Source organism: Pseudomonas sp. DW-iso3 (genome assembly GCF_058725305.1).
Map to the genome: position 1 here is coordinate 57,672 of NZ_JBZXDZ010000010.1, position 56,482 is coordinate 114,153.

Here is a 56,482-nt window from a genome sequence, read left to right on the forward strand (position 1 = left end):
GCCGATCAGGCTGTCACAGGACGCCGATTTATCACCGAAATGCAGCTGTGCCTGGCTGCTGAAGTCCTGGGCGGTCTTGCGAATCAACGCTGCCGGACGCGCGTGCAAACCGCCACGATGCGTGATGCGTACGCTGGCGCTGACGTCAGCTTCCGAGTTATCCACAGCGGTTTGAACCGCTGCCGCCGAACGCGCCACGATCTGCAACAACGGCTCGCCGACCTTGACCTTTTGCCCGGCCACCGCACGCAATTCAAAGCGCTCGCCATTGGTCAGGATGATCAGGCTGACCAGGCTCTTGCACTGACGCGCAATGCGGTCCAGGTCAAACTGCACCAACGCCTGGCCCTTGCTCACCCGCGCGCCGTCCTTGACCAGCAAGGCAAAGCCTTCGCTATTCAGTTCCACCGTGTCGATGCCCACATGCATCAGCACCTCGGCACCGTTCTCGGCGCGAATCGTCAGGGCGTGCCCGGTGCGGGCGACATGGATGATCACGCCGTCACAGGGCGCGTACAGGCAATCGTTCAAGGGGTCGATAGCAATACCATCGCCCATCGCGCCGCTGGCGAACACTTCGTCGGGAACGTTGCCCAGGGTCAGCACTGGCCCGCTTAACGGTGCGCTGAGGGTCAATTCATTATTGTTGTAGGACATGGGCACGGTACTCATCAGGAAAACGCCACTCAGTGAGTGCGGGTAACTTTGCTGAGGTGGCGCGGCTGGTCAGGGTCCATGCCCCGAGCGACCGCCAGGCCTGCAGCCATGATGTAGAAACTCTGAATCGCCAGGATCGGGTCCAGGGTCGGGTGTTCGGCGCGGCTCAGGGTCAGGTCGCGCTCGGCGATATCATCCGGTGCGGCGAGCAGCACGCGGGCGCCGCGTTGACGCATGTCGGCGGCCAGGCTCAGCAGGCCGGCTTGCTCGGCGCCGCGCGGGGCGAAGACCAGCAGGGGGTAGTTGTCGCCAATCAGGGCCATCGGGCCGTGACGCACTTCGGCGCTGCTGAAGGCTTCGGCCTGGATCGCCGAGGTTTCCTTGAGCTTGAGTGCGGCTTCCTGGGCAATGGCAAAACCGGCGCCACGGCCGATGACCATCAGTTGCTGGCAGTCGCGCAGGGCCTCGATGGCAACCGTCCAATCCTGCTTGGCAGCGGCACGCAGGTCATCGGGCAGGGCGCGGCACGCTTGCAGCAACTCGGTTTCCTGATTCCAGTGGCCGATCAACTGCGCGCTGGCGCTGAGGGTGGCGATAAAGCTTTTGGTGGCGGCCACGCTCTGTTCCGGCCCGGCGCACAGCGGCACATGGAATTCGCAGGCGGCTTCCAGCGGCGAGTCTTCGGCGTTGACCAGCGAAATGCTCAGGGCACCGCGCTTGCGCAGCAGGCGCAGGCTGTTGACCAGGTCCGGGCTCTGGCCCGACTGGGAGAAGCCAAACGCGACTTGGCCGCTGACTTTCATCGGCGCTTGCAACAAGGTCACCACCGACATCGGCAACGACGCCACCGGAATGCCTACATGCTGCATGGCCAGGTAGGCGAAGTAACTCGCGGCGTGGTCCGAGCTGCCACGGGCGATGGTCATCGCCACTTGCGGCGGCTGGCGGCGCAGGCGGCCGGCGACTTCTTCCAGCAGCGGGTCCAGGCGTTGCAGTTGAGCGGCGACGGCGTCGCAGGAGGCCAGGGCCTCTTCAAGCATTTTTGAAGTCAATGGTTTCTCCTTCGACCATTACGTCGGTGAGTGTCAGGGAGCGGTCCAAGCGCACGCAGTCGGCAAAGCTGCCGGGTTGCAGGCGGCCGCGTTCTTCCAGGCCCAGGTAGTCCGCAGGAAATTGCGACAGGCGTTGTGAGGCTTCGCTGATGGGCAGGCCGATTTTCACCAGGTTGCGCAGCGCCTGGTCCATGGTCAGGGTGCTGCCGGCCAGGGTGCCGTCGGCCAGGCGTACGCCGCCCAGGCATTTGGTCACGGTGTGGCTGCCCAGCTTGTATTCGCCGTCGGGCATGCCGGCGGCGGCAGTGGAGTCGGTGACGCAGTACAGGCACGGGATCGAGCGCAGGGCCACACGCATGGCACCGGGGTGAACGTGGAGCAGATCCGGGATCAGTTCGGCAAATTTGGCATGAGCCAGGGCGGCGCCGACGATGCCCGGTTCGCGGTGATGCAACGGGCTCATCGCGTTATACAAATGGGTAAAGCTGGTGGCGCCGGCGGCGAGGGCGGCGACGCCTTCTTCGTAGCTGCCCAGGGTGTGGCCGATCTGCATGCGCACGCCGCGTTCGCTGAGGGCGCGGATCAGACCGTCATGGCCGGCGATCTCCGGCGCGATGGTGATCACGCGGATCGGTGCCAGGCGCAGGTAGGCTTCGACTTCGGCCATCAGTGCGGTGTGGGCGAAGTTAGGTTGGGCGCCGAGTTTTCCGGGATTGATGTAGGGCCCTTCCAGGTGTACGCCGAGTACACGGGCGCTGCCTGCAGGGCGCCGCTCGCAGAACGTGCCGAGCTGACCGAGCACGCGGGAGATTTCCTCCACCGGTGCGGTCATGGTGGTGGCCAGCAACGACGTGGTGCCAAAGCGCACGTGGGTGCGGGTGATGGTTTCGAAAGCCGCGCCGCCTTCCATGATGTCTGCGCCGCCACCGCCATGCACGTGCAGGTCGATAAAGCCCGGCAGCAGGTAGGGCAAGTCGTTTTCAGCCGGGTCGCACGGTGTGCCTTCAATCGCAATCACCTTACCGTGCTCGTGCACCAGGCGGCCGCGAATCCAGCCGTCGGGCGTGAGGATGTTGTCTTCGGACATGGGCAGTTCTCTAAATTCGCAGTTCAGCGGAATAGTCGTGGCGGCGCAGTTCTGCGACGAAGTCGTAGTAGTCGTTGCGGCAGTAGGTGTCGGTGATTTCGATCGGCGTGTTGTCGGCGGTGTAGCCAACCCGGGTCATCAGCAGCATGGCGGTGCCGGGGGCGATGCCCACCAGGCGCGCGAACTCGTCCGAGGCGTTGATCGCCTGCACATGCTGCAAGGCGCGGACGATAGGTTTGCCGATGCTTTCAAAGTATTCGTACAACGAACTGCCCAGGGCTTGCGGCTGCGGCAGCACCGAGGCTGGGACGACGGTCATTTCGATCGCCATCACGGTGTCATCGGCTTTGCGCAGGCGCTTGAGTCGCGCCACTTTGTCGCTGGTCGACAGGCACAGGCGGATCAGTTCTTCGTGGGTCGGCGGGGTGATGTCGCGTTCCAGCCATTGCGAGCTGGGCACAAAGCCTTTGAGGCGCAACATCTCACTGAAGCCCGACAAGCGTGACAGCGGTTGTTCCAGGCGCGGCGTGATAAAGGTGCCGGAACCCTGGCTGCGGCGGATCAGGCCTTGGTCGAACAGCACTTCGAGGGCTTTGCGGGCGGTGACCCGGGAAATGCTCAGTTGCTCACTGAGAGCCCGTTCCGATGGCAGTGCCTGTTCGGACGTCCACTGGCCGGCATGGATCGCCGCTTCCAGCTTGCGCGCCAATTGCAGGTACAGCGGCGTGGATTGTTTGTCGTCGGGGCGCAGGCCCAGGATGGGATTCATCTGTCAGGTTTCCGATGCGGTTATTGGAGTGTTGTCGCCCGGTATTGGCCGGAAATTAATACCACTTAAATACCATGTCAATGCAGCCAAAACGGTGCAAACGCCGGTTTCAGGGCACTGCAATGGGGCTTGGTATCAAGTGGTATTAGAGAGGTCTATATCGCGCGCAGAACTGCACAGCCCGCGGGAGTGAACTGGTATTCACCCGCGGGTGCGGGGCAGGGCGGGAAATATTTTCGAATTATTTTACGAACGGTACGAGATTACGGACGAATCTCGATGAGGGTGCCGTCTTTGACCAGGTTCCACACTTCGCGCATGTCCACGTTGCGCATGCCGATGCAGCCGTCGGTCCAGTCCAGGGTGTGGAACCATTGTTCCGGGTAATCCTCGGTATCCGGCGTGCCGTGGATCATGATCATGCTGCCGGGGCTCACGCCTTCGCGGCGGGCACGGGCGGCGTCGCTGATGTTCGGGTAGGAGATGTGCATGGCGAGGTTGAAGCGGTCGCTGGTCTTGCGCCAGTCGATCCAGTAGAGGCCTTCCGGCGTGCGGCGATCACCCTCGATCAGCTTATGGCCCTTGGGGTTCTTGCCCAGGGAAATGCGGTAGGTCTTGAACGGCTTGCCGTCGTTGATCAGCTGCAATTGGTGGGCGGACTTGAGCACCAGGACTTTTTCGACAGGCTTGCCGCCCAGGGTTTGCACCGTGGAGGCTGGTGACAGGGTAGCGAACGACAGGCAGATAAGAGCAAGCAACCAACGCATTAAAACGGTATCCCCTTAAAGGCCATCTGCCGGAGTGTTATTGGGCGGGCTTGCCCAGCGGCGGCACGGCCTCGCTGCGCACCGGGTACGACTGAAGCCTGCGGTCAGCGAAAAAGCATTCTAGGGTACGCCCGACCGTGCGGAAAGCCAGCTCGGACCAAGGGATGTCGGCTTCGTCGAACAACTGCACTTCCAGGCTCTCGGGGCCGGCGGCAAACTTCAGGTCGAGCAGGTCGGCGCGGTAGAAGATATGCACCTGGTTGATATGTGGCACGTCGATCAGAGTGTAAATATTCATGTTGTGCACGCGGGCGCAGGCTTCTTCCAGGGTTTCGCGCATGGCGGCCTGTTCCACCGTCTCGCCGTTTTCCATGAAGCCGGCGGGCAGGGTCCAGTAGCCCAGGCGCGGTTCGATGGCGCGGCGGCACAGCAGCACTTTATCGCCCCACACTGGCACGGTGCCAGCGACGATATTGGGGTTCTGGTAGTGAATGGTCGAGCAGTGATCGCACACAAAGCGCAAGCGGCCGTCGCCTTCGGGGATGCGTTGGGTAACCGGTTTACCGCACTGGCTGCAGAAATTCATGCTGGGGTTCCTGGAAAGTGCGTCTATCTTGGCGTGACGGGCAGGGCGCTGCAACAAGTTGTCGTTTAGCGACACCACGCGGGTTTTGGGGTTGGGCGCCCGCGTGCTTTGGTGCATGATGCAAGGTAGCCAACAGACCGAGATGACTCATGCTGGACGAGCTACTTCGCCGGGTAACCAATCACACCCCCCACACGCTGGAAACCGATGGGCGTTTCCCCGAGGCCGCGGTGCTGGTGCCGATTACCCGCAGTGACGAACCTGAGCTGATCCTGACCCTGCGTGCCAGCGGCCTGTCGACCCACGGCGGTGAAGTGGCCTTTCCCGGCGGGCGCCGCGACCCCGAAGACCCGGACCTGATTTTCACCGCGCTACGTGAAGCCGAAGAAGAGATAGGCCTTCCACCCGGCCTTGTGGAGGTCATTGGCCCGTTGAGCCCGTTGATCTCCCTGCACGGTATTCGGGTTACGCCGTATGTCGGCGTCATCCCCGACTACGTCGAATACCTGGCCAACGATGCCGAGATCGCCGCCGTTTTCAGCGTGCCGTTGGACTTCTTCCGACAGGACCCGCGCGAACATACCCACAGGATCGATTACCAGGGACGTAGTTGGTACGTGCCCAGTTATCGGTTCGGCGAATACAAGATCTGGGGGCTGACGGCGATCATGATCGTAGAGTTGATCAATCTGCTCTATGACGACGCCCAGATCAGCCTGCACCAGCCCCCCAAGAGTTTCATCAACATCTAAGCCATCGCTTGAATGGCAATGCCGTGAGGAAACACCATGAAATACCGCCTGGGCGACGCCCGCGTCGAGACTCACCCTCAGAGCTGGGTGGCACCGAATGCCACGCTGGTGGGCAAGGTCAAGCTGGAGGAGGGCGCCAACGTCTGGTTCAACGCGGTGTTGCGTGGCGACAACGAACTGATCCTGATCGGTAAGAACAGCAACGTGCAGGATGGCAGTGTGATGCACACCGACATGGGCTACCCGCTGACCCTGGGCACCGGTGTGACCATCGGTCATAACGCGATGCTGCATGGTTGCACGGTGGATGATTACAGCCTGATCGGTATCAACGCGGTGATCCTCAACGGCGCCAAGATCGGCAAGCACTGCATCATCGGCGCCAATTCACTGATCGGCGAAGGCAAGGAAATCCCCGATGGTTCACTGGTGATGGGCTCGCCGGGCAAAGTGGTGCGTGAATTGACCGACGCGCAGAAACGCATGCTCGAAGCCAGCGCTGCGCACTATGTGCATAACTCTCAGCGTTATGCGCGGGATTTGGTAGAGCAGGAAGAATGAACCCGATTGAACGCCCCGTCGCCTCGCCGTGCGTGAGTATCTGCGCGTTGGACGATGACGATATTTGCACCGGCTGCCAGCGTACCGTAGATGAAATTACGCGCTGGAGCCGCATGGATAACGCCGAGCGCCGGGTCGTGTTGGGGTTGTGCCATGAGCGGGCGGTGGCGAGTGGATTGGTGTTTATGGCTTCCGGGAAATCTGGCGGCGGATAGACCGCTATCGCAGGCAAGCCAGCTCCCACATGAATGCATTCAAAATGTGGGAGCCGGCTTGCCTGCGATGAGGCCCTCCCAGACGACATATTTCTGAATGTGAAGTAACCTGTGGCCCTTGTTCACAGGTCCCTCGCCCCATGCTCTTCCTGATCGCCTACATCAGCAGCGTCGTGCTGATCAACTTTGCCTTTTCCACCGCCCCGCACCTGGACGTCATCTGGTCGGCCTGGGGTGGCCTGGTCTTCATCCTGCGCGACATGGTGCAAACCCGCTTCGGTCACGGAGCGATCATCGCCATGCTGGCGGCGTTGGTGCTGTCGTATGTCACGTCCGACCCGGCCATCGCCCTGGCCAGCGCCACGGCGTTTGCGGTATCCGAGTGCATCGACTGGCTCGTGTTCAGCATCACCAAACGCCCGCTGCACGATCGCCTGTGGATAAGTTCGGCGCTGAGCATTCCCCTCGACACCTTTATCTTCTTCGGCCTTATCGGCGCGCTCACGCCGGCAGTGGCGGGCACCGCGCTGGTGTCGAAGTTCGCCGGGGTCACGGTCGTGTGGCTGATCATGGCCTGGCGTATCCGCAAGCGGGCCGTCGTCAACTGAGGCCAATTCCTGCAGTTCATGTAAAATGCCGGCCTTTCTCCCAATGATCCGCTCCCCTGAGGACCTGAGATGACCCGAATCGGAACTCCATTGTCGCCAACCGCGACCCGCGTTTTGTTGTGTGGCTGCGGTGAGCTGGGCAAGGAAGTGGTAATCGAACTGCAACGCCTGGGCGTTGAAGTGATTGCCGTGGATCGCTACGCCAATGCGCCGGCCATGCAGGTTGCGCACCGTAGCCACGTGATCAACATGCTCGACGGCGCCGCCCTGCGTGCGGTGATCGAGGCCGAGAAGCCGCATTTCATCGTTCCGGAAATCGAAGCCATCGCCACTGCCACCCTGGTGGAACTGGAAGCCGAAGGCTTCACTGTGATTCCGACCGCGCGCGCGACCTCGCTGACCATGAACCGCGAAGGCATCCGCCGTCTTGCCGCCGAAGAGCTGGACCTGCCGACCTCGCCGTACCACTTCGCCGATACCTTCGAAGATTACAGCAAGGCCGTCCAGGACCTGGGCTTCCCGTGCGTGGTCAAGCCGGTGATGAGTTCGTCGGGCAAGGGCCAGAGCCTGCTGCGCAGCCCCGACGACGTGCAGAAAGCCTGGGATTACGCCCAGGAAGGTGGCCGTGCCGGTAAAGGCCGCGTGATCATCGAAGGCTTTATCGACTTCGACTACGAAATCACCCTGCTGACCGTGCGCCACATCGGCGGCACCACGTTCTGTGCGCCGGTGGGTCACCGTCAGGAGAAGGGCGACTATCAGGAATCCTGGCAGCCACAAGCCATGAGCCCGATTGCCCTGGCAGAATCCGAGCGCGTTGCCAAAGCCGTGACCGAGGCCCTGGGTGGTCGTGGCCTGTTTGGTGTGGAGTTGTTCATCAAGGGTGATCAGGTGTGGTTCAGCGAAGTTTCGCCGCGTCCGCATGACACCGGTTTGGTGACCTTGATTTCTCAGGACCTGTCGCAGTTTGCGCTGCATGCGCGCGCCATTCTGGGCTTGCCGATCCCGTTGATCCGTCAGTTCGGGCCGTCGGCCTCGGCGGTGATCCTGGTGGAAGGGCAGTCGACCCAGACGGCGTTCGCCAACCTGGGCGCTGCGCTGAGCGAGCCGGACACGGCGTTGCGTCTGTTTGGCAAACCGGAAGTGAATGGGCAGCGTCGGATGGGTGTGGCGTTGGCGCGGGATGAGTCGATTGAAGCGGCTCGGGCGAAGGCGACCCGTGCTTCGAAGGCGGTTGTTGTAGAGCTGTAACCGCGTCGCGCCCTTCGCGAGCAAGCCCGCTCCACATTCGATCGCATTGCCAAGTCTGGCACTGATCACAATGTGGGCGCGGGCTTGCTCGCGAAAGCGGTCTATCAGGCAACCTTGTTCAAATCGTTATCCCGCGTCTCTTTCAGGCACAGCACAGCAATCAAGCTGAGCAACGCTGCCGCCGATACATACCCACCGACATAACTCAGCCCACCCATCGCCACCAGCTTGGTCGCGAAGAACGGTGCGGCCGACGCGCCCACGATCCCACCCAGGTTATACGCCGCCGAAGCACCGGTATAACGCACACGGGTCGGGAACAGTTCCGGCAGCATGGCGCCCATCGGCGCGAAGGTCACGCCCATCAGGAACAGCTCCAAGGCCAGGAACAAAGCCACCGCCCAAGTCGAACCGTGAGTCAGCAGCGGCTCCATGGTGAAGCCCGACAGGATTGCCAGGAGCGCGCCGACGATGAGCACCGGCTTGCGTCCGAAACGGTCACTGGCCAAGGCTGCCAACGGCGTCGCCAGGCCCATGAACAAGACTGCAAAGCACAACAGGCCGAGGAAGGTCTCACGGCTGTAGCCCAAGGTGGAGACGCCATAACTCAGGGAAAACGCAGTGGTGATGTAGAACAGTGCATAACACACCACCATCGACGCAGCGCCCAGCAACACCGGCAGCCAATGCTGGCTGAACAATTCCACCAGCGGCACCTTGACCGGGGCTTCCTTGGCGACGGCGTTGGCGAACACCGGCGTCTCATGCAGCTTCAGCCGCGCGTACAGGCCAACCATCACCAGCGCAGCGCTGAGGATGAACGGGATGCGCCAGCCCCAACTGCGGAACTGTTCGTCGCTCAGGCTCATGGCCAGGATCAGGAACAAGCCGTTGGCTGCCAGAAAGCCGATCGATGGGCCCAGTTGCGGAAACATGCCGAACCAGGCGCGTTTGCCCTTGGGCGCGTTCTCGGTCGCCAGCAGCGCCGCGCCGCCCCATTCACCGCCCAAGCCCAGGCCCTGGCCGAAGCGCAGCACACACAGCAGGATCGGCGCCCAGGCCCCGATGCTGTCATAGCCGGGCAGCAAGCCAATCAGCGTCGTACAGACGCCCATCAGCAGCAGCGAGGCCACCAGGGTCGATTTACGCCCGATGCGGTCGCCAAAGTGGCCGAACAGTGCCGAGCCCAGCGGACGGGCGATGAAGGCGATACCGAAGGTCAGGAACGACGCCAGCATCTGCGCGGTACCGGAGGTCTGCGGGAAGAACACCGGCCCGATCACCAGCGCAGCTGCCGTGGCGTAGATATAGAAGTCGTAGAACTCGATAGCGGTGCCGACGATGCTCGCCGTGGCGACCCGTGCGGTCGAGTTGGTCGGGGCGGCGGCGGGCGCGGCCTCGTTGTAGGTGGTGCTCATGGTAGTGTCCCTGATGGTCATTGCGCGTTTGGACGCGGATTATTATTGGTCGATCACCCATGGATCAGGGTTGTGCGCGGGAAGGCTCGGGATGGGAGCGAACGCCGGTCAGACACGATAAAGCGGTGCTTGGACACGCGGGGTGCGGGTAGCACGCGGTCAGGCGCGGCTCTGGTAAGCCGCCCCGATTATAGGAAGGGGGTTGAACATACAACAAGGGGGGCTGGCGAGGATCTACGGTTTGGAGTGGGGTGTATGTGGGAGCTGGCTTGCCTGCGATAAGATCACCTCGCTTTCACTGAATGACCGAGGTGTCTGCATCGCAGGCAAGCCAGCTCCCACATGGACCGAGTTGATTCAGGCAGCGACCGGCATCCGGCTGGTGTGCCAGATCAGCACCTTGCTCACGCGGTTGTCCTCGGTCTCGAGGATTTCCAGGCGGTAGCGACCGATTTTCAGGCAGACCGCGCAATCCGGGATGGTCTCCAGTGCTTCGGTGACCAGGCCGTTGAGGGTCTTGGGGCCGTCGCTGGGCAGGTGCCAGTTCAGGCTTTTGTTCAGCTCGCGGATCGAGGCGGCGCCATCGATGATGTAGCGGCCGTCCGGCTGGGGCTCGATATGCGGGTTGTCAGCACTCTGCTCGCTTTCGAATTCACCGACGATTTCTTCGAGGATGTCTTCCAGGGTCACGATACCCAGCACTTCGCCGTATTCATCCACCACCATGCCCAGGCGGCGTTGTTGCTTGTGAAAGTTCAGCAACTGCAGTTGCAGGGGTGTGCTTTCCGGGACGAAGTAGGGTTCGTGGCAGGCGGCGAGCAACGCTTCCTTGGTCAGGCTGGCGTCGGGCAGCAGGTGCTGGATCTGCCGGGTGTTGAGCACCGCCTGGACCTGGTTGATGTCGCTGTGGAACACCGGCAGGCGCGTACGTTGGGAGGTGCGCAATTGCTCGATGATCTCTTCGATCGAGTCATCCAGGTTGATGCCGTCCACTTCACTGCGTGGCACCAGGATGTCGTTGACGGTGATGTTGTCCAGGGCGTGGATGCCGGGCATGCCTGGGGTGCGGCTTTCGTCGGACTCGGGCTCTGGCTCATCGTCATGGTCGGGCAGCGGTTCGTCGCTCTTTTTCACCACGCCGGATTTACGTGCGAATGGGCGCAGCAGCAACAGGCTGATGCCATTGAGCAGCCAGGCCAGCGGGTAGAGGATTTTCAGCGGCACGCCCAGCAGCGTGTTGCCAAAGCCCAGCACGGCTTGCGGATGGCGGACGGCGAGGGCACGGGGCAGGTAATCGGCCAGAATCAACAGGATTGCGCAGGAAATCATCCAGCCGAGCCAGGGCCCGTTCTGCGCCCAGGCGTAGATCGCCAGTAGCGTGCAGAGGATCACCACGGCGGCGCGACACAGGCTGTTGCACAGGATCAGGCTGTGGCGTGGGAAGCTTAGCCGGGCGGCTGCCTTGTCACCCTGGCGTGTACCGGGGCGCAGGGCCAGCAGGTGTTGTTGCGCGGCTTCAATGGCGGTGAACAGTGCGGCCCATAAGACCAGCAGGGCGATTACCGCGAGCATCGGCTCCAGGGGCAAGTTGTCCATGATCGCTGCCCGTCAGATGTGCAGGATATATTCGCGGACCAGCTTGCTGCCGAAATAGGCCAGCATCAGCAGGCAGAAGCCCGCCAGGGTCCAGCGAATTGCCTTGTGCCCGCGCCAGCCGAGCCGGTTGCGGCCCCACAGCAACACACTGAACACCACCCAGGCCAGACACGCCAGCAGGGTCTTATGCACCAGGTGCTGGGCGAACAGGTTTTCGACGAACAGCCAGCCGGAGATCAGCGACAGTGACAGCAGGGTCCAACCGGCCCACAGGAAGCCGAACAGCAGGCTTTCCATGGTTTGCAGCGGCGGGAAGTTCTTGATCAGCCCCGAGGGATGCTTGTGCTTGAGCTGGTGGTCCTGCAGCAGCAGGAGCAGGGCCTGGAACACCGCGATGGTGAACATGCCGTACGCCAGGATCGACAGCAGGATGTGCGCGAGGATGCCCGGCTCTTCATCAATGACCTGCACCGTGCCGGTAGGGGCGAATTGCGCCATCAACACGGTCAGCATTCCCAGCGGGAATAACAGCACCAGCAGATTCTCGACGGGAATCCGGTAGCAGGCCAGCAAGGTCAGCGCGATGACAGCGGCCGCGATCAGGCTGGCGGCGCTGAAAAAATCCAGGCCCAGGCCGACGGGTGTCATCAAATGGGTAAACAGGCTGGCAGCATGGGCCAGCAGGGCGAGAACGCCAAGGCCTACGAGCAGGCGTTTGTCCGCCTTGGCGCCTTGGGCCAGACGAGTGCCCTGATAGAGAGTCGCAGCGGCATACAAGATGGCGGCGGCGAGGCTGGGTAGCAAACTGGGTGACAAAGGGAGCATAAATCCTGTTAGGCAAGCCCGAAAGGCGCTGAGTTTGGCATACCCCCGCGTAACACGAAAGACTCTCAGGCCAGACAGCGGGTGTGCATGGCGGCAGTCTTCGCTATAATCCGCGACCTGCCCACGCCGCAGGCTCGCCGAGCGCTGTTTTTAATAGCGATTTACCACAGCCTGGGCCGCCATTACCTCGGTCTATGAATAGGGCCTGAAAGGATCGCGCATGTTTGAAAATCTGACTGACCGTCTCTCGCAGACGCTGCGCCATGTAACCGGCAAGGCCAAGCTGACCGAGGACAATATTAAAGACACCCTGCGTGAAGTGCGCATGGCGTTGCTGGAAGCCGACGTGGCCTTGCCGGTGGTGAAGGACTTCGTCAACTCGGTCAAAGAGCGCGCGGTGGGCACCGAAGTGTCCCGCAGCCTGACCCCGGGCCAGGCGTTTGTGAAGATCGTCCAGGCCGAACTCGAAAGCCTGATGGGCGCGGCCAACGAAGACCTGAACCTCAGTGCCGTGCCACCTGCCGTTGTGCTGATGGCCGGTCTGCAAGGTGCGGGTAAGACCACCACCGCCGGCAAGCTGGCGCGCTTCCTTAAAGAGCGCAAGAAGAAGTCCGTGATGGTGGTGTCGGCCGACGTATACCGTCCGGCTGCTATTAAACAGCTGGAAATGCTCGCTGGCGAAGTAGGGGTGACCTTCTTCCCGTCCGATCTGAGCCAGAAGCCGGTCGACATCGCCAACGCGGCTATTAAAGAGGCCAAGCTCAAGTTCATCGACGTGGTCATCGTCGATACCGCCGGTCGCCTGCACATCGACGAAGAGATGATGGGCGAGATCAAGGCGTTGCATGCCGCGATCAACCCGGTCGAGACGCTGTTCGTGGTCGACGCCATGACCGGCCAGGATGCGGCCAACACCGCCAAGGCCTTCGGCGACGCGTTGCCCCTGACCGGTGTGATCCTCACCAAGGTCGACGGTGACGCCCGTGGCGGTGCTGCGCTGTCGGTGCGTGCCATCACCGGCAAACCGATCAAGTTCATCGGTATGGGCGAGAAGAGCGACGCGCTCGAACCGTTCCATCCTGAGCGTATTGCTTCGCGCATCCTCGGTATGGGCGACGTGCTCAGCCTGATCGAGCAGGCCGAAGCCACGCTCGATAAGGACAAGGCCGACAAACTGGCCAAGAAGCTGAAGAAGGGCAAGGGCTTCGACCTCGAAGACTTCCGCGACCAGCTGCAGCAGATGAAGAACATGGGCGGCCTCGGCGGCCTGATGGACAAACTGCCGAACATCGGCGGTGTGAACCTGGCGCAGATGGGCAATGCCCAGGGCGCGGCAGAGAAGCAATTCAAGCAGATGGAAGCCATCATCAACTCCATGACCCCGGCCGAGCGCCGTGACCCTGAGCTGATCAGCGGTTCGCGCAAACGTCGGATCGCCATGGGTTCCGGCACCCAGGTGCAGGACATCGGTCGCTTGATCAAGCAGCACAAGCAGATGCAGAAGATGATGAAGAAATTCTCTGCCAAGGGCGGAATGGCCAAGATGATGCGCGGCATGGGCGGTATGTTGCCCGGCGGTGGCATGCCGAAAATGTAAAGTATTCGCGCGCAAGCACGCTTGCGCTCCGACCCACAGGGACGTGGGATCTCCAGCAAACCCGCCGTTGGCGGGCGCTGACTCGCCGTTTTAACCGACGGCTCTATAGCAGATCTGAGTGGCACGCTGATAGGCGCCAGAAAAAGACATTTGCAAAAGTCCGGATATTCCTTAGAATATGCGGCCTTTCGGGCACCTATGCCCGCTGTGCATTTAGATTTGCAGCACCGACTACAGGAACGATGTTCACATGCTAACAATCCGTCTTGCCCTTGGCGGCTCCAAAAAGCGCCCGTTTTACCACTTGACCGTAACCGACAGCCGCAACCCGCGCGACGGTTCGCACAAGGAACAGGTTGGTTTCTTCAACCCTGTTGCTCGTGGTCAAGAAGTTCGTCTGTCCGTGAACCAAGAGCGCGTAGCCTACTGGCTGAGCGTGGGTGCACAGCCATCCGAGCGCGTAGCAAAACTGTTGAAGGACTCGGCTAAGGCCGCAGCCTGAGCAATATGAACGCGACGCCAGCTGTTGCTGATGATTTGATCGTTATCGGCAAGATTTACTCTGTTCATGGCGTTCGCGGCGAAGTGAAGGTGTATTCCTTTACTGATCCGACTGAAAACCTGTTGCAGTACAAGACCTGGACGCTCAAGCGCGAGGGTAGTGTGAAGCAGGTTGAGCTGGTCAGTGGACGCGGGAGCGATAAGTTCCTGGTCGCAAAGCTCAAGGGTCTTGATGATCGTGAGGAAGCTCGTCTTCTGGCCGGTTATGAGATCTGCGTGCCGCGCAACCTGTTCCCTGAATTGACCGACGGCGAGTACTACTGGTACCAGCTGGAAGGTCTGAAGGTTATTGATCAACTCGGGCAATTGTTCGGGAAAATCGATCATCTTCTGGAAACCGGCGCCAATGATGTAATGGTGGTCAAGCCTTGCGCTGGCAGCCTGGATGATCGCGAACGTCTGTTGCCCTATACGGCGCAATGTGTGTTGGCCGTCGACCTGGCCGCGGGCGAGATGAAGGTGGAATGGGACGCGGACTTCTAAGCGTGGCTAATTTGCGCATTGAAGTGATCAGTTTGTTTCCCGAGATGTTTTCCGCCATCAGCGAGTACGGCATCACCAGTCGGGCGGTGAAACAGGGGCTGTTGCAGCTCACCTGTTGGAACCCGCGAGACTACACGACGGATCGACATCACACTGTGGACGATCGCCCATTTGGCGGTGGCCCGGGCATGGTGATGAAGATCAAGCCCCTGGAAGACGCATTGGTTCAGGCCAAGGCCGCCGCCGGGGAGAAGGCGAAGGTAATTTACCTGTCCCCTCAAGGCCGTCAGCTGAAACAGGCTGGGGTGCGCGAACTGGCGAATGAGGAAGCACTGATCCTGATTGCCGGTCGCTATGAAGGCATTGACGAGCGGTTTATTGAAGCTCATGTCGATGAAGAGTGGTCGATTGGGGACTATGTTCTGTCTGGCGGCGAGCTGCCGGCGATGGTCCTGATAGATGCGGTTACACGACTGCTGCCTGGAGCTTTAGGGCATGCGGACTCCGCGGAGGAAGACTCCTTCACGGATGGTTTGCTGGATTGCCCGCACTACACCCGACCGGAGGTGTATGCGGATCAGCGTGTTCCCGACGTATTGCTAAGTGGCAATCACGCACACATCCGGCGTTGGCGTTTACAGCAGTCCCTTGGTCGGACCTATGAACGACGCGCCGATCTTCTGGAAAGCCGCTCGCTTTCTGGAGAAGAGAAGAAGCTGCTCGAGGAATACATCCTCGCGCGGGACGATAGTTAACAACGTATCGATGGTAGGTCCATTGACTTACCTTAGGAGCACAGCATGACTAACAAAATCATCCTTGCACTCGAAGCAGAGCAGATGACCAAAGAGATCCCTACCTTTGCCCCGGGCGACACCATTGTCGTTCAGGTGAAAGTGAAGGAAGGCGACCGTTCGCGTCTGCAAGCGTTCGAAGGCGTGGTAATCGCCAAGCGTAACCGTGGTGTGAACAGTGCTTTCACTGTTCGTAAAATCTCCAACGGTGTTGGCGTAGAGCGTACTTTCCAGACCTACAGCCCGCAAATCGACAGCATGGCCGTCAAGCGTCGCGGTGACGTACGTAAAGCCAAGCTGTACTACCTGCGTGACCTGTCCGGTAAAGCAGCTCGCATCAAGGAAAAACTGGCTTAAGTCCAGCTTCCCGATGCAGAAAAAAGCAGCCTACGGGCTGCTTTTTTGTGCCTGAAATTTGTCTATTTACCGGTATTTATGCATGACCACCCGCTTCGAAGAAATCCAGCGCCGTACCGACCTTTCCGTGACTCACGTGACCAAGGCCGTTTTTCCGCCGACCACCAACCACCACAACACCTTGTTTGGCGGCACCGCCTTGGCGTGGATGGATGAAGTGTCGTTCATTACCGCCACGCGCTTTTGCCGCTTGCCGCTGGTAACGGTGTCTACTGACCGTATCGACTTCAATCACGCGATCCCGGCAGGCTCCATCGTTGAGCTGATTGGCCGTGTGATCAAAGTCGGTAACACCAGCCTCAAGGTCGAGGTGGAAGTATTCGTCGAGAGCATGAGTGCTGATGGTCGCGAAAAGGCGATCCAGGGCGTGTTCAGCTTTGTCGCGATTGATGCCGACAAGCGGCCTGTCCCGGTATTGCCTGGGTTTGTTGACTGATCCTGAACCGCTGTCGAAGGCAAGCCAGCGCCCACATTGAATCAGTGTTGTTCAATCGATCAGGCAAGACACAAAACCCATGTGGGAGCTGGCTTGCCTGCGATAGGATCTACCCGACACTCCAGTCATCAGCTTGAGCCCATATGCCCGCCATTGACCACCCCCTGATCGACCGCTTCCTCGACGCCCTGTGGCTGGAAAAAGGCCTGTCGGACAACACGCGTCAGGCTTACCGCAGCGACCTGGCCCTGTTCAACGGCTGGCTGCAGGAAAAAAACCTTGAGTTGGTCAACGCTGGCCGTGAGCTGATTCTCGACCACCTGGCCTGGCGCCTTGAGCAAAACTACAAGCCCCGTTCCACCGCAAGATTTCTCTCTGGGGTGCGTGGCTTTTATCGCTATCTGTTGCGTGAAAAACTGATAGCAGTCGATCCGACTCTCCAAGTCGACATGCCTCAACTAGGTAGGCCTCTTCCTAAATCTCTGTCAGAAGCCGACGTGGAAGCCTTGTTGGCGGCCCCGGACCTGAGCGAAGCCATCGGCCAGCGCGACCGCGCGATGCTCGAAGTGCTGTACGCCTGCGGCCTACGGGTGACCGAGTTGATCAGCCTGACCCTGGAGCAAGTCAACCTGCGTCAGGGCGTGCTGCGGGTGATGGGCAAGGGTAGCAAGGAGCGACTGGTGCCCATGGGCGAGGAGGCGATTGTGTGGGTCGAGCGCTACATGCGTGATGCCCGCAGTGAGCTGCTTGGCGGACGCCCCAGCGACGTGTTGTTTCCCAGCCTGCGCGGCGAGCAGATGACCCGGCAGACGTTCTGGCACCGCATCAAGCACCAGGCCAAGGTCGCCGGCATCGGCAAGGCCTTGTCGCCCCACACGTTGCGCCATGCGTTCGCCACGCATTTGCTCAACCACGGGGCGGATTTGCGCGTGGTGCAAATGCTGCTTGGGCACAGCGACTTATCCACAACCCAGATCTACACCCACGTGGCGCGTGCACGCTTGCAGGATATGCACGCCAAGCACCACCCGCGAGGCTGAAAACCGCCAATTTGTCCCGCCACGGGCTGCCCTGCGGCCCAACTGTGGTAGGCTTTGCCGGTTAGCAAAGGGGACGGCCCAGCGCTGTGTTTTTCCAAGCAGTATTCCTTCCCGTCCCTGCATCTGCCTTCAGGAGTTCCCATGCGCTTGACCCAGATTATTGCCGCCGCAGCCATTGCGTTGGTTTCCACCTTTGCGTTCGCCGATGACGCTGCCGAGCAGACCATCCGCAAGAGCCTGGCCAACCTGCAACTCGATACCCCGATCGAAAGCATCAGCGCCAGCCCGATGGCCGGCCTGTATGAAGTCAAGCTCAAGGGCAGCCGCGTGCTGTATGCCAGTGCCGACGGCCAGTACATCGTCCAGGGCTACCTGTTCCAGCTGAAGGACGGCAAGCCGGTCAACCTGACCGAGAAAGCCGAGCGCCTGGGCGTGTCCAAGCTGATCAACGGCATTCCGGTAGCGGAAACCGTGGTTTACCCGGCCATCGGCGAGACCAAGACTCATATCACCGTGTTCACCGACACCACCTGCCCGTACTGCCACAAGCTGCACGCCGAAGTGCCTGCGCTGAACAAGCTGGGCGTGGAAGTCCGCTACGTCGCGTTCCCGCGCCAGGGCCTGGGCTCGCCGGGTGACGAGCAGTTGCAAGCGGTGTGGTGCTCGGCCGACAAGAAAGCGGCCATGGACAAGATGGTCGACGGCAAGGAAATCAAGGCGGCCAAATGTGCCAACCCGGTTTCCAAGCAGTTCGCCCTGGGCCAGTCCATCGGCGTGAACGGTACGCCGGCTATCGTTTTGGCGGACGGCCAAGTGATTCCGGGCTACCAGCCAGCGCCACAAGTTGCCAAACTGGCGCTGAGTGCCAAATAAACCAGCATCGTCGAACCTTTGACGATCATGGCTCGCGGATAAGTCGGCGGGCCATTAATTGAAAGCCGCAGTCGTGCGGCTGTTTTCCACGGCCGACCTAGCGTCGGCCGTTTCATGGGGAGTTCTTCAGTGAAACCGGTCAAAGTAGGCATCTGTGGGTTAGGGACCGTCGGTGGCGGCACCTTCAACGTACTTCAGCGTAACGCTGAGGAAATTTCCCGCCGTGCAGGTCGCGGGATTGAAGTGGCGCAGATTGCCACGCGTTCGCCAAAGCCTCAGTTCGAAACGACCGGTATTGCGATTACCAACGATGTCTTCGCCGTTGCCACCAACCCTGAAATCGATATCGTCATCGAACTGGTCGGCGGTTACACCGTGGCCCGTGAGCTGGTGCTCAAGGCCATCGAGAACGGCAAGCACGTGGTCACCGCCAACAAGGCGCTGATTGCCGTGCACGGCAACGAGATCTTCGCCAAGGCGCGTGAGAAGGGCGTGATTGTTGCGTTCGAAGCCGCCGTGGCCGGTGGCATCCCGGTGATCAAGGCGATCCGTGAAGGCCTGTCCGCCAACCGCATCAACTGGGTGGCCGGCATCATCAACGGCACCGGCAACTTCATCCTCACCGAAATGCGCGAGAAGGGCCGTACCTTCGAAGACGTGCTGGCCGAAGCCCAGGCCCTGGGTTACGCCGAAGCCGACCCGACCTTCGACGTGGAAGGGATCGACGCGGCGCACAAGCTGACCATCCTGGCGTCCATTGCCTTTGGTATCCCGCTGCAGTTCGACAAGGCCTACACCGAAGGCATCACCAAGCTGACCACCGCCGACGTGAACTACGCCGAAGCCCTGGGCTACCGCATCAAGCACCTGGGCGTGGCGCGTAGCACACCGGCGGGTATCGAGCTGCGTGTGCACCCGACCCTGATCCCGGCCGACCGCCTGATCGCCAACGTCAATGGCGTGATGAACGCCGTGATGGTCAACGGTGATGCGGCAGGTTCGACGTTGTTCTACGGCGCCGGCGCCGGCATGGAGCCCACCGCTTCGTCGGTGATCGCCGACCTGGTCGACGTGGTTCGCGCCATGACCAGCGACCCGGAAAACCGCGTGCCGCACCTGGCCTTCCAGCCGGATTCGTTGTCGGCCCACCCGATCCTGCCGATCGAAGCCTGCGAAAGCGCTTACTACCTGCGCATCCAGGCCCAGGATCACCCGGGCGTGTTGGCCCAGGTGGCGAGCATCCTGTCGGAGCGCGGTATCAACATCGAGTCGATCATGCAGAAGGAAGTCGAGGAGCAAAACGGCCAGGTGCCGATGATCCTGCTGACCCACCGCGTGCTCGAGCAACACATCAACGATGCCATCGCCGCCCTGGAAGCCCTGCAAGGCGTGGTCGGCCCGGTGGTGCGGATCCGCGTCGAACACCTGAACTAATGGTTTTGCTGCAAGGGCCCCGCAGGTTCGGCGGCCCTTGTTCAAGAATGCTCTAGAGGAGCCAGTCATGCGTTATATCAGCACCCGCGGCCAGGCACCGGCCCTGAATTTCGAAGACGTTCTGCTGGCAGGCCTTGCCACTGACGGCGGCCTGTACGTGCCGGAAAACCTGCCACGCTTCACCCAGGAAGAAATCGCTTCGTGGGCCGGCCTGCCGTACCACGAACTGGCGTTCCGGGTGATGCGCCCGTTCGTCACCGGTAGCATTCCGGATGCGGACTTTAAAAAGATTCTGGAAGAAACCTATGGCGTGTTTTCCCACAACGCCATCGCACCGCTGCGTCAACTGAATGGCAATGAGTGGGTCCTGGAGCTGTTCCACGGCCCGACCCTGGCGTTCAAGGATTTTGCCCTGCAACTGCTGGGTCGCCTGCTCGACTACGTGCTGGAGAAGCGCGGCGAGCGCGTGGTGATCATCGGCGCCACCTCCGGTGACACCGGCTCGGCGGCCATCGAAGGGTGCAAGCACTGCGAAAACGTCGACATCTTCATCCTGCACCCGCACAAGCGCGTGTCGGAAGTGCAGCGTCGCCAGATGACCACCATCTTTGGTGAAAACATCCACAACATCGCGATCGAAGGCAATTTCGATGACTGCCAGGAAATGGTCAAGAACAGCTTCGCTGACCAGAGCTTCCTGAAGGGGACGCGCCTGGTGGCGGTGAACTCGATCAACTGGGCGCGGATCATGGCCCAGATCGTTTACTACTTCCACGCGTCCCTGCAGTTGGGCGGTCCGGCGCGTTCGGTATCGTTCTCGGTGCCGACCGGCAACTTCGGCGACATCTTCGCCGGTTACCTGGCGCGCAACATGGGCCTGCCGATCAACCAGTTGATCGTTGCTACCAACCGCAACGACATCCTGCACCGCTTCATGAGTGGCAACCAGTACGTCAAGGAAACCCTGCACGCGACCCTGTCGCCGTCCATGGACATCATGGTCTCGTCGAACTTCGAACGCCTGCTGTTCGACATGCACGGTCGTAACGGCGCGGCCATTGCCGGCCTGATGGATAACTTCAAGAGCGGCGGCGGTTTCAGCGTTGACGAAGAGCGCTGGACCGAAACCCGCAAGCTGTTCGACTCCCTGGCCGTGGATGACGCCCAGACCTGCGAAACCATCGCAGAAGTCTACGCCCAGACCGGCGAGCTGCTTGACCCACACACCGCCATCGGCGTGAAGGCTGCCCGTGAGTGCCGTCGCAGCCTGGACATCCCGATGGTGATCCTCGGTACTGCACACCCGGTCAAATTCCCGGAAGCGGTGGAGAAGGCCGGCGTTGGCAAGGCGCTGGAGTTGCCGGTGCACCTGGCTGACCTGTTCGAGCGTGAAGAGCGTTGCACAGTGTTGCCGAACGACTTGAAGGCGGTGCAGGCGTTTGTGAGCCAGCACGGCAACCGTGGTAAGCCTTTGTAAGGCGAATCGCGCAAACAAAAACGCCGCTTGCCCTTCCTTTGGGCCGCGGCGTTTTTTGTTTATGGGCAGCCGTTTTTTCCCTGTCATGTTGCAAGCGCATGCTGGAATCCGTCACCCCCTGACGGCCCCATAAAGACGATAAAGCGAACTTTCCTACGTCACAAACAGTCACTTAGGATAGATGCAGCTCCCGTTGAAACGATTGTTCCCGAACTATTGAGTGGTGATCGAGATGGAAAGTATCAGCCTATTGCTCGAAGAAGCACTGAGCCCCTATCAGGTTACGCTGACCACCTCTGGTGTGCAGGACGAGTGCCTGGTATCCGTGAAGAATCCTGGCGGCGCCATCGTGGTCGAGCGTGAAGTCGACCGCGCCCAATTGATGGACAAACGCATGCTGGTGGATGTCGTGGATTGCCTGCTGCGCGACATCAAAATTGCTGAAGGGCGTCTGGAACCCTCGGTCATTGCAGCCTTGCGCAACGCAGCCCAGACCCGCAGCGCCACTGCCGCATGAAGAATTGTTTAGCTGTGGAAACTTCCTACACTGTGGTCGGTCAGATTTCGTAACAGCAAGAGCAAGCATTGTGCTCCGGTGTTTGTGGCTTGTTGTACTGGTCTTTACTGATCACGTTTAACCCCGAAGTGTCTCCCCACGCTCCGGGGTTTCTTTTTGCCCGGGATTTGTCAAGGCGCGTCCTGGTAGAACAGCGGATGGTCGTGCAAATACTGCGCACGCAGTGCCGGATCCAGCCAGGCGGCGTAGGCGTGCAGTAGCTGAGCCTGCGGTAGTTCACCCACTACCTGGTTGATGCGCTGGATCGCCTGGTGACCCTGGGGCGTGTCCGAGCAACCGATATGGATACGCTGATAGGGCGTGGCACCGGCAATCGGATAGAACGCCAAGGCCTGCGGGTCGATACCCTGGTGCAGGGCGTGATAGCGGATTTCGGTCCAATAGCCCAGCACTGCCTCCAACCGCCCCAGGCGTTGCATTTGCAGCAGGCTACCCAACGCATCGTTGCCGTAGTGCATCACGCGTTTGTGGGCGTCGGTGTGTTCCAGCACGCCATCGATGAACGCACCGTAGCTGCGCTCGGCGACAACGCCCAGCCGGGTGTGGTCATCCTGCAGGATCGCCGTCAGGTCGACCCGTTCCTGAGCGACCAGCGGCGCCAGCACCTCACGGCGATCCTGGCGCACCACCACGCCGTTGCTGACGATGGAAAACGCCGGGCGCGAATACACCACCCACTTGGCCCGCTCTGCGGTCCACAGCATGGTGGGGTCGCAGGTGAAGGCGGGTGCCTGGAGCATCTGCAAGCCGCGTGCGCGGTTGACGTGCAGCACCTTGTGCCGGTACTCGGGCAGGCGTTCCATCAGCATCGGCAGCAATTCGTCGATGGCGCCCTGGCCTTTTTGCGGGCCGTCGAAGATGGTCAGCGGCGGCAGGTCGCGGATCAGCCAGGTCAAGGTTTCGGCCGCCTGGGATGCCAGCGGCAAACACACCAGCCAAGGGCCGCACAGGCCCAGGAGCCAGCGACGCAGCATTAGCGTGGACACGCCATCAGATCGCGCCTTGTTCACGCAGGCGCGTGATCGCTGCTTCGTCGTAGCCCAACTCATTGAGCAGCACGTTGTTGTGCTCACCCAGTTGCGGCCCGACCCACTCGCAGCTGCCCGGTGTGTCCGACAGCTTGGGCACGATGCCCGGCATCTTGAAATCCTTGCCACCGGGCAGCTTGGCCTTGAGGAACATCTCCCGCGCAAGAAATTGCGGGTCTCCCAGCATGTCCTCGGCGCTGTAGATGCGGCTGGCGGGGACCTCGGCCTGGTTCAGCTGCTCGACCACCTGATCCAGCGACAGCGAGTTGACCCAGCGATCAATCACCCCGTACAGCTCATCGCGACGACCATCACGCCCGTCATTGCTGGCAAGCTCTGGATCATTGGCCAAATCCTCACGACCGATGGCAAGCATGAAGCGCTTGAAGATCGCATCGCCATTGGCGCCGATCTGCACATGCTTGCCGTCGGCGCTGGTGTGGATCGATGACGGTGTGATGCCGGGCATGATGTTGCCGGTGCGTTCGCGAATAAAGCCGAACACGTCAAACTCCGGGATCATGCTTTCCATCATGGCGAATATGGCTTCATACAGCGCCACATCCACCACCTGGCCCTGGCCTCCGTTGACTTCGCGATGACGCAGCGCCATCAGTGCGCCGATCACCGCCCACAACGCGGCAATCGAGTCGCCGATGGAAATCCCGGTACGCACTGGCGGGCGGTCTTCAAAACCAGTGATATAGCGCAGCCCGCCCATGGACTCACCCACCGCACCGAACCCCGGCTGATCTTTCATCGGTCCGGTTTGGCCAAAGCCAGAGAGACGTACCATCACCAGCTTGGGGTTAAGGGCATGCAGGGTCTCCCAGCTCAGGCCGAGCTTTTCCAGTACGCCAGGGCGGAAGTTTTCGATGAGGATGTCGGCGTCCGCCAGTAACTGCTTGAGGATCGCCAGGCCGTCCGGGTGCTTGAGGTTGAGGGTCAGCGACTTTTTGTTGCGCGCCTGCACGAACCACCACAGCGAGGTGCCTTCATACAGCTTGCGCCATTTGCGCAGCGGGTCGCCGCCGTCAGGCGATTCGACCTTGATCACCTCGGCGCCGAATTCCGCACAGATGCGTGAGGCAAACGGGCCGGCGATCAGGGTACCGAGTTCGATGACTTTGAGGCCGGCAAGCGGTTTGGCGTTGAACGACATGAGGATCCTTGTCTGCGCAGGGTGTTGGTGTGATGCCTTTTAACATAGGCGAGTAGACCAGGGCAGCGCAGGATTCGTTGAATCGCCTCGCCATCGGTTAGACTGACCGCCTTTCCCTGTCTCTAGAAGCCCGTTCATGGCCCAGCCGTCCACGACCTACAAATTCGAACTCAACCTCACCGACCTTGATCGCTCGGTGTACGAGAGTGTCAAACAGACCATCGCCCGCCACCCGTCGGAAACCGAAGAGCGCATGACCGTGCGTCTGCTGGCCTACGCCCTCTGGTACAACGAGCAATTGTCGTTTGGCCGTGGCCTGTCAGATGTAGACGAGCCAGCCCTGTGGGAAAAAAGCCTGGATGACCGGGTTCTGCACTGGATCGAAGTCGGCCAGCCTGATGCCGACCGCCTCACCTGGTGCTCGCGTCGCACCGAACGTACCAGCCTGCTGGCCTACGGCAGCTTGCGCGTGTGGGAAGGCAAGGTGGTGCCGGTGGCGAATAACCTGAAAAACGTACACATCGCCGCCGTGCCCCAGGAGGTCTTGGAGACCCTGGCCAAGGACATGCCCCGCGTCATCAAGTGGGACGTAATGATCAGCGAAGGCACCCTGTTCGTTACTGACGATCGTGGCCAGCATGAAGTGCAGTTGCAGTGGTTGGTCGGCGAACGCGGTTGATTGGATCGCCGCCGGTCACCTGTTTTATTTCCGTTTCAGAAGAGAAGTCTCCGTCACCCCATGCGTATCGATCCTCGCCCGTTGCCCGCCGTCCTGCCGTTTCTCGGTGAATTGCCGCCACTGCTGACCCGTCTCTACGCCGCACGCGGAGTGCAGTCCGAAGCCGAGCTGGACAAAAGCCTGGCGCGGTTGATCTCCTACCAGCAGCTCAAGGGCATCGACGCGGCGGTGGACCTGCTGGTGACGGCGTTAGAGCAGCGCCAGCGCATCCTTATCGTCGGCGACTTTGACGCCGATGGCGCCACCGCCAGCACCGTGGGCACCCTGGGCTTGCGTTTGCTCGGTGCGGCCCATGTCGACTACCTGGTGCCCAACCGTTTCGAATACGGCTACGGCCTCACCCCGGAAATCGTCGCCGTGGCGCTGCAGCGCGCGCCGCAGTTGCTGATCACGGTGGACAACGGCATCTCCAGCGTCGAAGGCGTGGCGGCGGCGAAGGCGGCGGGGTTGCAGGTGCTGGTGACGGACCACCACTTGCCCGGCGATGAGTTGCCAGCGGCGGATGCCATCGTCAACCCGAACCAGCCTGGCTGTGAATTCCCGAGCAAAGCCTTGGCCGGCGTGGGCGTGATTTTCTATGTGCTGATGGCGCTGCGTGCGCGCCTGCGCAGCTTGGGCTGGTACGACAACACGCCACAACCCAACATCGGTGAATTGCTCGACCTGGTTGCCCTGGGCAGCGTCGCCGACGTAGTGCCCCTGGACGCCAACAACCGCATCCTGGTGCATCAAGGCCTGGAGCGTATCCGCGCCGGACGCGCGCGGCCGGGGATCAAGGCGATTTTGGAAGTGGCCAAGCGTGATGCTGCGCGTATCACCTCCACCGACCTGGGTTTTATCCTTGGCCCGCGCTTGAACGCCGCCGGGCGCCTGGATGACATGAGCCTGGGTATCGAATGCCTGCTCACCACCGACTTCGCCGCAGCGCGGGAAATGGCCGCGCAACTGGACGGCATGAACCAGGACCGCAAGTCGATCGAGCAGGGTATGCAGCGCGAGGCCCTGGCCCAGCTCAAGGACTTGCCGGTGGAGTCCATGCCTTACGGCTTGTGCCTGTTCGATCCGGAATGGCATCAAGGCGTGATCGGGATTCTCGCGTCGCGTATGAAAGAACGTTACTTCCGCCCGACCATCGCCTTCGCCGACGCCGGTGATGGCTTGCTCAAGGGCTCAGGGCGCTCTGTGCAGGGGTTTCATATCCGCGATGCCCTGGCGGTGGTCGCGAGTCAGCATCCCAACCTGATCACCAAATACGGCGGCCACGCCATGGCGGCGGGGCTGACGTTGCCTGAGGAAAACTTCCCACTCTTTGCCGAAGCTTTTGATGCTGAAGTGCGTCGCCAACTGCGTGAAGAAGACCTGACCGGACGCTTGTTGTCCGACGGCACCCTGGCGGTGGAAGAGTTTCATCTGGAGCTGGCCCGCGCGTTGCGGCATGCCGGACCGTGGGGGCAGCACTTCCCCGAGCCGTTGTTTCACGGCGTGTTTCAACTGGTCGAACAGCGCGTGGTGGGGGAGCGGCACCTGAAGGTGGTGCTCAAGAGCGAATGCGGGTCCGTAAAGCTCGATGGCATTGCGTTTGGGGTGGACCGAGAGGTCTGGCCGAATCCGACCGTGCGGTGGGTGGAGTTGGCGTACAAGCTGGATGTGAACGAGTTTCGTGGGAATGAAACCGTGCAACTGATGATTGCCCACATCGAACCGCGCTAGCGTTCAGCGGCACCACCAGACAACTGTGGGAGCGGGCTTGCCCGCGAATACGGCGTGTCAGTCAATGTTCCTGTGACTGGTCCACCGCGTTCGCGGGCAAGCCCGCTCCCACATTTTTATCTGCGTACGGTCTTAAATTACTTGGCTTGGTGCTTCACGATGATATCCACCAAGCGCTTGGCCAGCGCCGGATAGTTCTCATCAAAGTGATGCCCACCGGGTAACTTCAACGCTTCACCCACCGCAGTCTTGTCCGTGCAGCCGCTCTCGTCGACTTCTTCCGCCCCGTAGATGCACACCACTTTCTCGGGCGGCAGCTTGGCCATTTCCGGGCCCGTGGCGGCTTCTTTGCCGGCGTTACCCAGCCAACCTTCTACTTCAATTTCGAAGCTGCCCGTGCGCGCGAAGGCCAGCAAGATAATCGCATCGACACGCTGCTGCTCGTTTTCCGGCAGACGGTTGTAGATGGCTGGCAACACATCGGCACCGAACGAATAACCGGTCAGCACGAAGCGCTTGGTGCCCCATTTCTGACGGTAGTGCTGCATCAGTTCGGTGAGGTCCTTGGCGCTTTGTTCCGGCGTCTTGTGCTGCCAGTAGTAGCGCAGGGTATCGATACCCACCACTGGGTAGCCGATCTTGGCCATTTCGCCGGCCACGTCGCGGTCCAGGTCGCGCCAACCGCCATCGCCGGAGAGGAACAGGGTGACGGTATCTTTCGCTTGGCCGGCCGGGACTTCCACCACCGGAATCGCCAGGCCGCCGTTGTCCGAACCTACCAATTGCTTGCGCAGCTCGTTGTTCAGCACTTGTGGGTAGTGAATGTCGTAGTCGCTGATGCTGGTGGTGGCGCGCGGCGTATCGCGTACGAAACTGGCGCTTTCATCGTCAGGGTTGTCGTTCCAGGCCACCAGCCAATTGCCGTGTGCGGCTGTCTTTGGCAGTGGGTCTTTGCAGCCTTCCTGGACCAGGGCGAAGCCAACGGAGATGGCGTTGGCCTTATCGTCGTTCTGGGTGGCCAGCCAGCGCCAGGCGAGAGCGGCGCCAGGGCCGATGCCGCTGACCAGGGTGGCTGGGCCCTTGAGTTGGCTCAGGGCGCCTTGCAGCGCTTGTTCCTGCAGCTTGCAGTCGTCCTTGGGCAGGATCACCTGGACAATCTGCGCCTTGCCGCCTTGGCTCAAGGCAATCAGTTGGCTGTCGGTCAGCATTTCATCAGGCATCACGGCCACCGCGACGCGTGCTTTCGGCGTGCCGTACGGGGTGACGCGGGTCATCACCGAACCGTCGGCCTGGGGCAGTTGCTCCAGGGTCGGCTGCGGGGCAGGACGGTTCCAGTACCAATAGCCGCCACCCAGGACCAGGGCGAGCAGCACTACGAAGGCCAATACATACCGCCAGGAGCGTCGAATCATCAGCGTTTCACCAATCCAGTCAAGCCGCCCGCGATCAGGGCGGCGGTATCGGCCAGTGCCACCAGCGGATCAAGTCCTGCGGGCACGGCCATGTAACGGGGTTCCCAGTCAGGCTGGAACTTGTCTTTGAAGCGGCGCAAGCCTTGGAAGTTATACAGTTGCTCGCCACGACGGAACACCATCGAACCCAGGCGCTGGGTCAGTGGGGCGCCGCGTCGTGGTTGCAGGCCCGACAACGGCACCATGCCGAGGCTGAAGCGGGCGTAGCCGTGACTCTTATAGTGTTGAATCAGGCCGACCATCATGAATTCCATGGTCAGCTTGGGCGCGTCCGGGTGAGCGCGCATCAGATCGAGACTGGCCAGGTCGTGGTTGTAGGTCTCGAGCAGGTTGGCGAAGGCCACTGGGCGCCCTTCGAAGCGAATGATCGCGATACGAAAGTGCTTGAGGTAGTCGTCGCTGAAGCGTCCCAGGGAAAAGCCCTTTTCTCGTACGTTCTTGCCGGTCAGCCAAGCGTCGGAGATCACCCTCAGCTCGTCCATTGGCGCGGTACCCGGTTCGCAGATCTCCAGGGACAGGCCGTCCCGCGAGCCACGGTTCCAGGTGTAGCGCAGGTCCTTCATCTCTTTGCCCTTGGCTTCCAGGTCAAAGCGTTTCAGGTCGACGCGGGCTTCTTCGCCCAACTTGATCGCAGTGAGGCCGATGTCCATATAGTAGGGCAGGTTTTCCGCTCGTACCTGATAGAACACCGGGCGCGCGTGGTGGATGTCGCACAGGTCGCGGAACTGCCAGATCATCTCCGCCCGTTGCTGGGTCGGGCCGATCGGGTCGTACAAGGCTACCAGGCTGCGGCCGCGACGGGCGTACATGAGGAAAGCTTCATCATTGGGATGGAACAGCAGCGCTTTGTCGCCGGTGAGCGCCAGGCCGCCGTCGGGCTGGGACGAGGCCATCAGGATCTTGCTGGCGCGCTCCAGTTCGTCCGGTGTCGGCAAGTGGATCACCGGCCGGGCGGTACGCAGCAGCCAGGTCAGCGACACGATCACCAGCACCACGGCGGCGCCCAGCAGCGAACGCAGGCCGCGTGGGGCGTTGGCGTCCAGGGTGAACTGCCACCACAGCTGATGGCTGTAAGGCACGTCTTGATAAGCGAACAGCAGCAACCAGATCGATGCCCCCAGCACGCAGACACTGGCCACCAAGTACAGCGGCGAGAAGGGCAGTTCGGTGAGGCGGCTGGCACGATAGAAAGAGCGCCGGAAGATGGCCAGCAGGATCGCGGTCATGGTCATCAGGCTGGCTTCTTCCCAGTCGAAACCCTTGAGCAGCGAGAGCAGGGCGCCCACCAGCAGCAACACCATGGTCAGCATCCAGGCAGCCGACAAGCGTCGGCGCAGACCCTGGGCCAGCAACAGGCACAGCACACCGATCAGGCTGGCGCCAAAGTGCGAAGCATCAATCAGGCGGTGGGGAATCAGGAAGCCGATGTTTTCCAGGCGTGAGTCGATTTCGGGCGTGGCGCCAGAGAACAGCAGGACCACGCCGGACAAAAAAACCAGGACGGCCAGTACTGGCGCTGCCAGCCCCGAGGCGACCCGCAGGCTTTGCTGGGTCTGGAACAGGCGCTGCGCTTCGTTGACCAACAGGAACACGCAGGCGATCAGCAGCGGCAGCACCACGTAGATCATGCGATACAGCAGCAGGGCGGCGGCCAATGGCGCGGCGCCCAATTTGTCGGCGAAGGCGGCCAGCAGGATCGCTTCGAATACCCCCACACCGCCGGGCACATGGCTGAGCACGCCGGCGGCCAGGGCCAGCAGGTACACCAGCAGGAAGGGACCGAACGGCGGCGCTTCCGGCAACAACATATATAGGACGGTCGCTGCGGCGGCCACGTCCAGCGCGGTAATGATCAGTTGCAGGAACGTCAGGCGGCGACCCGGCAGGCGCAAGGTGCGCCGGCCGGCTTTGACCAACAGGTTGTCCGGGTAGGGTTGTTCCGGCAGGCGACGGCGATAAATGCCGATGCACAACGCGGCCGATAACAACAGCACCGCGCCAGCAATACCGCCCAGCACAGCCTGCGGCAAATGCAGGTAAGTCGATGCGGCGGGCAGGTTGCTCAGTGTCGCCAATGCAGCCAGTGGCGGCAGTGCGGTGCCGAGAGCCAGACTGGCGAACACCGTCATGCGGGCGACTTCCGAAGCCCCGATGCCATGGCGTGCATATAAACGGTAACGCACCGAACCGCCGGAGAGCATCGACAGGCCAATCGCATTGCCGATGGCAAACGCCGTAAAGCCGCCCAGGGCGAGGGTCTTGGCGGGCAAGTTCACGCCCGCGTAGCGCGCCCCGGAAAATTCGTAGCCCAATAGAATGATGAAACCGGCGACGGCCGCCGCAAACGCGCCGAGCAAGGCCGGTTTGGGCACTTCCAGGATCGAGTCGTGGAGGGCGTAGAGGTCCAGCTCCAACAGAAGGTGTCGACAGGCGATCAGAGCGATGGCGAACAACAATAGGGTGACCGCCAGCCCGATGGGTTGCCGGTATTTGCTCACCAGATCCAGCCAGCGCAGACGGGTGGGTGTGATCGGTTGTTCTGCTGTGACAGTGTCTTTTGGTTCAGACGAGTTGGCGCGCATCAATCACCTCGTGGATTGTGCGCGACAGGATGGAGGTATCCAGCCAAGTTACCAATCCCTATGGACAAAATAATTACAAATATTAACGCGTATCACCGGGGGCGGCGACAGCGGCCATTGGTCGTAGAGGGTAGCGCTGAACATTCAGCATAGCGTGCGATGAGATGGACTCTACAAACCGCGTGCGGTTTCATGAAAGATGCCATGCCATTGTTTCAGAAGAACTTTTTCACCGGATACAAAAAAGGCCACTCTTTCGAGTAGCCTTTTTTGATGTTTGGTTGCGGGAGCCGGATTTGAACCGACGACCTTCGGGTTATGAGCCCGACGAGCTACCAGACTGCTCCATCCCGCGTCTGTGGGCGGCATTCTACAGCCCAGCGGCGGGGTGTCAACCGTTAATGAGTCGATGGGTCAAATAAGTGTGAAATGAGCGGTGAAGGTCGACTGCGAAGGGTAAGTGCGCGATGGGTAAAGGTTTTTTGTCTTACAATTTTTGTACAGGTACAAAACAGGCGCGCACAAAAAAGGCCACTCTTTCGAGTAGCCTTTTTTGATGTTTGGTTGCGGGAGCCGGATTTGAACCGACGACCTTCGGGTTATGAGCCCGACGAGCTACCAGACTGCTCCATCCCGCGTCTGTGTGTCGGCATTCTACAGAGGAACGCCGATGTGTCAACCTGTAAATAGAAGAAAAGCGCTTGTGGTTCAATCGGTTAGCTCTCCACAGTGGCCCCTCGATACCTCTCGGGCCCAGGCTGGCCGAGGGTTTCAGCTCTATCAGCGGGCCAAACTCGATTGAGAAAATAAATTCATCTGGGAGTTTTCCTACCGCTCAAGCGGAAGATTCAAACTACTGGTGCTATATACAGGTGCGAATGCGATACTGGCTACCCGTAGGTACACACCCCGTTTATATGACACAGCGCAAAATCATCCACGTCGACTGTGATTGCTTCTACGCCGCCATCGAGATGCGCGATGACCCGAGCCTGGCGCAAAAGCCACTGGCGGTGGGCGGTTCGGCGGACCGGCGCGGGGTGATCGCGACCTGCAACTACGAGGCACGTGCCTATGGCGTGCGCTCGGCCATGTCGTCACGCCATGCCTTGAAGCTGTGCCCGGACCTGACCATCGTCAAGCCGCGCATGGAGGCTTATAAGGAAGCGTCGAAGGAAATCCAGACGATCTTTCGCGACTACACCGACCTGATCGAACCGTTGTCGCTGGATGAAGCCTATCTGGACGTGTCCGACAGTTCGCATTTCGGCGGCAGTGCCACGCGCATTGCCCAGGATATTCGCCGCCGTGTTTCCAACCAATTGCACATCACCGTGTCCGCCGGCGTGGCGCCGAACAAATTCCTGGCCAAGATTGCCAGCGATTGGAAGAAGCCCAACGGACTCTTCGTGATCACTCCGGACCAGGTCGAAGACTTCGTCTCGCAATTGCGTGTGAGTAAGTTGCACGGTGTGGGCAAGGTGACGGCTGACAAACTGGCGCGCCTGGGGATCGAAGACTGCCTGCAGTTGCGCGAGTGGAACAAGCTGGCGCTGGTGCGCGAGTTCGGCAGTTTTGGCGAGCGGTTGTGGAGTCTGGCCCGTGGGATCGATGATCGTGTGGTGCAGAACGACAGTCGCCGGCAATCGATCAGTGTGGAGAATACCTACGACGTGGACCTGCCAGATCTTTCAAGCTGTCTGGCCAAGCTACCTGAGCTGATGGAAACCCTGGCTGGACGTATGGCGCGTATCGACAGCAGTTATCGTGCGGGCAAGCCGTTCGTGAAGGTGAAGTTTCATGACTTTACCCAGACCACACTGGAACAGGCGGGGGCGGGGCGGGACTTGGAGAGTTATCAACAGTTGCTGACGCAGGCGTTCAACCGGGGTGGGAAGCCGGTGCGGTTGCTGGGTATTGGCGTGCGGTTGCTGGATTTAAGCAACGGCAACGAGCAACTCGAATTCTCCTGGTAAAAACCGAAAACCAAATGTGGGAGCGGGCTTGCTCGCGAATACGGCGTGTCAGTCAATGTTGTCGTGACTGACCCACCGCATTCGCGGGCAAGCCCGCTCCCACATGTAGATCTACAACGTTCTTGAAGCCCTAGCGAGCGCCTGGATCGGCAACGAGACGCCCCGCATCCTTGGTCAGCGCCTGCAGGAATTCCTGCTGCAACTCGGGATCATTGCGGGTCAGTTCGATCAGGCTTTGTTCCAGTTCGCTGGCTTCTTCTTCCAGGCCCAGTTCAGACAAGCGTTTGACCCGATGTACCCACTGGCTGACTTCGTCGTCTTCCAAGTCGTCGTAGATCAGGCCGTGGGCTTCCAGCAGCTTGTTGCGCAAGGTGCTGCTGACAGCCAGCGTGGAATCCGAATGCACGTCGTCCTGGCCGTCTTCCACGCTGATCTTCAGCGTGGTGATGCGGTTCAGGTCTTGCTCGGCAAACGGGCTGTCCAACAGGTTCAGGCGCAAGACGCCGTTACGGTCGGTGGTCAGCTCATGGACTTGCTTGCCGGCAGTGACTTGCACCGGTCGTTCGCTCCAGGGCAGGCTCGAATACTCCACACGCTTGTCGCGCTGGACTTCATCGATACCCGCCAGGTTCTGTTGCGCACGGCCGTGGGACTGCACGTTCATGAACGGATTGAGGCCGTCCACGCCATAGGTCAGCCAGTCGCGCGTCACGCTGGTCGGCAGGTTGCCAAGGGCGAATACGTTCACCACATTGGCGCCCGCGCCGGCCACCAGGGCTACGGCACCCAAAGGCATCTCATAGAGTTTGCGCCAGGGTTGGTAGGGGGTGTAGCGGTCGTAACGACGGGTGACTTCGAACTCGGTGACCTCGAAGGTCTTCTGTTCGTGAATCCGTACCCGGCGTTGCGGCAGCTCCAGCACTTTGGGCTCGCCTACATCGATCTGCAGGCTGTGATCGAGCAACTTACGCTCGACCCGCTCCTCGTGCTCACTGCGTTGCGACATTTGGTTGGCGCAGCCGCTGACCAGCAGGGCGCCGCACAAGGCGGCGCCCCCCAGGGCTCTGGTGTTTCGCTTGAACATGACTTCTCTTGATCTGGTTTTCAGCGACGAATACGCGCCTGAAGGAAAGACAGCACGTCAGCCACCGGCAACGGTTGGGCTTCGGCTTCGGTCCGGCTCTTGTATTCCAGATTGCCATCGGCCAGGCCGCGGTCACTGACCACGATCCGGTGCGGGATGCCAATCAGTTCCATGTCGGCGAACTTGATGCCCGGGCTGGTTTTCTTGTCCCGGTCATCCAGCAGCACTTCAAAACCAGCAGCCGTCAGTTCGGCGTACAGCTTGTCGGTGGCTTCGCGTACTTGCTCGGTTTCATAGCGCAGCGGTACCAGGGCGACCTGGAACGGCGCCAGGGCGTCACTCCAGATGATGCCTTTGTCGTCGTTGTTCTGCTCGATGGCAGCCGCAACCACGCGCGATACGCCAATGCCGTAGCAACCCATTTCCAGGGTGATCGGCTTGCCGTTCTCGCCCAGCACTTCGCACTTCATCGCCTTGCTGTACTTGTTGCCCAGCTGGAAGATGTGCCCGACTTCGATGCCGCGCTTGATTTCCAGGGTGCCCTTGCCATCCGGGCTTGGGTCACCGGCGACCACGTTACGCAGGTCGGCCACGGTCGGAACGGGCAGGTCACGCTCCCAGTTCACGCCGAAGTAGTGCTTGTCGTCGATGTTGGCACCGATACCGAAGTCGCTCATCAGCTCGACCGAACGGTCGATGATGATCGGCAGCGGCAGGTTCAGTGGGCCGAGCGAACCGGCACCGGCGCCAATGGCGTCGCGCAGTTCGGCGTCGGTGGCCATGACCAGCGGGCTGGCCACGCCAGGTTGCTGGGCAGCCTTGATTTCGTTGAGTTCGTGGTCGCCACGGATCACCAGGGCGATCAGCTTGCCTTCTTCCTCGGCGCGCACGATCAGGGTCTTGATGGTCTTTTCAATCGGCAGATTGAATTTTTCCACCAGGGCCGCGATGGTCTTGGTCTCTGGCGTGTCCACCAGGCGCAGTTCTTCAGTCGGCGCAGGGCGGGAGGTTTCCCGCGGCACCGCTTCGGCTTTCTCGATGTTCGCCGCGTAGTCGGAACCGTTGCTGAAGACGATATCGTCTTCGCCGGACTCGGCCAGCACATGGAACTCATGGGAGCCGGCACCGCCGATGGAACCGTTGTCCGCTTCAACCGGGCGGAACTTCAGGCCCAGGCGCGTGAACACGTTGCAGTAGGCAGTGTGCATGCGGTCATAGGTGGCCTGCAGCGACGCCTGGTCGGCGTGGAACGAATACGCATCCTTCATGATGAATTCGCGGCCGCGCATCAAACCGAAGCGTGGGCGGATTTCGTCACGGAATTTGGTCTGGATCTGATACAGGTTCAGCGGCAGCTGCTTGTAGCTGCTCAGCTCGTTGCGCATCAGGTCGGTGATCACTTCTTCGTGGGTCGGGCCGGCGCAGAAATCGCGGCCATGACGGTCCTTGAAGCGCAGCAACTCAGGGCCGTACTCTTCCCAGCGCCCGGATTCCTGCCACAGTTCAGCCGGTTGGGTGCTCGGCATCAACACTTCCAGAGAGCCGGCAGCGTTCATTTCTTCACGAACGATGGCTTCGACTTTGCGCATCACCTTCAAGCCCATGGGCAGCCAGGTGTACAGGCCGGAGGCCAGTTTGCGGATCATGCCGGCACGCAGCATCAGCTGGTGGCTGATCACGACCGCGTCGGAAGGCGTTTCTTTCTGTGTGGCGAGCAAATATTGACTGGTACGCATGGTAGGCCGTTGTCGGTTGCTTGGACTTGAAATGACTCTGGATTGTACGGGCGCCGGCTGCTGGAGTACAGGCATCAGAATGCAGAGGGGTCTGTGGGAGCGGGCTTGCTCGCGAATGCGCAGGATCAGTCCACCTATCCTGCGACTGACACACTGCATTCGCGGGCAAGCCCGCTCCCCCAGGTCAGTCTTCTGTTTTGGGGGCCAACTTCGCCCGCCGATTTTCCTGAAACCAATGCAGCGCAATCAGCACCAGCGTCGGCACACCCAGCATGCAGGTGATCAGGAAGAAATTGTGATAGCCGAACTTCTCCACCATCACCCCCGAATAGCCGCCGATCAGGCGCGGCAGCAACAGCATGATCGAGCTGAGCAGGGCATATTGGGTCGCGGAGAACTTCAGGTTGGTCAGGCTCGACAGGTAGGCCACGAATGCCGAGGTCGCCAGCCCTGAGCTGAAGTTGTCCAGGGAAATGGTGAAAATCAGCATCTGCAGGTCCGGGCCCATGTCGGCGAGCATCACGAACAGCAGGTTGGTACCGGCCGAGGCCACACCGCCGATGAACAGGATCGGCAGGATGCCGAAGCGCACGATCAGTAAGCCGCCCATGCCGGCGCCGAGCAAGGTCATGATCAGGCCGAAGATCTTGCTGACCCCGGCGATCTGGTCCTTGGTGAAGCCCTGGTCGATGTAAAACACGTTGGCCATCACGCCCATCACCGTGTCCGACATGCGATACGTGGCGATCAGCCCAAGCAGCAGTAGCGCCTGCCAGCGGTAGCGCAGGATGAAGTCGTTGACCGGCGTCAGCACCGGCGCCAGGCCACGGCGCCCCATGGCCGAGAGGCACAAGGAGGTGAGGGTGATATAGAGGATGGCGCGCAGGAACGCGCGGTCTTCCATCAACAAGTCCCACAGGCTCACGCCCTGGAACAGCACACTTTCGAAATCGGTGTTGAACAGCTGGGTGAACATGGCCGGTACCGACACCAGCAACACGATCAGCACAAAGACGGACACCAGTTGGTGCGCGAAGCTGTAGCGCCCGGCTTGCAGTTGAGTGCGCAGTGGCACATTGGGTTCGCGCATGAACAGGGTGGTCAGCAGCGCCGGGACCATTAACACGCCGAACAGCACATAGGTGCCGGTCCAGGCCGAGTGTTTATAGTTGAAACCGGTGGAGCCGAAACCCTCGGCAAAAAACAGTGCGCCCGCCGTGGCCAGCAGGGCGGCGATGCGATAACCGGACATGTAGCTGGCGGCCAACGCAGCCTGGCGGCTGTCGTCGGCGATTTCCAGGCGATAGGCGTCGACCGCGATGTCCTGGGTAGCGGACGCAAAGGCGACGATGACAGCGATAGCGATCAGCCAAGACAAATGCTTCTGCGGGTCGCAAAAACCCATGCCGATCAAGCCGAGAATCACCAGCGACTGGGCCAGCACCAGCCAGGAACGGCGGCGCCCGAGCTTGCCGAGCAACGGCAGGCGCCATTGGTCGAGCAGCGGTGACCATACCCACTTAAAGGCATACGCCAAACCGATCAGACTCGCATAGCCGATGGTCTCGCGCGCCACACCGGCTTCACGCAACCACACTGAAAGCGTCGAGAACACCAACATGTAAGGCAGGCCGGCGGCAAAGCCGAGCAACAACAGGACCAACGTCGAGGGGCTGGCATAGGCAGCGAGCGCGGCGCGCCAGGTTTTACGGGGCATGGGCTGGAGTCTGCCTCAGATTTGCGGAAACAAAGCGCGCACTCTAACCGCTGTGCTCTACCGGGCGCCAGCCATGGCGCTGAATATCCACGCGATTGTTGCGGACCGTAACGCCTTCATCGCGTAAACGCGCGCGTTGCTCGTCACCCGAGACACTGCCCACCGGCAGACTTATCCGACCACCGGCACCCAACACGCGGTGCCAGGGCAGCTTGGTGTCTTCGGGAAGCTGGCTCAGGGTGCGGCCGACCCAGCGTGCCGCACGACCGAGACCGGCCAGGTGGGCCAGCTCGCCGTAACTCACCACGCAGCCTGCGGGCACTTGGGCCAGGGTCAGGTACAGCGCGGTACGGCGCATTTCGGCGGGGCTTTGGGGGGATTCGGCAGATTGATTCACTGTGAGGCTGTCCGTTGAAATCGTCGGCATTTTTGTAAGAAACGTCTGTAACCATGACGATGAGCATTGAACTGAACCCAGATACTTGAGTCAGTCCTTGCTAAGAACTTATCTAACACGATAATGCCCTTTTTTCGCCAAGCCCGAGCCTCGAATCTGCTTATGTTGTCCAGAACTCTGCTGTGCCTCGCTGTTTTCAGCGCCTCCACGCCCTTGCTGGCCGATACTGTCTGGTTGAAGAACGGTGACCGCCTGACCGGCAAGATCAAGGTCTTCGACGGTGGCAAGCTGCTGATCCAAACCGACTACGCAGGCGCCATCCCTGTGGACTGGAAACAGGTCAAGACCCTGGAAAGCGACCAGGAGTTGCTGGTCAAACAGGACGCCTACACCGGCGAGAAAGCCAAGTCCCTGAAAGCGGCGGATGACGGCAAGGTGGTGCTGGCCAACGGCGAAGCGCCCAAGACCGTCGAACTGGCCAGCATCCAGCAAATCATCAAGCCCAAGCCGGTGGTCGAGGATCTGGTGTGGAAGGGTAATGTGGACATGGCGCTGGACTACAAGCGCGCCGACAAAGACACCAACGACTACGACATCGACTTCAAGACCACCGCCCGCCACGGCCAATGGCGCCATACCGGAGAGGGCGAGTACAACCGCGAATTCCAGGACGATGTCACCACCACTGACAATTGGGCTTTGGAATACGACCTCGACCGCTTCCTGACCGAGCATTGGTTCTGGCAGGGTCGCCTGACCTACAAGCGCGACAAGGTTGAAGACCTGTCCCGCCAGCGCACCGTCGGCACGGGCCCGGGCTATCAGTTCTGGGACGATGAGCTGGGTGCCTTCTCCCTGGGCTCGCTGGTCAACCGCACCGACTATGAATACGCCGACGGCGGCAAGGACAACTTCTATTCCCTGGCCATGAAGTGGAACTACAACCGCTACCTGGTGGGCAAGACCGTCGAATTCTTCACCAACGGCGAAGTGGGCAAGCCCATCGGCGGTCCGGCGGAATACTCGCTGGATGCAGAAATGGGCCTGCGCTACAAAGTCACCGAGTGGGCGTCGCTCAACCTCAAGGCCGAGCGCGACATCATCAGTGGCGATTCCGACAGCAGCCTGAGCAAAACCCGCTACACCGCAGGCTTCGGCGTGGCCTGGTAACACGGGCGAAAAAAACCTGCTTGGCAACCTTTGCCGATAATGATTACCTTGCGTTGAGATCCATTCCCATATGCCATGGGCGGCTGATTATCCGAGGAGTCATACGTTGAGCGCACAGGTTGCCAAGAACGCCCGAGAGCTGTTGCTCAAGGAATACCGTGGGGCTCTCTCCACACTGTCCAAGGCCATGCCCGGCTTTCCTTTCGGCTCGGTCGTGCCCTATTGCCTGGATGAGCTGGGCCGCCCGCTGATCCTGATCAGCCGCATTGCCCAGCACACCCACAACCTGCAGAAAGATCCCAAGTGCTCGCTGCTGGTGGGTGAGCGCGAAGCGGATGACGTGCAAGCCGTCGGGCGCCTGACCTACCTGGCTGAAGCCGAAAAACTAGAGGAGGGCGCTGCCATTGAGGCGGCGGCCGAGCGTTATTACCGCTACTTCCCCGAGTCAGCCAACTATCACAAGGCCCACGACTTCGATTTCTGGGTGCTCAAGCCCGTACGTCACCGTTACATCGGCGGTTTTGGCGCGATTCACTGGGTCGATCAGTTGACCCTGGCCAACCCGTTTGCGGGCAAAGCCGAAGGCAGCATGATCGAACACATGAACAGCGATCACACCAAGGCCATTGCCCATTACGTCGACCTGGCCGGTTTGCCGACCTCCGAGCCTGCACAGTTGGCCGGTATCGACAGCGAAGGCATGCACTTGCGTATAGGCCAATCCTTATATTGGTTGCCGTTTGCGGAGTCCTGCAATACGCCGACACAAGTACGCGAAGCCCTGGTTTCATTGGCCCACGCCGAGGTCTGGCCGAAAAAAGCCACAGCCGACGCTTGAATTCACGAAATGGCGACGTCATCTAAGGTGGACTGGCAAGGCATTCTTGCGTTGAGGAACCATTTGATGCGCCCTTTTTTATTGCTCTTTCTGCTGTTCCCGGTGTTGGAGCTGTTCGTATTCGTTCAAGTCAGCAGTGCGATCGGGTTTTTTCCGGCCCTGTTGCTGATCATTCTAGGCTCCATGCTCGGCGTTCTGGTGCTGCGCGTCGCTGGCCTGGCCACCGCGCTGCGTGCCCGTGAAAGCCTGAACCGTGGCGAACTGCCCGCCCAGACCATGCTGGAAGGCCTGATGATGGCCCTGGCTGGCGGCTTGTTGATCCTGCCGGGTTTCATCAGCGACGTAGTCGGCCTGGTGATGTTGCTACCGTTCACCCGCAAGTTGCTGGCCGGCAAGATGCGCCAGCGCGCAGAAGAAGCCGCGATTCGCCAGCGTGCGTTCGCCGACGACCTGCAACCCCGTGGCGGCCCGGCCCCGCGCCAGCCGTTGGGGCGTGAAGGTGATGTGATCGAAGGCGAGTTCGAACACCGCGACAGCAAATAACCGTTTCACGGCACGGCACCTTCGGGTGCCGTGTTGCATTTACGGGCCGGCACGCGCAAAAAATTTCATCCCCGGCCCCTTGTAATCAGCTTATGCGCCCTTATGTAACGGTCACCGCAAGGTTTCTGGTGGCGACACCAGACAGACTTCCGCGTCTTGCTTGGCGAGGCGCGACCGGCACTGCCGGAATACAACCCGCCGGTACAGACACCGGCCGATGAAAAACACAATTAGGAGAGATCGACAATGAGCAAGCTTCGTCCTCTGCACGACCGCGTCGTAATCCGTCGCAGCGAAGAAGAAAAGAAAACCGCTGGCGGTATCGTTCTGCCAGGTTCGGCTGCTGAAAAAGCCAACCACGGTGTGATCGTCGCTGCGGGCCCAGGCAAGACCCTGGAAAACGGTGATGTGCGTGCGCTGGCCGTTAAAGTCGGTGACAAGGTTGTATTCGGCCCTTACTCCGGCAGCAACACGGTGAAAGTCGACGGCGAAGACCTGCTGGTTATGGCTGAGAACGAGATTCTCGCTGTTCTGGAAGACTGATTTTCCCGCTCATTTTCCCGTTACTACACAGTATTTAAGGAATATCGATCATGGCTGCTAAAGAAGTTAAATTCGGCGATTCCGCCCGCAAGAAAATGCTCACTGGTGTCAACATCCTGGCTGACGCAGTAAAAGCGACCCTGGGCCCGAAAGGCCGTAACGTGATCATCGAGAAAAGCTTCGGCGCTCCGACCATCACCAAGGACGGCGTTTCCGTAGCTAAAGAAATCGAACTGGAAGACCGTTTCGAAAACATGGGCGCGCAGCTGGTCAAAGACGTTGCCTCCCGTGCCAACGATGACGCAGGCGACGGCACCACCACCGCTACCGTCCTGGCCCAGGCGATCGTCAACGAAGGCTACAAAGCCGTCGCTGCCGGCATGAACCCGATGGATCTGAAGCGCGGCATCGACAAGGCGACCATCGCCATCGTCGCCGAGCTGAAAAACCTGTCCAAGCCATGCGCTGACACCAAGGCTATCGCTCAGGTAGGCACCATCTCCGCCAACTCCGACAGCTCCATCGGCGACATCATCGCTGAAGCCATGGAAAAAGTCGGTAAAGAAGGCGTGATCACCGTTGAAGAAGGCACTGGCCTGGAAAACGAACTGTCGGTTGTAGAAGGCATGCAGTTCGACCGTGGCTACCTGTCCCCGTACTTCGTCAACAAGCCAGAAACCATGGTTGCCGAGCTGGACAACCCGCTGATCCTGCTGGTCGACAAAAAGATCTCCAACATCCGCGAAATGCTGCCAGTGCTGGAAGCCGTTGCCAAAGCCGGCCGCCCACTGCTGATCGTTTCCGAAGACGTTGAAGGCGAAGCCCTGGCCACTCTGGTTGTGAACAACATGCGTGGCATCGTCAAAGTCGCAGCCGTCAAGGCTCCAGGCTTCGGCGACCGTCGCAAGGCCATGCTGCAGGACATCGCCGTCCTGACCGGCGGTACCGTTATCTCCGAAGAGATCGGCCTGAGCCTGGAAAGCGCTACCCTGGAAAACCTGGGCAGTGCCAAGCGCGTGACCATCTCCAAAGAAAACACCATCATCGTTGACGGTGCTGGCGTTGAGCAGGACATCCAGGCTCGCATCACTCAGATCCGTGCCCAGGTTGCCGAAACTTCGTCCGACTACGACCGTGAAAAACTGCAAGAGCGTCTGGCCAAGCTGTCCGGCGGCGTAGCAGTGATCAAGGTTGGCGCTGGTTCCGAAGTAGAAATGAAAGAGAAGAAAGCCCGCGTTGAAGACGCCCTGCACGCTACCCGCGCAGCCGTTGAAGAAGGCGTGGTACCTGGCGGTGGCGTTGCGCTGATCCGTGCGCTGGAAGCCCTGACCAACCTGGCCGGCGATAACGCTGACCAGAACGTCGGTATCGCTGTGCTGCGTCGTGCTGTTGAAGCGCCGCTGCGCCAGATCGCTGCCAACTCCGGCGACGAGCCAAGCGTTGTGGTCAACGAAGTCAAGAACGGCAAAGGTAACTACGGTTACAACGCTGCGACTGGCGTGTATGGCGACATGATCGAAATGGGCATCCTGGACCCTACCAAGGTGACTCGTTCCGCGCTGCAAGCCGCAGCCTCCATCGGTGGCCTGATCCTGACCACCGAAGCGGCTATCGCTGACAAGCCTAAGGCTGAAGGCTCGGCTGGCGGCGGTATGCCAGACATGGGCGGCATGGGTGGCATGGGCGGCATGATGTAAGCCAGCCTTACCCCTGTACTGAAAAAGCCCCGCTTGCAGTGATGCAAGCGGGGCTTTTTTATGTGTGCGTGGAAAGCGCCGGTGGCTGAGCACGTTTGCCTGCCTAGGTGCTTATCGCCTGCGCCTCAACCTTTTTGAGGGACGATAGAGCAGCAGACGATACAGGCCCAGGCAGACCTGTTCGCGGCGATTTTCGCCCCGACACTGTAGTCAGCTTGTGAAGCTATAGTGAAAATCTCGTTCAACACTACAATCAGTTGAAAACCTATATCTGCGTGCCTTTCAGCTCTATCCCTGAGCCACACTTGGCCTTAAGCTGCGCGAGCCAACACGGCCGTTACCGCGTACGGAGACACTGCCCATGCGAATTCTATTGGTTGAAGACAACCGCGATATTCTGGCCAACCTGGCTGATTACCTGGGGCTAAAAGGCTATACCGTGGACTGTGCGCAGGACGGTTTGTCGGGGCTGCACCTGGCCGCGACCGAGCATTACGACCTGATTGTGCTCGACATCATGCTGCCCGGCATCGATGGCTACACCCTGTGCAAACGCCTGCGTGAAGATGCGCGCCGCGACACGCCAGTGATCATGCTCACTGCCCGCGACCAGCTGGATGACCGGTTGCAGGGCTTCAAGTCCGGCGCCGATGACTACCTGCTCAAGCCGTTTGCCCTGTCGGAACTGGCCGCGCGTATCGAGGCCGTATTGCGCCGTGCCCAGGGGGGCGGGCGCCGCGCCTTGCAGGTAGGCGACTTGAGCTACGACCTCGATACCCTGGAAGTGACCCGCGAAGGGCGCCTGCTCAAGCTCAACCCGGTCGGCCTGAAACTGCTGGCGGTGCTGATGCAGAAGAGCCCGCACGTGCTGCGCCGCGAGATCCTTGAAGAAGCCTTGTGGGGCGATGACTGCCCGGACAGTGACAGCCTGCGCAGCCACGTTCACCAATTGCGCCAAGTGATCGACAAGCCGTTCGCCAAACCGTTGTTGCAAACGGTGCACGGCGTGGGTTATCGCCTGGCCGAGGGTCGTGATGGAGTTTAAGCAAAGCCTTGCCCAACGAATCATCATCGCCTTTGCCTTGATGAGTGCGTTGGTGGCGGGGGCCTTCGCCATGGGTATCGTCGCGACGGTGCACCTGGTGGAAGAAAAGCTGATCTCGGCGGGCCTGGGCGGTGACCTGCAACGCTTGTTGTTGATGGACACGGTCGAAGACTGGCGGCACCGGCCCGAGCCGGATCAGCTGTTCTACTTCAGCGGCGGCCCTGGCGACTTCGAGTTGCCTAAGGATTTACGCCACCTTGAACCCGGGTTCCATGAAGTGTTCCGCGAAGCGCTGTCGTACCACGCCATGGTCGAAGTGGTCGACGGCCGGCGCTACGTGTTGCTGCAGGACCAAAGCGATTTCGAAGAGCGCGAGCGCGTGCTGTTTGCCGTGGTGCTGGTGGGCTTCGTACTCAGCCTGGCGCTGGCGGTATTCCTGGGTTGGGTATTGGCGCGCAAAGTGATGGCGCCGGTCGTGCGCCTGGCCCGCCAGGTGCGTCACCGTGACCAACTGCTGGGCCTGGCACCGCCGCTGGCGCCGGACTACGCGGCCGACGAAGTGGGGGAGCTGGCGGTAGCTTTCGATGCCACCCTGGGGCGTCTGCGTCAGGCATTGTCCCGCGAGCAGTTGTTCACGAGTGATGTCAGCCACGAATTGCGCACGCCGTTGATGGTGCTGGCCAGCTCCTGCGAACTGCTGTTGGAAAACCCGGCCATCGATCAGCGTGGGCGTAACCAGGTGCTGCGTATCGCCAGGGCCTGCGAAGAAATGCGCGAACTGGTGCAGACCTTCCTGATGCTGGCCCGTGCCCAGCACGATGAATCGGCCATGTCGCTGCAGGTGAGCCTTGGGCAGGTGGCGGAGGATCTGCTCGGTATCTGGCGCGAGCCCATCGAGCAAAAAGGCCTGGAGCTGATCTACCAACCCGGTCATCCCCTGGATACGCGCTATAACACTACCTTCCTGCACGCCGTCATGGGCAACCTGCTGCGCAACGCCCTGCATTACACCGAGAAAGGGTTTATCCGTCTGACTCTGGAGCCCGCGGGCTTTGTAGTGGAAGACAGCGGGGTCGGCATTCCCGAAGACAAGCGTGAAGCGATGTTCGAGCCGTTTGTACGCGGCAGCGAGAAGCGCGGAGAAGGCCTGGGCCTGGGGTTGTCGCTGGTGCAGCGCATCTGCGAGAACCAGGGCTGGACCGTGAGCCTCAGTACCATGGAGCCCAACGGCTGCCGCTTTCATGTGCAATTGAGTCAGGTCAACGCCTGACTCCACCCCCCTGCCGTTATCCTGCCAGACATCCCGGTAAATCGGCGAAGATGGCCCCATGCTATTGCTTGTATCTGTAAAGTCTTGAAATGTATGGGATTGGACAGGACAAGTTTTTCACAACGGGTTGACCTGTTGATCACAGTTCGGTGCTTAAGGTTGTAGGCATCAGTCACTGGAGATCCGTTGATGTCTAACCCGATCAAGCTCGAATTTTCCGAAAAGTACGACGACGAGCACGCCCAGAATTATTTGCTCAAACATCAGGACAATCTGGCCCGTCGGCTGTCACACAAACGCGACGAGCAGTTGGCCCGTGGCGCGTTGGCGATGGCTGGCGAGCCGGGGCTGGTGTTGGACCTGCCGTGCGGTGCGGGGCGTTTCTGGCCACTGTTGGCGGAAAAACCCAATCGCGTGATCATCGGCGCGGACAATTCGGCCTCCATGTTGAAGGTCGCAACGGTCGCTCAGCCCGCTGACGTCGTGAAACGGGTACGGCCTTTGCAGACATCTGCCTTTGATATTGATCTGCCAGATAACGCTGTCGACAGTATTTTCTGTATGCGCCTGATGCACCACATTGGTGATCCCGCGCATCGGTTGGCGATACTGCGGGAGTTTCAGCGTGTTACGCGTGACAGCGTGATCCTTTCGCTGTGGGTAGACGGCAATTTCAAGGCCTGGAAGCGCAAGCGCGCCGAAGTGAAACGTCGCAAGAAGGGTGAGCAGGACGGTTACCAAAACCGGTTTGTGTTACCGGCTGCTACTGTTGAAGCAGAATTTGAGGAGGCCGGTTTTCGGGTCCAGGAATCCCTGGACTTCATACCGCTGTACGCCATGTGGCGAGTGTATGTATTGCGCAAGAGGTAACAGGATGGCAGTTGAGTGCGTAGCAGGCAGTCATGTAGCGCCCGAAGAACGATTCGATTATTTCTGGCGTCAGCAGGGTGAGTGGGTCGAGGAGCCCAACCGTCGGCGTGGCGGTGAAAGTGGCGTACAACGCGTGATGAGCACCAATGGCCGCCTGCTCTACAGCAAGCGCCAGACCGGGCATATCTACCGCAGTTGGCTGCACCCGTTTGGCCGTCCCACCGTGTTGCGTGAGCGGGATGCGATCAAGGGCCTGCGCCTGTTGGATGTACGCGTGCCGGAAATGGTCTTTTGTGAGGCGCGCCGCGACCCCGAGCACGGCTGGAAGGCCCTGTTGGTGACCGCAGCCCTCGAAGGCTTCGACGAAATTGAAAACTGGTACGCCGCGGGTGGTCGTGAGCAGTACGGCGAGGTGGTGCATGAGCGTGTGCTCAAGGAACTGGCTGGCACGCTTGCGCGTATGCACAAGGGCCGTTGGCAGCATGGCTGCCTGTACATCAAGCATATTTTCGTGCGGGTGACGGGCGCAGGCGATTCGGCCAACGTCGAAGTGGCATTGTTGGATTTCGAAAAATGCCGCCAGCGCTTGACCGCTTATCGGGCCGCTTCCCATGACATGCTGCAACTGCGCCGCCATTCGTCGTGGAACGATACCGACTGGAAGAAACTCAGCTACTTTTACGAGACGGCGTTTGGCAGCGCTATCAAGGGTTTAACCAGATGAAGCTAGAAATAGCACGAGGTTTTTTCCTGGTCGGGGCGTTGGGCGTTGCAGCCTTGGCGCTGGCGGCCTGGGAACAGCCTCGCACACAGGTGCTCAGTGCAACGCAGGGTGGCGCGCAATGCCTGTTGCCGCGCGTCGCCAAGGCGAGCACGGCGGCCAAGCCTGATCATGAGTTGTTGCTGTTCATGTTCGGCATGTCTCAAGGGATGAGGCCACAGAGTTGAAACGATTCAAACCCCCAGAAAAGGGCCTTGCGATGCGAGGCCCTTTTTTTGGGATGTGTGTCAGGCCTTGTCCGGTTTGGCGAGCAAGGTGTACACGCACGGCAGCACAAACAAGGTAAACAGCGTACCGATCGACATCCCCGTGGCAATCACCATGCCGATATCAAACCGGCTCACCGCACCGGCACCCGTCGCCAAGATCAGCGGCACCATGCCGAACACCATTGCCGCGGTGGTCATCAACACCGGTCGCAGGCGAATTGCCGCGGCTTCCTCCACCGCCTGCCTGGGCGTCAGGCCCTTGTCTTTGCGCAATTGGTTGGCGAACTCGACGATCAGGATCCCGTGTTTGCTGATCAGGCCGATCAGCGTCACCAGGCCAACCTGGGTGTAGATGTTCATGCTCGACCAACCAAGGAACAGCGGAATCAGCGCCCCGCAGATCGACAGCGGCACCGTTACCAGGATCACCAAGGGGTCACGGAAACTCTCGAACTGCGCCGCCAGTACCAGGAAGATGATCGCCAGGGCCAGGCCAAAGGTCGCCCACAGCGCCGTGCCTTCCTGGATGAATTGCCGGGACGCGCCGCTGTAGTCGAACGCGTAACCGGGCGGAGTCTCTTCAATAGCGATCTGGCGCACGGTGTCGATGGCCTCGCCCATGCTGACGATGGGGAAGCCTGAGATCAGCGCCGAGTTGAGTTGCTGGAACTGGTTCAACTGCCGGGGGCGGGCGCGGTCCGTCACGGTGATCAGGGTCGAGAGTGGCAGCACTTCACCCTGGGCGTTCTTCACGTAGTAGTTGTTCAGCCACTCGGGGTTGTCGCGGTAGGTGCGCTCGACCTGGGCGATCACCTTGTAACTGCGCCCGTCCAGGGTGAATCGGTTGATTTCCGCCTCGGCCAGCAAGGTCGCCAGGGTACCGCCGAGGTCCTGCATCGATACGCCCATCTGCGCCGCCTTGGCGCGGTCGATGTCCACCACCACTTCGGGTTTGTCGAACGCCAGGTCGATATCGACAAAGGCGAACTTGCCCGACTCCATCGCGCGCTTCTTCACGCGATTGGCCACTTCGAGCAACGACTCATAATCGTTGGCCGTGTTGATCACAAAGCCGAACGGCAGCCCTTCGCCCGTGCCCGGCAGGGACGGCAGGTTGAAGCCGAACACCTGCAGGCCGGGAATCTGCTCAAGGCGTTTTTGCACCTCGGGCAGGATCTGCATCTGGGTGCGGTCGCGCTCGTTCCACGGCTTGAGCAGGAAGCCGCCGATGCCTGATTGCACGCCGTTGAAACCGTTGATCTGGAACGACGAGTAGTACTCCGGAAACGCCTTGAAGATGTTGATGAACTCGTCGGTGTAGGTGTTGAGGTATTCCAGGTTGGTCGGCTGCGGTGCGCTGGCAATCATGAAGATGATGCCTTGGTCTTCGTCGGGGGCCAGTTGCGACTGGGTGAACTTGAGGAACACCGGAATCAGGCACAGCACGATCAAGGCAAACACGATTACCACCGGCCGCGTGTTCAGGGTGCCGTGCAACATGCGTTGGTAGCGGCGCTTGAGGCCATCGAACATTCGGTCGAGGCGGTGGGCCAGACCCGACGGGTTTTCATCATGGCGCAACAGCAGCGCGCACATCATCGGCGACAGGGTCAGGGCGACAATGCCGGAAATGATCACCGCCCCGGCCAGGGTCAGGGCGAACTCCTTGAACAAGGCGCCGGTAAGTCCTTCGAGAAAGCCGATCGGCGCATACACCGCCGCCAAGGTGATGGTCATCGACACCACCGGGAGGGCGATCTCCCGTGCACCTTCCAATGCCGCATCCAGCGGCGTCTTGCCTTCCTCGATGTGCCGGTGGATGTTTTCCACCACCACGATGGCGTCGTCCACCACCAGGCCGATAGCCAGCACCATCGCCAGCAAGGTCAGCAGGTTGATCGAGTAGCCCATCAACTGCATGAAAAACAGCACGCCGATCATCGACAGCGGAATGGTGATCACCGGGATCACCACCGAACGCAGGGCCCCAAGGAACAGGAACACCACCACGATCACGATCAGCACGGCTTCAAACAGCGTCTTGACCACTTCGTTGATGGACGCCTGGATAAACAGCGTGGCGTCGTAGGCAATTTCCGCCTTGAGGTTGGGTGGCAGCTGGGACTCCAGCTCCGGCAGGATCTTGCGCACTTCCTTGATCACATCCAGCGGGTTGGCGCTGGGCGTGGCCTTGATGCCGATGTACACCGACGGCGTGCCGCCAAACGAGCTGATGGCGTTGTAGTTTTCCGCGCCCATTTCCACCCGGGCCACGTCCCGCAGCAGCACGCGGCTGTCGCCGTCGGTTTTCACGCTGATGGCGCCGAACGCTTCGGCGGACTTGAGGTCGGTGTTGGCATTGATGCTGGTCACCACGAACTCGCCCTTCACCTCGCCGGCAGCGGAGAGGAAGTTGTAGCGGCGCACGGCGTCGGTGATGTCGCTGGCACTGAGGCCGAAACCGGCCAATTTCACCGGGTCGAGCCAGATGCGCATGGCGAACACCTGGTTGCCGAGGATCTCCGCTTCGGCCATGCCCGGCAGGGTGGCGAGCTTGGGTTGGATGACCCGCGACAAGTAATCGGTGATCTGTGGGTTGCTCAACTGCCCGCTTGAAAAGCTGATGTACATCAGCGCCGAGGCATCGGCAGCCTCTTTGCTCAGCACCGGGTCTTCGGCGTCTTGCGGCAGCTTGTTCTTGACCTCGTTGGCCTTGGCCAGCAGTTCGGTAAACAGGCGGTCGCTGTTGGAGCCGATGCGTGCGTAGATCGAGATCACCGAAAAGTTCTGGCGGCTCACCGAGGTCATGTAGTCGATGCCTTCGGCGCTGGCCAGGCTTTGCTGCAAGGGCTGGGTGATGTAGCCCTGAATGGTCTCGGCATTCGCGCCGGGGTAGGCGGTGGTCACCGTGATCAGGGCGTTTTCCATGCTCGGGTATTGGCGCAGCGGCAACGTGCTGTAGGCCTGGAAACCCAGCAGCACGATCAGCAGGCTGACCACCATGGCCAGCACCGGACGGCGGATAAAGACGTCTGTGAACTTCATGGCTCAATGCCCTGCCGGCAGGTTTTTGTCCGGGCTGATGGCAATGGGCGTGCCGTTGTCCAGTTTCAGCTGGCCGGCGCTGACCACCTGTTCACCGGCCTTGAGGCCCTTGCTCACCAGCACCAGGCCGCCGCGTCGCTCACCGGTCTCGACGAAGCGTCGCTCGGCGATCAGCAGCGGCTTGCCATCGGCGTCCTTTTCTACCTCGCCGCCCTCGGTTTTTTTCTCGGCCACGGCGTACACCGAATTGCCGTAGAGGGTGTAGGTGATCGCGCCTTCCGGCACCACAATCTGCGGGGCGGGATTGGGCAGTAGCACGTCCAGGCGGGTGAACATACCGGGCAGCAGCTTGCCCTCCGGGTTGGCCAGGGTGGCGCGTACCAGCACGTTGCGCGTGCTGTTCTCGACCTTGGGGTTGATCGCACTGATGCTGCCGGGGAATTGTTCGCCGGGATAAGCCGAGACCTCCACCTGCACCGGCTGCCCGGGGGCGACCTTGGGCACGGCGTGTTCGGGGATATAGAAGTCGACGTAGAGGCTGCTGAGGTCTTGCAAGGTAGCGATCACCGTGCCGCTGGCCAGGTAGTCGCCCACGTCCACCTGGCGAATGCCGATGGTGCCGCCGAACGGCGCGACGATGTGCTTCTTCGCCAGGGAGGCCTTGAGCTGATTGACGGTGGCCTTGTTCTTTTGCAGTTGCGCGGAAAGGCGGTCGAACTCGCCTTTTGAGATGGCTTGGCTGCCCACCAGTTGGCTGCCGCGACCGTAATCCAGCTGCGCCAGGCCTAAGTCGGCCTGGGCAGTTTCCAGCAGCGCGCTTTCCACCGCGCTGTCGAGTTGCACCAAGGGTTGCCCGGTCTTGACCTTCTGTCCGGACTCGAACTGCACGTCCTTGACGGTGCCGGCAATCTCCAGGCTCAGGTTGACTCCTTGCAACGCCTTGAGCGTGCCCACCGAGGATACGCGCAGCTGCCAGGGCTGCTCGGTCGCCGTCGCCACGGCCACACTCACTGCCGGCTTGGGCTTGGAGAAGACTTGGATCTGCTGATAGATGGAAAAGGCTTTATAGCCCGCCAGCAGCAGGACGATTAACAGGACCACACCCAACATGATCAGCATGCGACGACGCAGCATATTCCGATTCCTTGGAGAACCTTGAAGGCAGGTAAGCGTTTTGTAGGCGCGAGCTTGCTCGCAATGAACGTGTACGCACCGCGTTCATCCAGGCTTCACGCATTATCGTTGAGGTTTTTCGCGAGCAAGCTCGCGCTTACAAAGTGTAGTGGGGATTTCAGACGGTATTTTTGACAGGTAACAGGGCCAGGATGGGCCCTGTTAAGCGCGGCGGGGTCAGATCAGATGCAGATGGTTATCCCAGAGCCCTGCCGGTAATTCCAACGGTTTTGCTACCAACTGTTTCTGGCGGCAATCGTAGAACCGGCAGCGGCCTTGGCCCGAGGTCACGACAAAGCCATCCTCGACTGCACCCACACCGGCACAGTCGGGCAGCGGCCCATCCAGGCGCAGCTCGCCGCTGTCCATGTCCCAGATAAAGAAGCGATTGCCCCGTGGCGCGGTCAACGCCACCAGGCGTAATTCGCTGTGCACGGCGACGCTGGCGGTGTAGTGCCCCATGGCCTGCAACTGCTCATCGGCCACCGGAAACGCCACGAACGGCTGGCCCGGACGTTTGATTGCCAACAGCTCGGAACGCTCCTGGGACGGTCCCATGAACTGCTGCCCGGTGAGGATGGTGCCATCGCTGGCGATCCCCATATGGCGCACGCTGTTCATCTGCTGGCCCAGGGTTTCCTTGCTGATCAGGCGGCCGTCGCGGTGCATCAGCACCAGGCTCGGCTCCATGGCGTTGAGGTTCATTTCCACGCGACTTTCGGCTTCGGTACGAATGCCGCCGTTCGCCACCACCAGCGTCTCACCGTCGGGCATCCACGACACCTGATGCGGGCCGATGCCGTGGGTGGAGATCTCGCCGGTATGCACCAGCCGTTCGCCTTCGAACTTATACACACCGAGCAGGCCACGGCCGGGGTCGGACGTGTCGTTTTCAGTGGCATACAGCCAGTCGCCGCTCTGATGGATGACCGCGTGGCCGTAGAAGTGGCGATTGGCTTTCGAGGTGATGGTTTGCAGCAGCGCGCCATTACGCAGGTCAATCAGGTAACTCTCGGTGCCCGGGCGACGGGCGACAAACAGGGCAATCGGCAGCGTCGGGTGGTTGATGATGTCGTGGCAGCGCTGGCGGACCTGGGTGGTAAACACCGGCTTGCCGTCCAGGCGATAGCCCACGGCGTAGTGCTTGCCGTCTGCATCATCCCGCGCCGAGAGCAGCAGCGGGCCCTTGTCTTTCCCCTTGAACAGCGTCCAGCCACCCAGCGTGAGAGCACTGAGCAATACGCTGCCAACCGCCAAAGCCTGTCGCCTGAGCATCATCAGTCACCGTCGTTGGCGTTAAAGCCCAGTTGAATGCCCAGCGCCTTGGCCAACTCGCCTTCGTGCAGGCGGTGGACGACGTTGAGGCTGTCGTAGATATCGTTAAGCTGCTGGCGTCCGGCGTCGTCGGCCAGCAGTTCATTGAGGGTGCGCTGGTTGCTGGCAAACAGTTTCAGCGACGCAGCATAGGCGGCGTCGATCTTGTCGGCCAACGGCTTCTGCTCGGACGGCAGCAGGCCACGCAGGCCCTTGTTGTCGACGCCGACCCACACGGTCTGGGCCGCCGCGAGGCTGGCTTCGAGGCTTTGCAGGGACGACTGGCTGCGCCAGGCATCGGCCTGGAAGGGCTGCGGGATGCCTTTGGTCTGGCGACCCATCGGCGTGCCGAGTTTCTTTTTCAGGGTGTCCAGCGCGGTCACCTGGACGCGCAGTAGATCGGCGATGGCTTCGTGGGAATCGGCGTAGCGCTGGTTCGGAAACTTGGTCATCTGCGCCAGCATGCCGTCGGTGCTGTTCCAGCTGGCCAGGATCTCTTCGGCCAGCGCCTTCTGACGGTCGCCGATCGCCACCAGCAGCGGGCAGTAACGGGCCTTTTGCGCTTCGTCAGCGATGTCGGTCTTGGCGTCGTAGAGGATGTATTCGTAGGCCGACAGGCCTTGCACCACCACACTGGACTTGGCGAGGGCGGCGCCGTCGATCTGCGGCTGGCTGGCGACCAGTTGCTCGACCTGGCGGCCGACCAGGTTCTTCTTGTCTGGCCAGAACTGTACCTGCCACGAACGGTTGCCTTCTGCCAGCGGGCCGATCAACAGCGGTTGCAGCTCGGCCCAGGCCTTTTGCGCGTGCAGGAAGTCGGCACGGGCGGTGTCCAGGCTCTCTTTGCCCTGGCAATAGGCCAGGGCGCTGACGGCCAGTTGGCGGTCGGCTTCGACCCAGCGGCTGTAGGTCGGCAGGATCACTTGCTTGGCGATGGCCGCCGAGGTCACTGCTTGCGGGTCTTGCGGCGAGCAGGCGCCGAGTGCGAGGGCGGCCAGGCTGGTGAACAACAACTTGGGACGGAACATGTCGAGCTCCCTTCTGTAATTGGGGCGAAGCTTATAAAGAATTCAGGAACGCCAGCAACGCAGCGCGCTGCTCGGCATTAAAGGACAACACCTGCTGCTGCGCCGCTTGTGCTTCACCGCCGTGCCACAGCACGGCTTCCAGCAGGTTGCGGGCGCGGCCGTCATGCAAGAACTGGGTGTGGCCACTCACGGTCTGCGTCAGGCCGATGCCCCACAACGGCGGCGTGCGCCAGTCGCGGCCACCGGCCTTGAATTCGCTGCGGTTGTCGGCCAGGCCGTCGCCCATGTCGTGCAACAGCAGGTCGCTGTAGGGGCGGATCACCTGGTTGGCCAGCTCGGGTTCGGCGGCATTCGCGGCCGTGGTGAAGGCTGGCGTGTGGCAACCCTGGCAGCCCGCTTGATAGAACAGGGTTTTACCGGCCAGCACCTGCGGCGTGTTGACGCCACGGCGTGCCGGCACGGCGAGGTTGCGGGTGTAGAACAGCACCAGGCGCAGGATATTGTCACTGACTTCCGGCTCGCCATCGGGGCCATTGCCGTTGGGGGCCTGTTTGCAGGCGACTTGGGCGTCGGTGCAGTCATCGAACGGTCTCAGGGTGGTGGTAAGGCCCATATCACCAGAGAACGCGTGAACATTTTGTTGATTGAGGTTGGGTTGCCCGGCCTTCCAGCCAAAACGCCCGAGCACGGTTTTTTGCTGGGCATCGTCCCAGACCCAGTTGGCGCGGCCGATGATGGCTGCTTTGTCGGCGGTTTTCGGGTCGGTGTTGCGCAAGATATCAGCGTCGCTGATGGCTTCGAGCAGGCCCAGGCCAATCATCGGCGGGGCGATGCGTGCGGAGAAACGAGTGTCCGGATGCATCGGGCCGTAGCCAAGCTGGGTGATTTGCAGGTCCGGCTTGCGCAACTCGACCACTGTGCCGTCTTTGAATGTCACGTTGACCGGTGTGTAGTCGACGCGCACCTTGCCTTCCGGCGTTACCCCCGGCACGGCCATGTCCTGCAGTTGCCCGCCGTAGACCGGCTCGGGCACCACACCGACCTGTTCGATGAGCTTGGCATACGGCGCTGCATCCGGAATGGACAGGCGCACCAGCATCGACACGGCATTAGGTGAGTCGGGTAACGGCGGATGCCCGCGACCGTCTTTGATATGGCAATTCTGGCAGGCATTGGTGTTGAACAGCGGGCCCAGGCCATCACGCGCGGTGGTGGTGGACGGCGCGATCACCCAGGGGCTGCGAAAGAAGCTATTGCCGACGCTGAAATCCAGCCGACGAGTGGGCGACAGGTTGGCCGATGGCAGCGAAAACGCGTTCTGGTCGCGCTTGTTCACGGTCGCCGCACCGCCCGCCCGTGCTTCACCCGGCTCGGCCTTGGTAAACCTGGGCGCGTCATCGCAGGCGGTCAGGCTCAAGGCCAGCAAGGCTGCGGACAGGCGAAAAAGCGAGCGGAGCATCGAGTTTCCTGAACCAAGGCAGAAAATAAGGTCGCAAAGTCTAACAGGGCGGGGCGCAATGAATAAGAGCAATTATCGTTTGGTCGAATTCGATTCATTCCCGCTAGAATGGCCGCACATTTTTCTCTGGAGGTGGCCAATGCAGGCTCTCGACGCTTTGCTCAACCGTGTTTCCGTGCCGCGTTTGCTGGAACCGGCACCGACCCAGGAGCAGCGCGACGTGCTGTTCGCCGCCGCCATGCGCGCGCCCGACCACGGCCAACTGCGTCCGTGGCGTTTCCTCACTGTCGAAGGGGCCGCCCGCGAACAGATGGGCACGCTGCTGGCCGAAGCTGCCCGCCTGCAAGACGCCGATGCGCCACAAGCTGCCATCGACAAGGCCCAGAACGGCCCATTGCGCGCCCCCTTGGTCGTGGTGGTGATTGCCCGTCTGCAGGAGCACTTCAAGGTGCCGAAATCCGAGCAATTGCTGGCGGCGGCCTGTGCAGCCCACGGCATCCTGCTGGCAGCGTATGCCCAGGGGATTGGTGCCGTGTGGCGCACTGGTGAATTGTCCTACTCGGCCCACGTCGCCAAAGGCCTGGGGCTCACGGCAGACGAGGAAGTGATTGGCTTCCTCTACCTGGGCACACCGCAGAACCCGCCGCGTACCGCAGCTAAAGAAGACCTGACGCAGTTTGTCAGCGCCTGGACCGGTCTCTGAACCACCGCCGATCTGCTCTATGTGGGAGCTGGCTGCCTGCGATAGCATCGACTCGGTTCTTAGGGACACCGAGTTGCCTGCATCGCGGGCAAGCCCGGCTCCCACATGGATCTCAGGGGTTGCGGAACCGAGTCAGACCCTGAACTGATCCATCAATTTCATCTGCTGGCTGGCCAACGCATTGAGTTGGCTGCTGATGGCCGCCGACTCGGTGGCCTGGCCGGTGAGGGTTTCGGTCACAGTGCGGATCGCCGAGACGTTGCGGTTGACCTCTTCGGCCACGGCGCTCTGTTGTTCGGCGGCGCTGGCGATCTGCAGGTTCATGTCGCTGATCACGGTGACGGCATCACTGATCTTGCCCAAGGCCTGCGCCGCCTGATGGATCTGCCCGGCATTGCTTTGAGCCTGGCTCTGGCTCGAATGCATGGTCGCCACCACGCCACGGGTGCCGCTCTGGATGCGTTCGATCACCAGGCGGATTTCCTCCACGGAGTCCTGGGTGCGCTTGGCAAGATTGCGCACTTCGTCGGCCACCACCGCAAAGCCACGGCCACTTTCGCCGGCGCGTGCCGCTTCGATTGCCGCGTTCAGCGCCAGCAGGTTGGTCTGCTCAGCAATGCTGCGGATCACTTCCAGCACCGAACCGATCTGTTCGCTGTTGACCGCCAAGGCTTCGACTTCGCCTACGGCCTTGCTGACTTCTTCGGCCAATGAGGTGATATCTCGGGTGCTCTGCTCGATGATCGACATGCCTTCGCGCGCCGACTGATCGGCCCCACGCGCCGCGCTGGCGGCGTTGGACGCGCTGTTGGCGACATCGTGGGCGGTGGCGCTCATTTCATTGGAGGCGGTGGCCACCTGGTCGATTTCGCGGAACTGCACCTGCATGCCTTCGCTGGTCTGGCGCGCGATGGCCGATGACTGATCGGCCGTGCCACGGGCTTCGGTAATGCTTTGCTTGATCTGGGCGATGGTCGGTTGCAGCTTGTCGAGGAAGCGGTTGAACCAGTTGGCCAGTTCGCCCAATTCGTCCTTCTTGGCGTAGGCCAGGCGTTGAGTCAGGTCGCCGTCGCCGCTGGCGATGTCCTTGAGCATGGCGGCCACGTTGTTGATCGGGCGGGTCACGCCGGTGGCGGTCAGCCAGATCAGCAGCAGGCCCAGCAACGCGGCGGCGGCGCCGACCAGCAAAGCCTTGAGCGTACCGGCGGCCTGGGCTTTGTCGAGCACGTCCTGCAGCTTCAAGGTGTCAGCCAGCATCACGTTCCTGGGCAGTGTGACCACGACGCCCCAGGATTTTGCGTCTGCAATCGGCTTGACCGGGTAGACGGCGCGGATGGTGTGGTCCTGCTCGCGGATCA

Annotated in this window: 53 protein-coding genes, 2 tRNA genes and 1 pseudogene (2 of these 56 only partly in view); 30 read left to right on the forward strand and 26 right to left on the reverse strand. The window is 60.9% G+C overall.

Annotation, left to right across the window (positions count from 1 at the left end):
* The 6 genes from ptsP to AC4PS7_RS25990 all read right to left on the reverse strand — a co-directional run.
* Positions 1-657, reverse strand: partial view of a phosphoenolpyruvate--protein phosphotransferase gene (ptsP, locus tag AC4PS7_RS25965; RefSeq protein WP_492179836.1) — the 5' end (the start) only. It extends 1,854 nt beyond the left edge of the window; only the first 657 of its 2,511 coding nucleotides appear in the window; it begins with the start codon at positions 655-657; the stop codon falls past the left edge of the window.
* 29 nt (positions 658-686) lie between these two features.
* Positions 687-1,709 (reverse strand): SIS domain-containing protein, encoded by a 1,023-nt coding sequence (locus AC4PS7_RS25970; RefSeq protein ID WP_029529045.1) that lies wholly within the window; start codon positions 1,707-1,709, stop codon positions 687-689.
* Positions 1,690-2,796: an N-acetylglucosamine-6-phosphate deacetylase gene (gene nagA / locus AC4PS7_RS25975; RefSeq protein WP_010207962.1), complete on the reverse strand. Its 1,107-nt coding sequence runs from the start codon at positions 2,794-2,796 to the stop codon at positions 1,690-1,692. Before nagA ends, AC4PS7_RS25970 begins: the two co-directional genes overlap by 20 nt.
* A gap of 10 nt (positions 2,797-2,806) precedes the next feature.
* Entirely contained in the window at positions 2,807-3,565 is a 759-nt protein-coding gene (locus AC4PS7_RS25980; protein WP_010207963.1) for a GntR family transcriptional regulator, read from the reverse strand.
* Between the two features lie 263 nt (positions 3,566-3,828).
* A complete protein-coding gene (locus AC4PS7_RS25985) occupies positions 3,829-4,332 on the reverse strand; it encodes a L,D-transpeptidase family protein (RefSeq protein ID WP_047542936.1) in 504 nt (167 codons plus the stop codon).
* Positions 4,333-4,369: 37 nt separating this feature from the next.
* Positions 4,370-4,918 (reverse strand): NUDIX hydrolase, encoded by a 549-nt coding sequence (locus AC4PS7_RS25990; protein WP_154974728.1) that lies wholly within the window; start codon positions 4,916-4,918, stop codon positions 4,370-4,372.
* Positions 4,919-5,067: 149 nt separating this feature from the next.
* Here AC4PS7_RS25990 and AC4PS7_RS25995 point away from each other — a divergent pair, with 149 nt between their 5' ends.
* The 5 genes from AC4PS7_RS25995 (at position 5,068) to purT (ending at position 8,305) form a co-directional block, all read left to right on the forward strand.
* The gene (locus AC4PS7_RS25995) at positions 5,068-5,670 is read left to right on the forward strand and encodes a CoA pyrophosphatase (RefSeq protein ID WP_010207970.1); all 603 of its coding nucleotides are present in this window, start codon (positions 5,068-5,070) and stop codon (positions 5,668-5,670) included.
* A 36-nt stretch (positions 5,671-5,706) separates the two neighbouring features.
* Positions 5,707-6,231 (forward strand): gamma carbonic anhydrase family protein, encoded by a 525-nt coding sequence (locus tag AC4PS7_RS26000; RefSeq protein ID WP_010207972.1) that lies wholly within the window; start codon positions 5,707-5,709, stop codon positions 6,229-6,231.
* Positions 6,228-6,446, forward strand: coding sequence for a DUF1289 domain-containing protein (locus AC4PS7_RS26005; RefSeq protein ID WP_010207973.1), 219 nt, complete (start codon positions 6,228-6,230; stop codon positions 6,444-6,446). Before AC4PS7_RS26000 ends, AC4PS7_RS26005 begins: the two co-directional genes overlap by 4 nt.
* Positions 6,447-6,586: 140 nt before the next feature.
* The gene (locus AC4PS7_RS26010; RefSeq protein ID WP_010207975.1) at positions 6,587-7,054 is read left to right on the forward strand and encodes a VUT family protein; all 468 of its coding nucleotides are present in this window, start codon (positions 6,587-6,589) and stop codon (positions 7,052-7,054) included.
* A gap of 69 nt (positions 7,055-7,123) precedes the next feature.
* Positions 7,124-8,305: a formate-dependent phosphoribosylglycinamide formyltransferase gene (gene purT, locus AC4PS7_RS26015; protein ID WP_010207976.1), complete on the forward strand. Its 1,182-nt coding sequence runs from the start codon at positions 7,124-7,126 to the stop codon at positions 8,303-8,305.
* Between the two features lie 104 nt (positions 8,306-8,409).
* Here purT and AC4PS7_RS26020 read toward each other — a convergent pair whose 3' ends face one another.
* From AC4PS7_RS26020 to AC4PS7_RS26030, 3 genes are all read right to left on the reverse strand, one after another.
* Complete coding sequence (locus AC4PS7_RS26020; protein WP_010207979.1) at positions 8,410-9,723, reverse strand: MFS transporter; 1,314 nt, start codon at positions 9,721-9,723, stop codon at positions 8,410-8,412.
* A gap of 357 nt (positions 9,724-10,080) precedes the next feature.
* Entirely contained in the window at positions 10,081-11,319 is a 1,239-nt protein-coding gene (locus AC4PS7_RS26025) for a transporter associated domain-containing protein (protein ID WP_010207980.1), read from the reverse strand.
* Between the two features lie 12 nt (positions 11,320-11,331).
* Positions 11,332-12,144 (reverse strand): cytochrome C assembly family protein, encoded by an 813-nt coding sequence (locus AC4PS7_RS26030; protein ID WP_016977712.1) that lies wholly within the window; start codon positions 12,142-12,144, stop codon positions 11,332-11,334.
* A 220-nt stretch (positions 12,145-12,364) separates the two neighbouring features.
* On the opposite strand from AC4PS7_RS26030, the gene ffh reads away from it, so the two are divergent.
* The 11 genes from ffh (at position 12,365) to AC4PS7_RS26085 (ending at position 21,773) form a co-directional block, all read left to right on the forward strand.
* The gene (ffh, locus tag AC4PS7_RS26035) at positions 12,365-13,741 is read left to right on the forward strand and encodes a signal recognition particle protein (protein WP_010207982.1); all 1,377 of its coding nucleotides are present in this window, start codon (positions 12,365-12,367) and stop codon (positions 13,739-13,741) included.
* 250 nt (positions 13,742-13,991) lie between these two features.
* The gene (gene rpsP, locus AC4PS7_RS26040; protein WP_003175899.1) at positions 13,992-14,243 is read left to right on the forward strand and encodes a 30S ribosomal protein S16; all 252 of its coding nucleotides are present in this window, start codon (positions 13,992-13,994) and stop codon (positions 14,241-14,243) included.
* A gap of 5 nt (positions 14,244-14,248) precedes the next feature.
* A complete protein-coding gene (gene rimM / locus AC4PS7_RS26045; RefSeq protein ID WP_010207983.1) occupies positions 14,249-14,785 on the forward strand; it encodes a ribosome maturation factor RimM in 537 nt (178 codons plus the stop codon).
* Complete coding sequence (gene trmD / locus AC4PS7_RS26050; RefSeq protein ID WP_016977714.1) at positions 14,767-15,540, forward strand: tRNA (guanosine(37)-N1)-methyltransferase TrmD; 774 nt, start codon at positions 14,767-14,769, stop codon at positions 15,538-15,540. Before rimM ends, trmD begins: the two co-directional genes overlap by 19 nt.
* A 45-nt stretch (positions 15,541-15,585) precedes the next feature.
* Complete coding sequence (gene rplS / locus AC4PS7_RS26055; RefSeq protein WP_003175895.1) at positions 15,586-15,936, forward strand: 50S ribosomal protein L19; 351 nt, start codon at positions 15,586-15,588, stop codon at positions 15,934-15,936.
* 82 nt (positions 15,937-16,018) lie between these two features.
* On the forward strand, positions 16,019-16,432 hold the full coding sequence (locus tag AC4PS7_RS26060) for an acyl-CoA thioesterase (protein ID WP_010207985.1): 414 nt from the start codon (positions 16,019-16,021) through the stop codon (positions 16,430-16,432).
* A 143-nt stretch (positions 16,433-16,575) separates the two neighbouring features.
* Complete coding sequence (xerD, locus tag AC4PS7_RS26065; RefSeq protein ID WP_010207986.1) at positions 16,576-17,472, forward strand: site-specific tyrosine recombinase XerD; 897 nt, start codon at positions 16,576-16,578, stop codon at positions 17,470-17,472.
* Positions 17,473-17,613: 141 nt separating this feature from the next.
* A complete protein-coding gene (locus tag AC4PS7_RS26070; protein ID WP_010207987.1) occupies positions 17,614-18,345 on the forward strand; it encodes a thioredoxin fold domain-containing protein in 732 nt (243 codons plus the stop codon).
* A gap of 129 nt (positions 18,346-18,474) precedes the next feature.
* Positions 18,475-19,779 carry a homoserine dehydrogenase gene (locus AC4PS7_RS26075; RefSeq protein WP_010207988.1) on the forward strand — a complete coding sequence of 435 codons (1,305 nt, stop codon included), beginning with the start codon at positions 18,475-18,477 and terminating at the stop codon, positions 19,777-19,779.
* Positions 19,780-19,846: 67 nt separating this feature from the next.
* On the forward strand, positions 19,847-21,256 hold the full coding sequence (thrC, locus tag AC4PS7_RS26080; protein ID WP_010207989.1) for a threonine synthase: 1,410 nt from the start codon (positions 19,847-19,849) through the stop codon (positions 21,254-21,256).
* A 232-nt stretch (positions 21,257-21,488) separates the two neighbouring features.
* Positions 21,489-21,773, forward strand: a complete 285-nt coding sequence (locus AC4PS7_RS26085; RefSeq protein WP_010207990.1) for a DUF3509 domain-containing protein — start codon at positions 21,489-21,491, stop codon at positions 21,771-21,773.
* A gap of 170 nt (positions 21,774-21,943) precedes the next feature.
* Here AC4PS7_RS26085 and AC4PS7_RS26090 read toward each other — a convergent pair whose 3' ends face one another.
* Both AC4PS7_RS26090 and AC4PS7_RS26095 read right to left on the reverse strand, forming a co-directional pair.
* Positions 21,944-22,807: a TIGR02285 family protein gene (locus AC4PS7_RS26090; RefSeq protein WP_044287820.1), complete on the reverse strand. Its 864-nt coding sequence runs from the start codon at positions 22,805-22,807 to the stop codon at positions 21,944-21,946.
* 16 nt (positions 22,808-22,823) lie between these two features.
* A complete protein-coding gene (locus AC4PS7_RS26095) occupies positions 22,824-24,023 on the reverse strand; it encodes a CaiB/BaiF CoA transferase family protein (RefSeq protein WP_021492258.1) in 1,200 nt (399 codons plus the stop codon).
* Between the two features lie 136 nt (positions 24,024-24,159).
* On the opposite strand from AC4PS7_RS26095, the gene AC4PS7_RS26100 reads away from it, so the two are divergent.
* Together AC4PS7_RS26100 and recJ are read left to right on the forward strand one after the other, a co-directional pair.
* On the forward strand, positions 24,160-24,702 hold the full coding sequence (locus AC4PS7_RS26100) for a YaeQ family protein (RefSeq protein WP_010207993.1): 543 nt from the start codon (positions 24,160-24,162) through the stop codon (positions 24,700-24,702).
* Positions 24,703-24,762: 60 nt separating this feature from the next.
* Positions 24,763-26,472: a single-stranded-DNA-specific exonuclease RecJ gene (recJ, locus tag AC4PS7_RS26105; protein ID WP_492179821.1), complete on the forward strand. Its 1,710-nt coding sequence runs from the start codon at positions 24,763-24,765 to the stop codon at positions 26,470-26,472.
* A 137-nt stretch (positions 26,473-26,609) separates the two neighbouring features.
* Here recJ and AC4PS7_RS26110 read toward each other — a convergent pair whose 3' ends face one another.
* From AC4PS7_RS26110 to AC4PS7_RS26125, 4 genes are all read right to left on the reverse strand, one after another.
* Positions 26,610-27,884: a virulence factor family protein gene (locus AC4PS7_RS26110; protein WP_010207995.1), complete on the reverse strand. Its 1,275-nt coding sequence runs from the start codon at positions 27,882-27,884 to the stop codon at positions 26,610-26,612.
* On the reverse strand, positions 27,884-30,526 hold the full coding sequence (gene mprF / locus AC4PS7_RS26115; protein WP_492179822.1) for a bifunctional lysylphosphatidylglycerol flippase/synthetase MprF: 2,643 nt from the start codon (positions 30,524-30,526) through the stop codon (positions 27,884-27,886). Before mprF ends, AC4PS7_RS26110 begins: the two co-directional genes overlap by 1 nt.
* A gap of 278 nt (positions 30,527-30,804) precedes the next feature.
* Positions 30,805-30,881, reverse strand: a tRNA-Met gene (locus AC4PS7_RS26120).
* Positions 30,882-31,087: 206 nt separating this feature from the next.
* A tRNA-Met gene (locus AC4PS7_RS26125) sits at positions 31,088-31,164 on the reverse strand.
* Between the two features lie 279 nt (positions 31,165-31,443).
* On the opposite strand from AC4PS7_RS26125, the gene dinB reads away from it, so the two are divergent.
* Positions 31,444-32,502 carry a DNA polymerase IV gene (gene dinB, locus AC4PS7_RS26130; RefSeq protein ID WP_010207998.1) on the forward strand — a complete coding sequence of 353 codons (1,059 nt, stop codon included), beginning with the start codon at positions 31,444-31,446 and terminating at the stop codon, positions 32,500-32,502.
* A 130-nt stretch (positions 32,503-32,632) separates the two neighbouring features.
* Here the strand turns inward: dinB and AC4PS7_RS26135 are convergent, their stop codons facing one another.
* From AC4PS7_RS26135 to AC4PS7_RS26150, 4 genes are all read right to left on the reverse strand, one after another.
* Positions 32,633-33,586 carry a hypothetical protein gene (locus AC4PS7_RS26135; protein WP_010207999.1) on the reverse strand — a complete coding sequence of 318 codons (954 nt, stop codon included), beginning with the start codon at positions 33,584-33,586 and terminating at the stop codon, positions 32,633-32,635.
* A 20-nt stretch (positions 33,587-33,606) separates the two neighbouring features.
* Positions 33,607-35,322: a proline--tRNA ligase gene (locus AC4PS7_RS26140; RefSeq protein ID WP_010208000.1), complete on the reverse strand. Its 1,716-nt coding sequence runs from the start codon at positions 35,320-35,322 to the stop codon at positions 33,607-33,609.
* 184 nt (positions 35,323-35,506) lie between these two features.
* Positions 35,507-37,039: an AmpG family muropeptide MFS transporter gene (locus AC4PS7_RS26145; RefSeq protein WP_010208001.1), complete on the reverse strand. Its 1,533-nt coding sequence runs from the start codon at positions 37,037-37,039 to the stop codon at positions 35,507-35,509.
* A gap of 43 nt (positions 37,040-37,082) precedes the next feature.
* The gene (locus AC4PS7_RS26150; RefSeq protein WP_042571218.1) at positions 37,083-37,397 is read right to left on the reverse strand and encodes an MGMT family protein; all 315 of its coding nucleotides are present in this window, start codon (positions 37,395-37,397) and stop codon (positions 37,083-37,085) included.
* Positions 37,398-37,598: 201 nt separating this feature from the next.
* Between AC4PS7_RS26150 and AC4PS7_RS26155 the strand changes: the two genes are divergently transcribed.
* From AC4PS7_RS26155 to AC4PS7_RS26200, 10 genes are all read left to right on the forward strand, one after another.
* Positions 37,599-38,606 (forward strand): DUF481 domain-containing protein, encoded by a 1,008-nt coding sequence (locus AC4PS7_RS26155; RefSeq protein ID WP_010208003.1) that lies wholly within the window; start codon positions 37,599-37,601, stop codon positions 38,604-38,606.
* A gap of 106 nt (positions 38,607-38,712) precedes the next feature.
* Positions 38,713-39,444 (forward strand): HugZ family pyridoxamine 5'-phosphate oxidase, encoded by a 732-nt coding sequence (locus AC4PS7_RS26160; RefSeq protein WP_042571219.1) that lies wholly within the window; start codon positions 38,713-38,715, stop codon positions 39,442-39,444.
* A gap of 66 nt (positions 39,445-39,510) precedes the next feature.
* Entirely contained in the window at positions 39,511-39,987 is a 477-nt protein-coding gene (locus AC4PS7_RS26165; protein WP_016975517.1) for an FxsA family protein, read from the forward strand.
* A 246-nt stretch (positions 39,988-40,233) separates the two neighbouring features.
* Entirely contained in the window at positions 40,234-40,530 is a 297-nt protein-coding gene (locus AC4PS7_RS26170; protein WP_003175874.1) for a co-chaperone GroES, read from the forward strand.
* Positions 40,531-40,580: 50 nt separating this feature from the next.
* Positions 40,581-42,227 carry a chaperonin GroEL gene (gene groL, locus AC4PS7_RS26175; protein WP_010208010.1) on the forward strand — a complete coding sequence of 549 codons (1,647 nt, stop codon included), beginning with the start codon at positions 40,581-40,583 and terminating at the stop codon, positions 42,225-42,227.
* 361 nt (positions 42,228-42,588) lie between these two features.
* On the forward strand, positions 42,589-43,272 hold the full coding sequence (colR, locus tag AC4PS7_RS26180) for a two-component system response regulator ColR (protein ID WP_003175870.1): 684 nt from the start codon (positions 42,589-42,591) through the stop codon (positions 43,270-43,272).
* Entirely contained in the window at positions 43,262-44,542 is a 1,281-nt protein-coding gene (locus AC4PS7_RS26185; protein ID WP_010208012.1) for a sensor histidine kinase, read from the forward strand. The genes colR and AC4PS7_RS26185 overlap by 11 nt, the downstream gene beginning before the upstream one ends.
* Positions 44,543-44,731: 189 nt before the next feature.
* Positions 44,732-45,412 carry a class I SAM-dependent methyltransferase gene (locus tag AC4PS7_RS26190; protein ID WP_010208014.1) on the forward strand — a complete coding sequence of 227 codons (681 nt, stop codon included), beginning with the start codon at positions 44,732-44,734 and terminating at the stop codon, positions 45,410-45,412.
* A gap of 4 nt (positions 45,413-45,416) precedes the next feature.
* Positions 45,417-46,136: a lipopolysaccharide kinase InaA family protein gene (locus AC4PS7_RS26195; RefSeq protein WP_010208016.1), complete on the forward strand. Its 720-nt coding sequence runs from the start codon at positions 45,417-45,419 to the stop codon at positions 46,134-46,136.
* Positions 46,133-46,360 carry a hypothetical protein gene (locus AC4PS7_RS26200; protein WP_010208018.1) on the forward strand — a complete coding sequence of 76 codons (228 nt, stop codon included), beginning with the start codon at positions 46,133-46,135 and terminating at the stop codon, positions 46,358-46,360. The genes AC4PS7_RS26195 and AC4PS7_RS26200 overlap by 4 nt, the downstream gene beginning before the upstream one ends.
* Before the next feature lie 60 nt (positions 46,361-46,420).
* On the opposite strand, the gene AC4PS7_RS26205 is transcribed toward AC4PS7_RS26200, so the two are convergent.
* The 5 genes from AC4PS7_RS26205 to AC4PS7_RS26225 form a co-directional block, all read right to left on the reverse strand.
* Entirely contained in the window at positions 46,421-49,447 is a 3,027-nt protein-coding gene (locus AC4PS7_RS26205; RefSeq protein WP_010208020.1) for a multidrug efflux RND transporter permease subunit, read from the reverse strand.
* A gap of 3 nt (positions 49,448-49,450) precedes the next feature.
* Positions 49,451-50,581 (reverse strand): efflux RND transporter periplasmic adaptor subunit, encoded by a 1,131-nt coding sequence (locus tag AC4PS7_RS26210; RefSeq protein WP_010208021.1) that lies wholly within the window; start codon positions 50,579-50,581, stop codon positions 49,451-49,453.
* Positions 50,582-50,797: 216 nt separating this feature from the next.
* Positions 50,798-51,895: a DUF1513 domain-containing protein gene (locus tag AC4PS7_RS26215; RefSeq protein WP_492179837.1), complete on the reverse strand. Its 1,098-nt coding sequence runs from the start codon at positions 51,893-51,895 to the stop codon at positions 50,798-50,800.
* 2 nt (positions 51,896-51,897) lie between these two features.
* Positions 51,898-52,962: an imelysin family protein gene (locus AC4PS7_RS26220; protein ID WP_010208023.1), complete on the reverse strand. Its 1,065-nt coding sequence runs from the start codon at positions 52,960-52,962 to the stop codon at positions 51,898-51,900.
* A 31-nt stretch (positions 52,963-52,993) separates the two neighbouring features.
* The gene (locus tag AC4PS7_RS26225; protein WP_021491210.1) at positions 52,994-54,421 is read right to left on the reverse strand and encodes a di-heme oxidoreductase family protein; all 1,428 of its coding nucleotides are present in this window, start codon (positions 54,419-54,421) and stop codon (positions 52,994-52,996) included.
* A 139-nt stretch (positions 54,422-54,560) separates the two neighbouring features.
* Between AC4PS7_RS26225 and AC4PS7_RS26230 the strand changes: the two genes are divergently transcribed.
* Positions 54,561-55,124 (forward strand): NAD(P)H nitroreductase, encoded by a 564-nt coding sequence (locus AC4PS7_RS26230; RefSeq protein WP_010208025.1) that lies wholly within the window; start codon positions 54,561-54,563, stop codon positions 55,122-55,124.
* 132 nt (positions 55,125-55,256) lie between these two features.
* Here AC4PS7_RS26230 and AC4PS7_RS26235 read toward each other — a convergent pair whose 3' ends face one another.
* The gene (locus AC4PS7_RS26235) at positions 55,257-56,012 is read right to left on the reverse strand and encodes a methyl-accepting chemotaxis protein (RefSeq protein WP_370737427.1); all 756 of its coding nucleotides are present in this window, start codon (positions 56,010-56,012) and stop codon (positions 55,257-55,259) included.
* A 102-nt stretch (positions 56,013-56,114) separates the two neighbouring features.
* Positions 56,115-56,482: pseudogene (locus tag AC4PS7_RS26240) on the reverse strand (methyl-accepting chemotaxis protein); its annotated part runs 967 nt beyond the window's last position; the annotation flags it as partial.

Coding starts and splice junctions, on each gene's coding strand:
- nagA (WP_010207962.1), bottom strand. CDS start 2,796: ATGTCCGAAGACAACATCCTCACGCCCGACGGCTGGATTCGCGGCCGC.
- AC4PS7_RS25980 (WP_010207963.1), bottom strand. CDS start 3,565: ATGAATCCCATCCTGGGCCTGCGCCCCGACGACAAACAATCCACGCCG.
- AC4PS7_RS25985 (WP_047542936.1), bottom strand. CDS start 4,332: ATGCGTTGGTTGCTTGCTCTTATCTGCCTGTCGTTCGCTACCCTGTCA.
- AC4PS7_RS25990 (WP_154974728.1), bottom strand. CDS start 4,918: ATGAATTTCTGCAGCCAGTGCGGTAAACCGGTTACCCAACGCATCCCC.
- AC4PS7_RS25995 (WP_010207970.1), top strand. CDS start 5,068: ATGCTGGACGAGCTACTTCGCCGGGTAACCAATCACACCCCCCACACG.
- AC4PS7_RS26000 (WP_010207972.1), top strand. CDS start 5,707: ATGAAATACCGCCTGGGCGACGCCCGCGTCGAGACTCACCCTCAGAGC.
- AC4PS7_RS26005 (WP_010207973.1), top strand. CDS start 6,228: ATGAACCCGATTGAACGCCCCGTCGCCTCGCCGTGCGTGAGTATCTGC.
- AC4PS7_RS26010 (WP_010207975.1), top strand. CDS start 6,587: ATGCTCTTCCTGATCGCCTACATCAGCAGCGTCGTGCTGATCAACTTT.
- purT (WP_010207976.1), top strand. CDS start 7,124: ATGACCCGAATCGGAACTCCATTGTCGCCAACCGCGACCCGCGTTTTG.
- AC4PS7_RS26020 (WP_010207979.1), bottom strand. CDS start 9,723: ATGAGCACCACCTACAACGAGGCCGCGCCCGCCGCCGCCCCGACCAAC.
- AC4PS7_RS26025 (WP_010207980.1), bottom strand. CDS start 11,319: ATGGACAACTTGCCCCTGGAGCCGATGCTCGCGGTAATCGCCCTGCTG.
- AC4PS7_RS26030 (WP_016977712.1), bottom strand. CDS start 12,144: ATGCTCCCTTTGTCACCCAGTTTGCTACCCAGCCTCGCCGCCGCCATC.
- ffh (WP_010207982.1), top strand. CDS start 12,365: ATGTTTGAAAATCTGACTGACCGTCTCTCGCAGACGCTGCGCCATGTA.
- rpsP (WP_003175899.1), top strand. CDS start 13,992: ATGCTAACAATCCGTCTTGCCCTTGGCGGCTCCAAAAAGCGCCCGTTT.
- rimM (WP_010207983.1), top strand. CDS start 14,249: ATGAACGCGACGCCAGCTGTTGCTGATGATTTGATCGTTATCGGCAAG.
- trmD (WP_016977714.1), top strand. CDS start 14,767: ATGGGACGCGGACTTCTAAGCGTGGCTAATTTGCGCATTGAAGTGATC.
- rplS (WP_003175895.1), top strand. CDS start 15,586: ATGACTAACAAAATCATCCTTGCACTCGAAGCAGAGCAGATGACCAAA.
- AC4PS7_RS26060 (WP_010207985.1), top strand. CDS start 16,019: ATGACCACCCGCTTCGAAGAAATCCAGCGCCGTACCGACCTTTCCGTG.
- xerD (WP_010207986.1), top strand. CDS start 16,576: ATGCCCGCCATTGACCACCCCCTGATCGACCGCTTCCTCGACGCCCTG.
- AC4PS7_RS26070 (WP_010207987.1), top strand. CDS start 17,614: ATGCGCTTGACCCAGATTATTGCCGCCGCAGCCATTGCGTTGGTTTCC.
- thrC (WP_010207989.1), top strand. CDS start 19,847: ATGCGTTATATCAGCACCCGCGGCCAGGCACCGGCCCTGAATTTCGAA.
- AC4PS7_RS26085 (WP_010207990.1), top strand. CDS start 21,489: ATGGAAAGTATCAGCCTATTGCTCGAAGAAGCACTGAGCCCCTATCAG.
- AC4PS7_RS26090 (WP_044287820.1), bottom strand. CDS start 22,807: ATGCTGCGTCGCTGGCTCCTGGGCCTGTGCGGCCCTTGGCTGGTGTGT.
- AC4PS7_RS26095 (WP_021492258.1), bottom strand. CDS start 24,023: ATGTCGTTCAACGCCAAACCGCTTGCCGGCCTCAAAGTCATCGAACTC.
- AC4PS7_RS26100 (WP_010207993.1), top strand. CDS start 24,160: ATGGCCCAGCCGTCCACGACCTACAAATTCGAACTCAACCTCACCGAC.
- recJ (WP_492179821.1), top strand. CDS start 24,763: ATGCGTATCGATCCTCGCCCGTTGCCCGCCGTCCTGCCGTTTCTCGGT.
- AC4PS7_RS26110 (WP_010207995.1), bottom strand. CDS start 27,884: ATGATTCGACGCTCCTGGCGGTATGTATTGGCCTTCGTAGTGCTGCTC.
- mprF (WP_492179822.1), bottom strand. CDS start 30,526: ATGCGCGCCAACTCGTCTGAACCAAAAGACACTGTCACAGCAGAACAA.
- dinB (WP_010207998.1), top strand. CDS start 31,444: ATGACACAGCGCAAAATCATCCACGTCGACTGTGATTGCTTCTACGCC.
- AC4PS7_RS26135 (WP_010207999.1), bottom strand. CDS start 33,586: ATGTTCAAGCGAAACACCAGAGCCCTGGGGGGCGCCGCCTTGTGCGGC.
- AC4PS7_RS26140 (WP_010208000.1), bottom strand. CDS start 35,322: ATGCGTACCAGTCAATATTTGCTCGCCACACAGAAAGAAACGCCTTCC.
- AC4PS7_RS26145 (WP_010208001.1), bottom strand. CDS start 37,039: ATGCCCCGTAAAACCTGGCGCGCCGCGCTCGCTGCCTATGCCAGCCCC.
- AC4PS7_RS26150 (WP_042571218.1), bottom strand. CDS start 37,397: ATGCGCCGTACCGCGCTGTACCTGACCCTGGCCCAAGTGCCCGCAGGC.
- AC4PS7_RS26155 (WP_010208003.1), top strand. CDS start 37,599: ATGTTGTCCAGAACTCTGCTGTGCCTCGCTGTTTTCAGCGCCTCCACG.
- AC4PS7_RS26165 (WP_016975517.1), top strand. CDS start 39,511: ATGCGCCCTTTTTTATTGCTCTTTCTGCTGTTCCCGGTGTTGGAGCTG.
- AC4PS7_RS26170 (WP_003175874.1), top strand. CDS start 40,234: ATGAGCAAGCTTCGTCCTCTGCACGACCGCGTCGTAATCCGTCGCAGC.
- groL (WP_010208010.1), top strand. CDS start 40,581: ATGGCTGCTAAAGAAGTTAAATTCGGCGATTCCGCCCGCAAGAAAATG.
- colR (WP_003175870.1), top strand. CDS start 42,589: ATGCGAATTCTATTGGTTGAAGACAACCGCGATATTCTGGCCAACCTG.
- AC4PS7_RS26185 (WP_010208012.1), top strand. CDS start 43,262: ATGGAGTTTAAGCAAAGCCTTGCCCAACGAATCATCATCGCCTTTGCC.
- AC4PS7_RS26190 (WP_010208014.1), top strand. CDS start 44,732: ATGTCTAACCCGATCAAGCTCGAATTTTCCGAAAAGTACGACGACGAG.
- AC4PS7_RS26195 (WP_010208016.1), top strand. CDS start 45,417: ATGGCAGTTGAGTGCGTAGCAGGCAGTCATGTAGCGCCCGAAGAACGA.
- AC4PS7_RS26200 (WP_010208018.1), top strand. CDS start 46,133: ATGAAGCTAGAAATAGCACGAGGTTTTTTCCTGGTCGGGGCGTTGGGC.
- AC4PS7_RS26205 (WP_010208020.1), bottom strand. CDS start 49,447: ATGAAGTTCACAGACGTCTTTATCCGCCGTCCGGTGCTGGCCATGGTG.
- AC4PS7_RS26210 (WP_010208021.1), bottom strand. CDS start 50,581: ATGCTGCGTCGTCGCATGCTGATCATGTTGGGTGTGGTCCTGTTAATC.
- AC4PS7_RS26215 (WP_492179837.1), bottom strand. CDS start 51,895: ATGCTCAGGCGACAGGCTTTGGCGGTTGGCAGCGTATTGCTCAGTGCT.
- AC4PS7_RS26220 (WP_010208023.1), bottom strand. CDS start 52,962: ATGTTCCGTCCCAAGTTGTTGTTCACCAGCCTGGCCGCCCTCGCACTC.
- AC4PS7_RS26225 (WP_021491210.1), bottom strand. CDS start 54,421: ATGCTCCGCTCGCTTTTTCGCCTGTCCGCAGCCTTGCTGGCCTTGAGC.
- AC4PS7_RS26230 (WP_010208025.1), top strand. CDS start 54,561: ATGCAGGCTCTCGACGCTTTGCTCAACCGTGTTTCCGTGCCGCGTTTG.
- AC4PS7_RS26235 (WP_370737427.1), bottom strand. CDS start 56,012: ATGCAGGTGCAGTTCCGCGAAATCGACCAGGTGGCCACCGCCTCCAAT.